Here is a 57671-nt window from a genome sequence, read left to right as displayed (position 1 = left end):
CAAGAAAGCTAATCGACCGAGACGATCTCATAGACAATCTCGAAAAACAAAACGACAACCTTTCTCAGAACGCGATTTTGGAGGCCGTCGCCAATCGGAATTCGATGGGAATGGATCAAGTCGACGGCGAGGTCATCTTAAAAAGGGACCCTCTTCGTTTCGCACTTTCCGCGATCCGGATCACTCGAAATTTGGAAAGAATGGGAGACCAGATCGTCAACTGCGCGAAGTGTTTTAGAAGAGGTCTGATTCCGAAACGTTTTTTCTGCGACGAAGAAATCTTAAACAAACTTTTGTCCAGAGTGATTACGATCGTAGGCATGGCCGTGGAATCTTTGGTCGAGGAAAAAAATCGTTTTTACGGAAGCGTTCATTCGGTCGAAGAAGAAATCAACAACCTCTGTCAATCCGCATTCTTAAAATTCGTAATGGATCCTAGATTGGATAAGAATCAATTCGCGGATGTGTATCGTCTCATACTTTGTTTGGAAAGAACGGGAGACTACGCGGTCAACATCGCGGAAGAATTGGTCCGCTTGAATACGGGAATGGACATTCGACACGTTTCGGATCCTGTTCAAGCAATCGCAAAAACAAGCTGAGATTTCATCCACAACGGATTCAATTCGTTATCTCTGGATGTATAATTCTGTTCTTTTCAGAATATAACGCGATAGGTAAATTTTTCTGCAATGAATTATACTGTGAACCCACATCATTAGAATCTAAGAATCAGGTTTTACCATGAGAAAACATTTCACTCATACTCGAAACGGACTCATAACGTTTTGGCAAATCGAAATCTCCGGTTATTCCATCATTCTCTCTTTCGGAAAAACGGGAACGCTTGGAAAAAGAAGAATTCTTAATTTTGAAAAAAGAGACGAATGCAGCAAAGAATTCGAAAGACTCATAGAAGAAAAAACAAAACAAGGATTTCAAGAATCCAATCAAATTCCTAACTACAAAATTCTTTCCGGCGACGCGAATTATCTGGAAAGTTGGAATCAAATCGTGGAAGCCTCCGATTCAAAAGAAGCGCTTCGAAATCACTTTCAATTTTTGACGGAAACGGAAGAATGTAAAATTCTTCTGGATCAAATTCTTTCCAAAATCACCGAAGTCAAAATCGAAGAAGACCAATTGATTCTTACCTTACCTTGGTCTTACGACGACAAAAGTCCCGTGCATCTCTGTTGGCAAAAACCTTTCTTGGGAAAAATTCATACTTCCGTTCCCGACTCGACGGCGAAATTCGCTTGTATCTTCAACGGAATCGAAATCAAACACGACGATGACGATGATCCGACCTTTGCGATCCGTGGAATCGAAGCGGAAGAAAATTCTCCGGATCAACCCGCCGTCGTAAAAGGCGACTTCGGTTGGGAAGAGGAAATCCTAGAAGAAGGAGAAAGTTGGTGGATCGCTCCTCTGGAAATCGTTGGGAAAGATTTTTCCGACGTACAATCCTTAGGCGCGTTCGACGGAGGCCAAAACTGGCTCGTATTTCATCCTTTTATCAAAAACAAATTCGGAGAAGCCGCGATCTCCTGCGTGGATCACGGAAGCTGCGATCTGGAACCTCCTACGGTTCGTTACGGCATGGGCGGATTTTTACTTCGGGAAATTTGCCGTTGGGTCCGAGACATCGACGTGGATTCGGAAGAGGATTTGAGTTTTGACGGAACTCCGATCGTTTCCAGAAAGTTTCAGGAGTTTATGGCGCACAGAGCGGTTCAGATTTCCGAAAACGATTCCGATATCGCAAGAAGAATCTTGGAATTCGACTGGCATTCTCTTGCGTTCAGGATCCACAGAACGATCTTAAAATGGATCGCGGGTCTCGGGAAAAACGGCGCGGTCAAAGAGAAAATTTTAGTTTTCGATTCTTATTGGGACGACGCGGGAGAAGTGGTTTTTCTCGGATTTGATTGGCACGCGGGAAAAGACTTCGAAGACGCGATTTCGGAAGGCGCCAACGTCGTTGATTATATTTTGGATTTCACCGCATTCTACCGGAGTATATTAGAAAATCATAATTCTTCCGAAATTTCAGGAGACGAGATCGTAGAAATTCTCGGAGACGATTATAATTCCGTTCGGGACATTCTTGCTTTTCTATCCGTTGAGAATTTTATTTCCGTCGCCCACGGAAACGAATTCGAAAAAGTCCCGAAAGAAGAAGGAATCTATTTCGCGTATTCGCATTATCACGACGAAGAACCGAGCGTCGCTTATCATTCTCAGAAAGGAATCGAAAAGTCTTTCTTCGACGAATATTTTCCAAAGGAGAATCGGCCTAAAAAGAGAAAGGAAATCTCGGAAGAAAAACAAGGACTTTTGGACGATATCACCGGCGACGTTATGGAAGACTACGCGGGCGTTTGGAAGAGCACGATGGAACAATCCATAGAACGTTTGGATCAGAACTTTCACGAAAATCAAGATCGATACAAAAGGGAATTCGATCGTATCTTAGAATACAAAGAAAAAGTTTCCTCAAAAGAGGAAAAAGAAAAGTTAAGCGACTTAGCAATGCAGATCAGTTCGATCGCTTTGAACCGTTTTTTAAAGGAAAACAAACCGGACGTGGCGGGCTGGGTTCTCAACTGTTATCACGAGATCTATGAGAATTTAGGAATCAACACTCAATCCATCGTGAAAGGAAACGAATCCGGGAAGATATACAACACGACCGAATACTTCGCGGGAGATATCATCGTCTTTATCGCAAAATACGGCGGGGGAAAATTTCTTTCCTTGGTGAAAAATCTTCTTCCTCCCGAAATCAAAGACAGCCGGCTCGCTTTCAATCTTGCTTGTTTGAATTCTTTGGAAAAAAACAAAGCGGATACGCTTCGTTACACTCAGATCGCCTTAGCGCTCGGAAAATCGAAAAACGATTTTAAAGATCGCGACTTCGATAATTTTCGAGAGGACCCGGAGTTTCACAGTTTGATCGCTCATTGAGCGGAGGAAATTCCGACTTTGAAAAATGCAGGATTCGGTACGAATTTTTCAATTGGTTTTTTTTGTAAGTAAGGAGATTTGTATGCGCCGATTTGGCCGATTATTTTTTCGATTGTGGGTTTGTTTCTCGGAATAAACTTACAAAAGTATTCGGGTTCGATTCTCCTTACGTTTTGTTTTTTGGAGGGATTCTGATTCAACTCTACTCAATTCTGATTCTCTTTTCTTCTCTGATTCTTTTTTTAACGGCTCTGACCTTTCCTCTTTTTCGTTCCAAGTTGCAAAAATGAGGACTTTGAAAAGTTCAAAAAATTAGAAGATTTGTCCGAAAATTCCATTCAATATTCCTTTTGATCCCTCCATTCTTCGTTTGTGAAGAACCGTTCAGAGTATGGGGACCATTTATCTTTATAAAGAGAGAAACATTCGATCGATTCTTCCTTCCAATAAGAAGGATGTGGAAACCGTCCTTTTTCCGGAACGTTTTCTGAATTCGTTATCCGATGAAAAAAGAAAAGAACTTCCGAAGCGAATTTTTCCTCTTTTGAAAAGATATCAAAAGTTCATGCTATCGAAAAGACGGATCAACAAGAAGGCGGGGAAAACTCTTTATCAGAGAGATCTCGGAAAGTTGGTTCGAGTGAATCTTAGAATTGAGTCCGAGGCTTGGATGATTCTTGGTCTTCTTTCCGCCGCGCACGGCGTGTCCCGGTGTTTTATGCTGAATTATCTTTTCTGGCTGGATTCCGCCGGGGTCGGAGATTCTATCGACGAAGTTTTGAATGTTGGATGTCCACCGTTTCACAACTCTTACAGCTATGTCTGGCACCTCGACCTGGTCGAAAAGACGATCCTTCGAAGGATCGAGTTCGATCCGGACCCGCTTTTTAGCGATTCTTAGAAAAATCTTTCTAAAAACGGGCCCTTTAAAAACTATTCTTTCGGACTCACCACAATCGGAAGATTGCTCTTATCCAAAGGAATAAAAATCATTTTAGAATTCGGATTATCAAAAGCCTTGTATTGAAGGTACCTCGTCGTCAATTTCTCGTTGATGATCGCCTGCGACTTCGCCTGACCGTCGGCCCGAATCATCTGCGCCTCGGCGTCGGCCCTCGCCCGCTTCTTCGCGATCTCGATATTTTTCTCGGCAATTTCGAGTTCGTATTTTTGCTGTTCCAGCTCCTGCTGTTTCGTCAACTTAGCTTCGATCGCGTGCAACATGTTCGGAGAATATTCTATATCGTCGAGAATCACGTCGAAAACTTCAATGTGTTTTCCCTTGGTCCTTTCGATCACGGCGGTCTTGATATCTCTGGCAAGAACCGCGCTGTTCTTAGAAATCTGAATCATCTGATGATGCGAAACGATGTTTCGAATCGAAGCGCGAAATTCCGGCTGCACAATACTTCTATAATATTCCGGACCTACTTCCACGTGAAGCTGATAAATTTCCTCCCGGATCGGGCGAAGAATAATGACCGCCTGAACGTCGATCTTTAAGTCGTCGTTTGTCAGCACGTCCACTTTCTCTTTGTGGGAATCCCATTGCATCGAATACGTATAAATATCATTCCAAGGCAACAACCAGTAGAATCCGTTTAAGACGGGATCCTTACTGAGACCGACATCGGTGACTCCGAACGGTTTCCAGAACAATCCGATCTGTCCGGGATGCACCGTTGAACCGCAATTCAGAGTCAAAACCAGGAGAACGCCGAGAAAGAATTTTTTCCTATTCATAAGTAATCTCTTATATTCCTTTTTTATATTAATTGATTCCGTCGAATTCGATCGTAAACCGTTTGATCAGTTTTGGATCTACGTATTTCGCGCTTGCGTAAAAATCCCTTTTGTGACCGGCCGGCAGACCCTGAACCGCAAACTGACAGGTTTCTAAAAGGACGTCGTCCTTATCATAAAAGTTCATCGTAAAAAACGCTTCCGCGTGATCCTTTCCGGATAGATTTTCGATCTGACCGTTGATTTCTAAAAACGTAAACTGATCCTGCAATCCTACGTTATAGTATTTGTATTTTCCATCGATCGTCAATTCTCCGTTAGGAACTTTATTACCGATCATCAGCGCGGGAAAAATAAGAAGAAAGAAAAAAAGAGGAATCAGTTTGGACCAAAGGATTCTCTGTTTTGCGGAAAGAGTTTCACCGAACGATGCGGTTTTGATTTTGTTTTCAGTCATAGAACACTCGATCTAAAAGCGTATCACTCATTTCAAAAAACGGAAATCGCTTTCTAATCGCTCTCCAATATTTTTATAATTTTTTGAATGTACGACGCCAAAAGAGAAAGATTCCGAATACAACGTCCCAAAGTTAGACCGAACGGAAGTTTTCTTTCAGCTATTTTCGGGAACTTGGTCGAGATAACTTTTCAATTCTTCCTTTAATCCGGGAGGCAACGCGAGTCCGGCGCCTTCGATTCTTTCGTTGTATTTGTTAAACGAAAAGCGATGTCTCGAAGTGCGGATATAATCCTCCAGCGCCTCGGAACCCCATTCTAAGATATCCTGTAAGAATTCTTCGTTTTCTTCCAACTTTTCGCAGTAAGGAATAAATAGAGGACGATTGACCGGACGGCCTATCGTTCTGTAAAACATAAGTCTTTTGAGGAGTTCGCTGTCCTTCAGGTTCTCCTTCTTTTCCATGGCTTTTTCAACCATTCTTAAATTGATACAATCCAAAAATTCGACTTTCAGATTTTCATCGTTCAGACGTTTTCGAAGAGAAGCCTTTATCTCTTCGGTCTCGTAAAGAAAGTTAGGACAGTATTCCGGACATTCCACCTCTTTGTGAAGATCGCAAAAATGAAGAAGAATACAGTCTATATCCGAAGCGGTTTCGACGATTCCAAAATTGATCGAACCTAGGATTTCGACTCCGGTGTGAAAACCTTTCTCCTGCAATTCCTTGAGCGCGATCCGGAAAGCCTGCATCCGTTTGAGCGCTTCTTTCGTATCGTAATTTCGATACTTATTTTTAAGAGCGATGTATTTTTCTACGAGCGTTGCTGTCATCCTGTGATGTTCCTGAGATACAGGTTCATACCCCTAAGTACGATCTCAGGAATTTCGTGTCCACCCGGAAAAGCGATCATTTCCCCTTTCCAACCGGCCCCGATCAAAAGTTGTTCCAACTTTTTCGCGGCGGGATAACCGAGAACGGGATCCATTCTTCCATGACTCTGAAAAAATTTGTAGTCCTTCTTCTTCTCCGCCAAACGTCTCCAATCGGTTTCACTGATCAGAGTTCCGGAAAGAATAAGAAGTCCTGCGGGATCAATTTCAGAATGAAGAGCGATATCGGTGGCGAGCATCGCGCCTTGGCTGAACCCGCCAAGGATCACTCTGTCCATAGAAAGTCCGAGGCTACGAATCATCTCGACCGCCTTCTCTCGAGCGCTTTCTAGTCCCGCGGGATAACGATCCGAAAAATCTCTGTAACCTCCGGTGACCATCGCCCTCTGCAGAGCTTCCATATCGATCGGAAACCAAGCCCTGCCGTTGTAACCCGGCATCACCGGAATTTCCAAGATCCCGTTCGGAAAAAGCCAATTGGTTCCTTCCGGAAGATCAAGATAGGCGCTGAGAGGAGAAAGATCGTAAGCGTTTGCTCCGTATCCGTGAAAAAGAATGATCGTGTATGCTTCCGGATTTCCGGGAAGATGCACCGCTTCGATCGGACCGATCGTTTCCAAAGGACGATTGTATGAGGATTGCATGTTTTGATTCTCCAATTTCAAAATGAAAGAATGTTCATCTAACGATGATATATTTTCGTTTTAGAAAGGCAAAGGAAATTCGGGAGAAAGTTTTTACTTGGCAATTCTATTTCTCTCACCGAAATGGAAAGCCAATCAGCATCTCGACACGAGGGAAATCATGTCTAAACAATTCGAAGGAAAAGTAGCACTCGTTACCGGAGCGGCGTCTCCTCGCGGGCTCGGAAGAGCGATCGCAAATACAATCGCCAAAGAGGGAGGGGACATAGTAGTATGCGACCTCAACAAAGAACATATCGAACAGGCGGCCGTCGACATTGCCAAAGAATTCGGCGTGAAAACTTTAGGAATTCCGTGTAACGTCACAAAGCCGGAAGACTGCGACGCCGTGATCGCGGGAATCAAAGAGAAATTCGGCAAACTGGATTTTCTCGTAAACAACGCGGGAGTTCTCAAGGACAATCTTCTGATGAGAATGAGCGAGCAGGAATTCGACTTCGTTATGGACGTAAACCTGAAGGGCGTATTTCTGATGACAAAGTCCGCTTCTAAACTTCTTCTCAAAGCGGAATCCGGAAGAATCGTAAACATTTCCTCCGTATCGGGTCTTACGGGACAACCAGGACAAGCAAACTACTCCGCTTCCAAAGCGGGCGTGATCGCTCTTACGAAAGTTTCTGCGAGAGAATTTTCAGGAAGAAACGTTCTTGTGAACGCGGTTTGCCCCGGATACGTTCAAACCGATATGACAGCTTCTCTTCCCGAGGAAGTTCAGAAGAAACTCACGGACCCGATGTTCATCCCTTTGAGAAGACCGGGAACACAACAAGAGATCGCAAACGCTGTGAAATTCTTCTTAAGCGATCAATCCAATTACATCACCGGCACTTACTTGAGAGTGGACGGAGGCGCCGCGATCGGAATGTAATTTTTCCTTTTTGAATTTTGCGGAAGTCTTTAAAAATTTCTTCCGCAGAATTCAAAATTCTGCATGTATTTTTTTATTAAAGTCTTATTTCAAAACCCGAAATGTGGGAACTCACACGTCCCTTGAACGCGTAGGACCGATTCGAAATCGTACAAAAGTCACATCGTAGAGGCGTAAAATGCGGGAACTCCACGTTCCGATTTTCGGTTTGCTCCAGCGGTTTTTTCAAGGTTTCGGGGACGATTCTAATTTGTTTGTAGGAAGAATCGAGAAGCGATCTTTCAGTGGTAAATCGGTAAAACCGCTTTTCGAGACGAGTTTTGAAAATCATAAGATCAAAATTTTACAAGACGTTCTTGGTCGTTTTTCTGCTGATCTGCGATCCTCTTTTTTCCGAAGCAGCCTGCGTCGGAACCGAATGCGCGTCTCTTCCTCCCGAAGTCGTCTTGGGAAGCAATCTGATAGATCCCGCGTTAGACGCCGTTTATACGAAGGAGTTCCTACTTTCCATGGGAGAGGCGGCGGTATTACAGAATATCAACTCTTCTATGTTAGGCGGAAAGATTCTTACTAAAAAAAGAATTGGAATCGGTTATTCCATCGCAAGAAGCAATTTGAGTCCGAGAAATTATCTATTCGAAAATTCGGAATTGCGGGAACTCCCCAAACAAGGGATCGCCGCCTCGCCTTCCGTCAACCTCGGCTTCAACTTGGGAAATCTTTTCGAAAGTCCGAGTCCGGAACTCTCAAAATGGAACGTTCACTTTCACTATTTCCCTTACGAACTTTCGGAACAAAACGTTCCCTTTTTAAAATTGAGAAAAACGGATCTTCACGGAAAAGTCGCAAACACCGGCTTGAGCGTTCGTTATTTCCCTTTTTATTCTCCTTCAAATTCTACGGAAGGAAACGGAAAAGACGGACTTTCCTTCGGGTTCGGAGTTTTTCAGTCCCTCCAAACGATCAGCCTCCATTCTTACGATCGAAGACCGACTAACGTTCGACTTTCGGGCCAAGCTCGGAAATGGATCGGAATCAACGACTTGACTTACAATTCCAATATCTATTCGACTACATTCGATTTTCGTTATGCGAAGACGATCGGACTTTTTTCCTTCTACGGCGGCCTTGGAGGAATGTTCAATCAGGGGAACGTGGAAATCCAAGTGGAAAGAAATTTCGCACTTTCGGCGTTATCCAACAAGGACGATTTTACGACCAACCCCACTCTTGTTTACTTGGATCTGAAGCGCAATCTTTTCGTGAGTCATACGAATTGGTACGGAACCGTCGGCTTGGAACTCTCTTGGAGGGACGCGAACATAATGATAGAATATTTGAAGAATAAAAATTCGGAGTCCGTGAGCTTGGGAGTTTTCATTCATTTTTGATTTTTGCGAGCAATCCACCCAAAACATTATATAAATAGAATCTATTTTAAAAATAGCGACTTATCGCTTTTCGAAAAATTCGATAAGGTTGGAACATTCGCTGAAGATCGTTTTTACCCATTGCCCGGACCCGAACCAATTTCAACCGGAAAGAACTTTACCGTCTTCCGATTTCAAAATGCGTAATCCGAACTTTGCGCTAAGATTCGAAAGAATCGAGCATTTCCTGAGACAATTTTACAAGGATAGAAAGGATCAGGATATTTTACAGAACTTCCGTCTTGTTGACGTTTCTCCGACCAACACAAGTTCCACGCGCAAGAATATCGCGCATCCTAAATGGACTGCATCTGATCCACGAATCAAAATTCGAAAGGATTGAGTCGATCGATTCTATGTCTTTCCCGTAAAGGAAATGCTCTTACGGAATCTCCTTTTTTAAAAGCAGGCTTCCGATTCTATCGTTTCCCTTTCCAAGAACGAAAGTTTCGCCTTAAAAAAGAAGTGCATTCTCCGCGGAGTTCCGAATTCTTCTCCCATAGATTCCGATCGAACATGAACACATCGATAAACAATTGTTCACAAAGTATATCTTCCTTCAGGTTTGCGGGGATCGGCGTTTTAAAAATTATCACATTCTAAAATTCTAATTTACTAAACGGAGAATCTTGTATGCGGGAAGTAGCGATCATCGGCGCTTATGAAACGGAACACGGAAACCACAAGGATCGAACCCTAAGAGATCTTGTCACCGAGGCCGGAAACGGAGCCATCTTGGATTCCGGAATCGATCGAAAGGAAATCCAGGCCGTCTTTGTCGGCAATTACGCTGGAAACGAATTCAACCGTCAAAATACGATGGGTTCTTACGCGGCCAACTTACTAGGATTAGGCGATAAACCCGCGATCCGAACTGAAGGCGCTTGTGCCTCCGGCGGCATCGCGGTCCGTCAGGGATTCTTATCCGTAGCGGCGGGAATTTACGATACGGTCTTGGTTTTGGGCGTGGAAAAAATGAACGGACTCGATCCGGAAACCACAATGGAAATCGTGGCGAGAGGACAAGACGCGGACGTGGAAGGAGGTTATTGTATCTCCGGTCCTTCCGGTTTCGCGCTCAACGCGATCCGTCACATGCACGAGTTCGGAACTACGAAGGAAATGCTCTCCAAAGTCGCCGAAAAGAATTATTTTCACGGTAGCCTCAACCCGTTCGCTCACAAACAAAAAGAGATTTCGTTTAACAATATCATGAGAGCCAGAATGGTAACCACACCCTTCGGTTTTCACGACGTTTCTTTAGTAACGGACGCGAGCGCGGCGATCGTCATCACAACCTTGGACAAAGCGAAATCCGTCCGTAAAAATCCGATCCTCATCAAAGGTTCCGGAATCGGAGGAGACTATTTCAACGTGGCTCTCAAAAAAGATTCGGTCAGTTTCCCGGCGAGCATTCAAGCCGCGGCGGAAGCGTTCAAAATGTCCGGCGTAAAAAGAGAAGACGTCGACGTTTTGGAGTGTCACGATTGTTTTACGATTACTGAAATCATCAACATAGAAGATCTTGGTTTTGTGGAGAAGGGAAAAGGCGGCCCCTTTACGATGGACGGCCATACCCGACTTGGCGGAAAACTTCCCGTAAACACCTCGGGCGGACTCAAAGCAAAGGGACATCCCGTGGGAGCCACCGGAGTCGGCCAAGTCGTAGAGATGACCTTTCAACTCAGGGATCAAGCAGATAAACGTCAGGTAACAAACGCAAGAACCGCGATGACGCACGTCCTGGGCGGTCCGGGCGCGGTAAGTTGTATTCACATTCTTCAGAGGGTTTAAAAATGTCGGAAACTATATTAGAAATTTTGAAAGGAAAGAAATGCAATTCCTGCGGTTTTCAAATGACCGAACCATCGATCGCGTGCACGAGTTGCGGAAGTTCGGACACATCCGAAATTCAATTTTCGGGAAACGGTAAGATCTATACTTACACAGTAGTTCACGTTGGCTTCGGTCATCTCTCCAAAAGGGCGCCTTATGTTTTGGCGGTCGTCGAATTGGAAGAAGGAATCAAAACGATGGGTCTTTTAGAAGGGGAAGTCGACGGAATTTCGGTCACTGAGTCCGTTCAAATCGATCTTCCCGTAAAATTCTCAAAGGAAGAATCCGGAACCGGTTTTATCTTCGTGCCGGCCTGACTTCCGATCCAATGAGGACTTGAGAAAAATCAAGTCCCATGACAATAACCTGACAAAAAAATTCTATCGTGAAATTTCATCCCAAGATATGCTGGTTGCACAAATAGAGGTGATTTTCGATGAACTCCAAGAATATGATCATTTCCATCGCGATCGCTCTTACCTCTCTGGTTCTTTTTTTGAACTGCGGAGATAAGTCCGAGAAACCGGCTGATGCGTCCGCGCCTGCCGCAACCGAAACTGCAGCTTCCACCCTCAGCCCGGAACTTCAAAAAGGACAGGAAATCTTTTTGCAAAACTGCGCTTCTTGCCATGGTGAAAAAGGCGCCGGAGACGGAGCCGCTGCTGCAAGCCTGAATCCGAAACCTCGTAACTATAAGGCTCCTGCCGGACAGTGGAAAAACGGAAACACCGAAGCCGGAGTTTTGAAAACTCTGAACAACGGGATTCCCGGTGGACCGATGGTCGCTTACAAATTCTTAGGCGATGAGAATATCAAACTACTGGCTAAATACGTAGTTCATCTTACTCAAAACTAAGATTTTCTTTTCGGGTCGGAGATTCTTATTTTCCGACCCACCTTCCGGTTTTTCGACTGGTATTTTTTACACCCCGAAAGGATCCTACTCTTGTGAACTCAAAGAACCAATTGCCGCCCTGCGGCGAAAATTGCGGAATCAGTAGAACTTCTCCGAACGCTCAAGAAAAAAAAACTTACACAAAATTAGGAATCTTTTTGATTCTTTTCGGAATTTCATCCAAGCCGAAGGAAGTAAAATTCTTCTGTAAAAAATGCGGAAAGCAATTTGATCAATTGTCGGCGATCGAACTCGGAAATTATGCGTAATTCGATTGACTTTAATAGAATTTAGCTGTTTTTAGTTGAAAGATTCCTTATGTCCGACGATTTCAAAATTTTCGTAGATCTCACCGTTTCCGTTCCCATCATTCACATCGAAGGAGAGATCACTTCCGAAGCGGACGAGGAAATCATCGGAAAATACGAATCCATCCCCGCCGATAAAAGAAGCAGAGTGATTTTGAACTTTCAAGGAACTTCGTATATCAATTCCGCGGGAATCGCGACCCTCATCAGCTTGATCACGAGAGCGTCCGAAACGAAAGGGAAAATCGAATTCGCGGGTCTCAACGAGCATTTTAGAAAAGTTATGGATATTGTCGGTTTAACCGATTTCGTCTTAATCCACAACACTCTTCAAGAAGCTCTTAAGTAATCCATTCTCTCTTTTTAAAATCCAAAATCACGATCTCCAGGTCTTCCGGCGTGTCCACGGACAATCCCGCTTCTTTTGCAAGGTAAACGCCGATTCCATAACCGGCTTCGATCGCTCTGAGTTGTTCAAGAGATTCCGATTCTTCCAGATTACTTTTAGGGAGAGAATTGTATTTTAATAAGAATTCCCGATCGTATCCGTAAATTCCCAAATGACGGAAGAGCGGAACTTTTACTTTGAACTGACTCGGTATAAGCGATCTGGAAAAGTAGATCGCCTTTCCGTTGTGATCGACAATGACTTTCACTCGGTTCGGATCCGTTCCGTGAGCCGGATCTAAAAGTGGAACAGCTGCGGTGCTCATCGTCCATTCCGGATGAGAGGCTTTCATACTCGCAACCCCATCGATGAGCTCCGGTTCGATTCCGGGTTCGTCTCCTTGAATGTTGACGATCACGGGATACTCCGAGAATTTTTCCGCGACTTCTATGATACGATCGGTTCCCGAAGGATGTTCCGGACTTGTAAGAACGCTCATCCCACCGAATCCGATTACGGTTTGGTGAATCCGTTCGTCATCAGTGGCGACCACCAACTCTGAAAGTGTGGAAGACCGGGAGGCGTTCCGATACGTCCACTCTATCATCGTTCTGTCGCCGATCTTCGCGAGCGGCTTTCCGGGAAAGCGAGAACTCGCATAACGCGCCGGTATTACGCCGAGAATTTTTCTCATCAGTTGACGATAAATTCCGTAAAGTAAACTTCCTGGATCTTTCCTTCGGTAAGAATGTGATTCACCTGGGCTTTGATCTCTTCCCGAAGATCCAACTGATCTTCGATGTTGATCAATTCGTCCTTGGATTTCCTTCCGACGATCAGGTTGATCAAATCCCGCATCTGTGCGTTTCTTTCGGCGAGTTCCGCGGACAAGGTTTGATCCTCTTTCGCGATTCCGAATGCCAACTTCATCTTCACGAAGTGGGCTTCCCCTTTGTCCGAAGTATTGATCCGAAATTCTTCCGTAAAATTATAGTTCGCTAACGGCGGAGGCGGCTTTACCAACGCCACGTTCTTCATTTGCTTGAATGTGCTGGTAGCGGTTTGTTTTGCCACGACCATTGCAATGATTGCTACGATGATAATTCCAAAAATCGCTCCGGCTACGTAAAGAAGCCATTTGATTATGGGCGATGTTCCTCCGCCGCCTTCGGCGGCGGGTAACCCGCCTTCTTCCTCGTCTATTTCCGCATCACCCATTGGTTTGCCTCCTGAATTTTAACGTTAGTCGCTCTTCCGGTTACTCGTTGCCTGGCGTGGACGACTCTGAACCGGGAATTCTAGTTTTTGGAAGTCCGAAATTGGTTTCGTACGGACTTCTCTTGGTAGACTTATCAGTCATGATTACGATATCGATTCTTCGATTGTATGCCTTCGCTTCCGGTGTTCCGGAATATTCCACTACCAACGGCCTGAACGCTCCGAAGCTCACCGCTTGAAACCAAGAAGGATCCAATTTTTCCACGTTGATGATATAGTCGGTCGCGTTGATCGCTCTCGCTCCGGCCAAATCCCAGTTGTTGATATAGGCCCTTTCTTCTTTTCCGGGCGCGACTCCGGGATTGACCGCGTCCGCATCGCAATGACCTTCTACTCGAACGAATCGATCGAGTTCCTTGATCAAGGAACTCGCTTTTTTTAATGCGATCTTGATAGAATCCGTAAGCACCGCCGACCCCGGATTGAAATAGTCCGCGCTCACCAAGGAGATGATAAGTCCTCTTTCGTCTTCCGTGATCTTTACTTTGCCGGCTTCCACTTCCGGTTTGAAAAGTTCGGTCGCGAGTTTTTTGGATTTTGAAAGAGTCTTTCCGGTCGTCTGAGACGGAAGACTCTCGATGTTCATTCCCATCTCTTCGAGTTTTCCTTTAGAGAGTGTCTGACCTCCGTCAAAAAAACCCGTAGTCGTCTTGAACGCGGAAAGAATGATCTGCATCTCGATAGCGTTCGTTTTACCGGTGGTATAGAGCATGATGAAAAAACAAAGGAGAAGAGTCACCATGTCCCCGTAAGTAAGCATATACTCGGGGATGTTCTGAATACATTCCGGACATTTTGATTTTGCCATAATAAAAGCCCGATCTTACTCGCTGTCGTCTTTGAGAACGTCTCGTTCTGAAGGAGGAAGAAACGAAGAGAGTTTATCTTTAACGATCCTCGGGTTGTCCCCGGATTGAATGGAAAGAGTTCCTTCGATCATAATCTGTTTGATCGTAAGTTCGTCCTCCGATTTACGCATGAGTTTTTTCATGACGGGAATCGCGAACATGTTCGCGCCCATGGATCCGTAGAGCGTAGTAATCAAGGCGGCCGCCATCCCCGTTCCGATCGCGGAAGGGTCGCCGGAACCGAGGTTCTTCAACATCTGAACGAGTCCGATCAGGGTCCCGATCATCCCGAAGGCGGGAGCCAAGGCTCCCCAGTTTTCCCACCAAGCCTTTCCGTTGTTGTGACGGGAAGCGATGTTTCCCATCTCGGTTTCCATGATGTTGCGGACGAGTTCGGGATCCGTTCCGTCCACGACGAGCGTAATTCCTTTTCGTAAGAATTCGTCGGGAAGCTCGTTTACGTCGTCTTCCAATGCGAGAAGGCCTTCTCTTCTCGCTTTTTCGGAAAAGGAGACTAACGTTTTGATCAATTCTATGAGGTCGTGTTTTTCGGTTCTAAATACTTTTTGTGTGACTTTTCCGACCGCGAGCGTCGATTCCCAAGGGACCGCCATGATGGTACCCGCAGTCGCTCCTCCGAAAGTAATGATGACCGATGGAATATCAAAAATGTCTAATGGGCTTAATCCCGCCGAGATGATACCGAAGATCATCAGGACTACCGCCGATCCTAAACCAACTACTGTTCCAAAATCCATAATTTTTTATTCCACCCTTTTGAACTGGTCCGGAGAAGAGCTCAGAGGAAATACAAGAATCCGTTTCTTATATTCTAAAATTTTTTCGATAACTTCGGGAATGGATTCCTTTACCACAAACTTTCTATCGTTGGAAAGGGTGATCGTAGTATCCGGATTGGCTTCAAGGCACTCGATATGAGATGCGTTGAGCACGAATTCGTCCCCTTTCAGTCTATGGAGTAGAATCAAAACAATTATCCCTTTTTCCTCGGAGTTCTCATTCTAGTCTCGACCTGCTTCTTGATTTCGATAATGAATTTTTCCTCGGTAAAGCGGCTTACATTCCTCTGAAAATCGGAGGTTTTCCAGGAAATTCGATCGGAACGTTCGATCGCCTCGTTGAGGGATTCTACGGTTTGTTCTTGGAAAAAGATTCCAGTTTTGCCTGAGATCACTGTTTCGAGGGCGCCACCTTTTCCGAAAGCGATCACCGGAGTTTGGTAGGCTTGGGCTTCGACCGGTGCAATTCCGAAATCCTCCATCCCTGGAAAGATAAAGGCTTTTGCTTTTTTGTAATATTCCAAGACTTCTTCTCTTTTGAGATGAGGAAGGACTTCGATATTCTTCGGAAGGTGTGAAGTCAGTTTTTTGAATTCCTGTCCACCTCCGATGAGGACGAGCCTCTTTCCATTCTTGCGAAACGCCTCGATCGCAAGATCGATTCTTTTGTAAGGCGCAAACGCGGAGACGATGAGATAGAAATCGTCCTTCTTTTCGGAGACAACTTTCCATTTTTCAGGAAGACAAGGTGGAAAGATCACTTCCGATTCTCGACGATAGAATTTCCGGATTCTTCTGGCTACGAACTCGGAGTTGGACCAGAAAGAATCCACCCGCGAAGAAGAAGCGGCGTCCCAGGTTCTTAGATAATTGGAGATGAGTTCGAAGGCAAAAAATTTCAACCCTTTACGAGAAGGAAAGTAATCGTAATAAAGATCCCAGACGTAACGCATCGGAGAATGGACGTAACTGAAATGAAACGAGTCCGGGTCGGTAATCACTCCCTTTGCCACGCAATGAGAAGAAGAGATCACAAGATCGTAGCCCTTTAGATCCAAGGATTCGATCGCGGTCGGAAAAAGAGGCAGGTACCAGCGATACTTGGTATCCTTAAACGGCAAATTGTTTGTGAAAGCGGTCGTGATTTTTCTTTGTTCGATCCGAGGATTTAGTTTTCCCGGCGTGTAGAATAGAGTAAAAAGATCGGCGGAAGGATAGATTTTGAGGAGAGAATCGAGGACCAATTCTCCTCCGCGCATTCCATTGAGCCAGTCGTGGATGATTGCAACTTTCATATTGGTCTCATCGGCAGATTTTGATTTCTTCGTTGAGAGAAAGTAGGAACTCCTTCGATTGAAGTTTCAGAATCGAGCCGTGGTGCTCTAAAATGTAGGAACTCCTTCGGTTGAAGTTTCAGAATCGAGCCGTGATTCTCTGAAATGTAGGAACTCCTTCGGTTGAAGTTTCAGAATCGGGCCGTGGTTCTCTGAAATGTAGGAACTAATTCTCCTCATCTGAATTTATTGAGCCATTCGTGGATTTAATGTAGTATCTTCTTGGTTTGATGTTTCATATTCGAGCCGTGATTCTCTGAAATGTAGGAACTCCTTCGGTTGAAGTTTCAGAATCGGGCCGTGGTGCTCTGAAATGTAGGAACTCCCAAATCGAACCTTTGCAAGAAGGACCAACAATTTCTCCGACAAAAATTCTTTTTCGAAAGCCCGAAAAAATTCAGAAATGAATCTTCCAAAGGAAAATCAAGATTTAGAATTTATCTGAAAAATCTTAGTAAAGAAAGAATCGGCTTCGACCGGACTCGCAAAGAAATGAATTCCTTCCACGATCTTTCCTCCCGCGAATTTCCAGAGAACACAGACAAGATGATCCAAGTTGATTCCATCTTCTCTATTTGTAAAGATGTGTTGGCTTTCGATAACGTATTCATCAGTCGCGGCGATAATCAATTTTTCGGCTCTTACGTTTGATTTACCCATGACGGAACTCATCGTATCAAAAAATTGGATGACTTCCTCAAAGCCGTTCTTCCGACCACTGAAAGGATTTTGTCCCGGAAAACTCCACTTCGCATCGGCGGAGAGGACGCTCTCTAACGTCGTACGATCTTTTTGGATATAGGCTTCGAAAAAACGATCGATAATCTCTAAATTAGGATGTTTCAATGTAGGATCTCCTATATTAAAAAAGAATCAAGAGAAGATTTTTAGAATTCAAAGTCATAATTTCTCCACCTAAGATTCTTCTTTTGTCGTTTCGACATAGAATGAAATATCGAATTTCGTTTGCTTCGGACTTTAGGTCCGTTCCATATTAAGATCGGAAAAATTCTAACCTCTTCGAAGAATGAAAAAAACCAAAAAACTTTTCCAAACAAAATCAGAGCTTGCCGAAGTAGTAGTCGTTTCCGACGCTCCCGATGAGAGTCGTCCTTCGATACAAATTGATCGTAAAGGGCGCGGGAGCGGAGCGTTCGAGTTTTCGATAGCCTTCCGAATAACGTCGAGCGTCGTTACTGAAAATTCTCGCGTCAGTAAGAAGTTCCATCACGTTGTCGTAAGTCTCCGGAGAATGAATCATCTTCGGAATGGTCCCTCGATTGGATTTGAGTTTTTCGGAAATTTCGTAGAGATTGTTAAAAGAAGCCCGAATGTCTTCGCGATTCTCGCGAATCACTCCGGTGGAAGCGGCGAAAAAATCGTCGAAATAATCCGCGGAGGGAAGAAAGTCGGGAGCCCTCTGTTCGTCTTCGAGATAAGTGGGCTGAAAGAACGTTGTATCCTCTTTCTCCGAAGAACCCGGATCGATATCGATCGTTCTTCCCGAAAGAATCGTGTTCGTCTGAAACGTAATCTTATAATTATCCCAGAGAGTGATCGGTTCCTTCAGACGAATCACAATCTCGATTGCCTTCGTCTGATCCTTGTTTAAAAATCTTTGGTCGCCCACTTCGTCGATCGGAACCACATCCAAACTTCGAACGATTCCTCTTTCCACGCCCAGGATTCTTACGGGAGCGCCCGGATGAATTCCTTCCAGGCGAGGATAATAGATCTTCATCGTATAAGGATAATCGTCTATGGTCCCCGCCTTTTCTACCACGGCCATATACATCCCGAGGGAAAATCCTAAGAAGAATATGACGCCCGTGAGGACCGTTGTGTGCTTTGAGAGATTCATAGATGAATTCGGATAATTATAAGATCGGTATTCGATTCTTCACTTTCCAAGAAGGATTTCTTTTTTTGAAAAAATAACATTCTAAGAAGAATCTAAAAAAACGAATCTTTTCCGCCAGTTCCAAATCTCCCGATTTCACTCGAAATCGCAATTTCTTTGTATTCCGAAGAAATGCGGGAACTCCCCTTTTTTCCGGACGTTTTCGAGAGAATGGCTGCTTTTCGGATCTTCGAATTCTCCCGACTTTAAGATTCTTTCCAAGTGGGAGAAGTAACAAACTTCAAAAACAAGCTGTACTCTACAAAGAAATTCCCGATAATGGAACTAAAGAAGAAATTTAGTCCAAGATCTATCTATGAGACATAATCTGATTGACTTTCTAAGAGAATTCGTGCAGAAAAGGAGAAACATTCTCCTCTTGGCTCTTCTTATCTGCATTTTGAGCATTGGGGCGATTCTCGGATTTCGTCTTCAAGGAATTCCCCGAGAACTGAATAAGTTAATCATTACGGGGCACGAAAAGCTCAAAACGGAAGAAATCGTCAGAATGCTTGAAATTCAACCCGGAACCTCCTTCGATACTCTGGACTTGGATCTTCTGGAAAAAAAACTCTCCAGGTATCCGAGAGTGAATTCTGCACGTATCACAAAAAAGTCGGAAGACCAACTCCTCATAGAACTCACCGAAAGAAAAGCCTCCTTCATCGTAAATTCCGATGGACATCTTTATGAAATCGATTCCGAACTCAGGATCCTCTCCAAAGACGACGTAAGGGAAAAAGACCTCTGTGTTCTTTCCGGAAACTTTCCGATCAAAAACGGATTCATCCAAGACGCGAGCTTTCGTGATCTTTATAATTCCGTAGAACAAGCGTTTCGAATGTACCCGGCTCTGAAGTCCAGAATCTCGGAAGTCCTCCTCCAAGAAGACGGGGAAATCTTTTTTTTCGCGGACGAGCCGATTCAATTACGAATCCAAATCGGAACCCTTCTTCATAGGGATCAAATCCGCAAACTCTACGCAATATTAGCCTATTTTGAAAAAGACAAGATTCAATCCGAGCTCGTAGACATCAGAGGAGAAGACGCAGTCTATCACTGATATGTTGGAACCAAGAGATAGAATCATCGCGGCCTTGGATCTCGGGACTTCTTTGACAAAAGTAGTCGTGGCCCGACCCATCTCCGAGTACGAGGTCGAAATCATCGGAACCGGTGCTTATCCTTCTTCGGGTGTGAAGAATGGATCCATCATCAATATTGAATCTACCACCCGTTCCATCATCGAGGCCGTAAGCGAAGCGGAGCTCATGTCCGGACAAGAGATCACTTCCGTCGCGGTCAATATCACGGGCAAAACCGTAAAAGCCGACAACTCGAAAGGAGTCGTCGCGATCACGAACCGGGATCGAACCGTCGCGGAACCCGATGTCGTCCGAGTGATCGAGGCCGCACAGGCGATTCGAGTTCCTGCGGATCAGCAGATTCTTCATGTTCTTTCCAAAGAATTTTCCGTGGACGATCAGACGAGCATTCGGGATCCGATCGGAATGACAGGAGTTCGATTGGAGGCGGAAGTTCATATCGTAACCGCGGGTATAACAGCAATTCATAATTTAGAAAAATGCATTGAATCTTCGGGTCTTCATTGCGAGGTTATGATTCTTTCCAGCCTCGCTTCTTCCGAAGCCGTTTTGACCTCCGGAGAAAAAGATCTCGGAACCGCGGTTCTTGATATCGGCGCGGGGATCTGCGATCTCATCGTCTACGTGGACGGAGGAATTTCCTATTCTTCCGTGATTCCTTTCGGCGGAATCAACGTAACGAGCGATATCTCGATCGGTCTGAAAACGACTTTAGAAACCGCTGAACTTCTTAAAAAAAGATACGGCCACACCATTCTTTCCGAAATCGATCCGACCGAAACGATTGAAATTCCTCCGATCAGCGGAAGACCTGCGAGACAGGTTCTCAGAGAAGAATTGGTGGCAATCATTGAACCGAGGATGAGAGAAATCTTCGAGATGGTGGACAAGGAACTGGTCAAGTCCGGAAAAAAAGGACTTCTCGCCGGAGGAGTGATTCTCACCGGAGGAGGAAGTCTTCTCGAAGGAATCGACACTCTCGCCGAAGACGTGTTTCGTCTAACGGCATCCAGAGCGCGGCCCGGCGGAATCAGCGGACTTGCGGAAAAAGCGTCCTCTCCCGAATTCTCCACCGTGATCGGAATGATCAAATACGCGGATAGAATGACGGACATGGACCAGAAATCCGTGGACCGTTCGGAAGGTTGGACGAAAAAAATCAAAAGATGGATCGAAGAGAATCTTTGAAAGAAATCCATTAGGAAAACAGAATATGATCCGATTTGAAGAAGAAACAAAAACAAGTCCCGCAGTCATTAAGGTATTCGGAGTCGGCGGAGGCGGAATGAACGCCGTAACGCGGATGTCCAACTCCACTCTCAAAGGAGTCGAGTTCGCGATTCTCAATACCGACGAACAGGTGTTACTCCGCTCTCCCGTGGAAAATAAAATCATCTTAGGAACCAAGATCACCCGAGGTATGGGAGCCGGAGGCGATCCGGAGCTCGGCTACAAAGCGGCCGAAGAGGATAAGGAAAGAATTCAGTCCGTAGTAAGGGGCGCCGATATGGTCTTTATCACTGCGGGAATGGGCGGCGGAACCGGAACCGGCGCCGCTCCCGTCATCGCAAAGATCGCGAAAGAAATGAAGTGCCTCGTCGTTGGAGTGGTTACTCTTCCTTTTTCTTTTGAAGGAAGAAGAAGAATGGAGCTCGCCCGCAAAGGGATCGAGCAACTTCGTTCGCACGTAGACACTCTCATTCTGATCAACAACGATTCCATTTTTCGAGTCGTGGACAAATCCACTCCGATCGATCTCGCGTTTCAGGTGATAGACGATATTCTTCTCAACGCGGTGAGAGGAATCAGCGATATCATCAACAACCCGGGCCTGATCAACGTCGACTTCGCTGACGTAAAGACGATCATGCGGGATACGGGCGACGCGGTGATGGGGGTCGGCGAAGGAAGCGGGGAAGGAAAAGTGAAGGAGGCCGTGGAATTCGCGATCAACAATTCGTTGTTAGATTCCACTTCGATCGCGGGAGCTTCGTCGCTTCTCATCAACGTTTCCGGCGGAAAAGATCTTACGATCTCAGATTGGAACGAAGTTTCGGGGATCATCACTTCCCAAGTGGATCCTAACGCGAACATCATCATAGGACTTCACGAAGACGAAAGTCTTGCAAACAAAATCCGAGTCACGGTAATCGCGACCGGCTTTAGCAAACGAAATCCTTCCGGTAAATTGATTCAAAATCAAGATCTCAATACAAGAGTTCAGGAGAATTACGGTTTTCAGAGAAAGGCTGTGGGAATGGAATCTCCGAACGATAGTAAGGAATTCCCGCAGGAAAATCAGGAAGATTCGCACAGACCTCATCCAGGTTCTCTCCGTTTTCGTTCGTCTAACGCGCCGAAATCGGAAGACTACGATATTCCCGCTTATCTTAGAAGAAACAATTCAACGAACTAAAGCGGTTTTCATGGGAGTTCCTACTTTTGTAGGATTCTTTCGATCATTCTCGTTTTAAAACTAAAAACAAAAATGGCCCGAAGAACACGGACCATTTTCTGATTCTTTTTAAGAGATTTGTTTTCCCGTATTGTAACGGAGACGGACTTCAAGTCCGTTTTCAGCTTTTTTTGAAAAGAAGGAGTTCCTACTTTTCTTCCTTGCCGAATTGTTTGCATTCTTTCAGATCCAAAAACTTTTCTTTCCCAAGTTCGCACTGAACCTGTTTCAAAGTTTTATCCGACATACAACGCAAAACGATCGCTCTGGACATATCGGGTTGAAGAATCTGTTTCAGCATCAATTGCCGCATTCCCGTGGGAATTTCCGTTTCGGAAGCCTGAGCGATCAACTTCACGTTGTGCATTTGATTTTCGACACATTCTTCTTCGGTCGGAATTTTTCTACAGGCCGATAAAAAGAGAAAACAAAACGACAGTATAGAAATAAGAAAAGCGGACTTTCGTCCGCTTTTCGTGCAATCGATCCGTTTCAAAGGGTTCGATTACTTTGCGTTGCTTTCGTCAACTGCGAAAGTAGCTTCTACTCTCTTTCTAAGTTCTCTCAGGTAGCTCTTTTTAGCTCCGTTGATCTTCATAGCTTCTTCGTAGAGTTTAATCGCTTTTTCGAAATCACCGGTAGAGAAGTAGTAAGTTCCGAGGTTTGCTTTCGCTCCCCAAGACTGACCCTTCGCTTTTTTGTCGGCTTTTTCCCAAGCCTCTTTTGCTTTTTTGAAACTTGGAGTTTCACCTTGGATTTCTTCGTAACCTTCAGTAAGAAGTTCTTTTACTTCTTCATCTTCGTCTTTTACGAAAATTTCGATTTTTTCAGTCTTAACGATCGGAGAAAGTCTGCTCTTGATATAAGCTGCAGCTTCGTCCAGACCTTGTCCGAAAGAATCCAGAATAGAAGGACATTCAAGATTTCCAACACTGTTGAAGATTTTTGCAGGGTTAGAAACAACCGCTTTTTTCACTTCTCCAGTATCAACTTTGATCAAAGTTGCATCGAGAGGAATCAACATGAAACGTACGCCTGTCGGTTTAGAAACTGGATCGTTTCCGGTGTTCACATCTCTTCCGGTAGCCATAGAAGCAGCGAAACCGGCAACTTTCATTCCTGCAGCAACTGCATCGATTTTGTTTTCGCTACCGCACTCAGTGTAAGGCTTTTGATATCCGATGTAAAGAATCGCTTCCGCACCGAGAAGATTTCCGATCTTCGCTCTGGACTTAGTGATTCCAGTAAGAGAAAGAGTCGCTTCGTTGAGAACGTCTGCACGTTTGCTGAGGTCGATCAGTTTGTAATAAGATTCTTTGTCGAATGCTTCGAAAACTTTTGCCGGCATTTGATCGATAAAGCTGGAACCTTCTCCGAAGATCGCTTCCCAAAGGCTTTTCTTTGGCGGTTCAACTGCTAATCCTACGTTACGAATGGTTCCGAGGAATTTTTGAAGGGCACGGCCTTCTTTATCTTTCGGGAATACCGGATATTCTACATCGACTGTATCTGCGCAATTTCCTAAAAACATAAGGAGAACTAACACAGAAATCAGAGAAGATAATTTTCTCATGGAAAGTAATACCAATCCTGTTTTGATTTTGGGGGTAAGGGCTTATTTAAAACTCGAAATAAATCGTGTCAATATATTTTAAAAATGCGGGTAGGCAATTTAAATCAGGCAAGATTCTGATTCTATTTTTTGATTGAAGCAAGACTTCTCTCGAGAGAAATTGAATGGGAACGGATTTTGCTGTGCACAAACGATCCATTTTTATTCTACTTTGTCTCCTTTCTTTGATCGGATGTTTTGCATCGAAGAAAGATTCCGACTCTAAAGACCAACAACTTATAAGTTGGCTCCTCGCGTCCGCATCGAATCCATCTTGCGTCGAGTATTACACTCAAGGAAACCTTTGTCTTAAAACTCCGGTTATTATCAGCGACAGATGTAAGCCCGCCGAGTTGGATCGTTTTCAAAACGGAATCCAGCCGGCTAATCTTCAAAACAGAGAAACTCTCGACGAACTCCTCCGTTGTTGGAGTAAATGTAATTCCACATTCTATCTAAACTACCTTTCCTCGAACGGATCCTGCTCCTATGAAACCGAAAAAGATTTTGAAAACGCAAAACGCTCCGGTTCCTCAAATAGCGGGAATCTTTGGAGACAATGCCAGTCTAATTGTAATACGGGGGTTGATCCCGCTTACCCGAAGTTAAAAGGAATTTCGACCACAACAACTTATTGGCCCTACTTATGAAAACCCTCGAAGAAATCACCAAAGCTCTCAAGAGCACTTACATGGATCATGAAGTGGATGAAAAACTTCCGCTGATTCAAGAGATTCAAAAATTAAAAAAAGAGAAGAATGCGGTTCTCCTCGGACACAACTACATGACCCCGGACGTTTTTCACGGGGTTTCCGATATCACCGGAGATTCTCTCTACTTAAGTAAGGTCGCAGCCGACACATCGGCGGACATCATTCTTTTTAACGGCGTCCATTTTATGGCCGAGACCGCAAAACTTATGTCCCCGCAAAAAAAGGTTCTCATAGCGGATCTGAAGGCCGGATGTTCTCTCGCGGAAAGTATTACGAGACAGGACGTAATCGATCTTAAGAAAAAATATCCCGGAGTTCCCGTCGTGACTTACGTGAACTGCACCGCGGACGTGAAAGCCGAAACGGATATCTGCTGCACTTCGGCTAACGCGCTGCAGGTGGTAGAATCTTTGGAAAGCGACACGGTCATTTTTTTACCCGACCAGTATTTGGCGGCGAACGTTCAGAATCTAACCAAGAAGAAAATCATCACACATCCCGGAAGCTGTATGGTTCACGAGATGTATTCCGCGGAAGACATCGAACTCACAAGAAGGCAGTTTCCGGGAGTTACGGTGATCTCGCATCCCGAATGTAAAACCGAAGTTGTGGATCATTCCGATTACTCCGGTTCCACGTCGCAGATGAGCGAATTCATTCGTAAATCGGGAGCGAAGGACATCTTTTTGATTACGGAATGTTCCATGGGAGACAATCTTCGCTCCGAGTTCCCGGACAGACATTTTGTTTCCACGTGTCAGGTCTGCCCTCACATGAAAAAAATCACCTTGGAAAAAATTAGAGACGCTCTTCTCTACGATCAGTTTGAAATTCATTTGGATCCCGAGGTGATTGAGAAGGGAAGAATGTCCGTTCAAAGAATGTTGGACCTTTCTTTTAAAAAGTAGGAACTCATACTTTTCTCTCAAAGAGAAAGGTCGGCGCGTGAGACTTCGAAATGTAGGAACTCATACTTTTCTCTCAAAGACAAAGGTCGGTGCGTGAGATCTTGAAAAAGTAGGAACTCATACTTTTCTCTCAAAGACAAAGGTCGGTGCGTGAGATCTTGAAAAAGTAGGAACTCACACTTTTCTAGGTCGACGGGCTTCGTCCGCCTTCGAGAAATTGATTTGTCGGAACAAATATCGAGCGTATAAAAAAGATTTGCTTTTTAAAAAACAGAAACTTCGAAAAATATAAGTTTCCGTCCCAAAACTGGGACAGAAACTTGCAGCTTGATTTTTCTGAGAAAGTAAAAGAATGTTTTAGAACACGCTGTAAATTCTTACGCCGATAGAAATATTATCATTTAGGAATATACCAATGTATCGAATCGGAAACGGAATCGATTTCCACAAACTCGAGATTAACTCGGAGCGGCCTCTAATTTTAGGAGGAATCGAATGCGAGTCGGAATTCGCGCTCGTGGGACATTCGGATGCGGACATCATTCTTCACGCGATTTCAGACGCGATCCTCGGAGCGTTGGCCCTCGGCGATATCGGGCAATACTTTCCGGACACGGATCCGAAACTAAAGAACATCGACAGCAAAATCATTCTTTCCAAATGTTTGGAACTCTTGAAAGAAAGAAACTTTCACCTCGTCAACGTGGACTGTACCGTAATCGCTGAAAGGCCGAAGATCGCTCCTCTCAAAGAAAGAATTACAAATTCCTTAAGTAGTTTATTGTCTCTTCCCCCGGAATGTGTTTCTATCAAGGCGACTACGACGGAAAAGATGGGGGCCTTGGGAAGACAGGAGGGGATCGGAACCTTCTGTACGATTCTTCTGGGAAAGAATTCCAAAGATTAGTTGAAACTTTTTTTCATAAGATTGCGCGAGAAATGAAATTCATTTCCGCGCCTTATCGCAGGAATAGAATACGTTCCAAAAGGAAGATTCTTCCATTTCGAAGTTCGTTCCAAAAGACAAAATGAAAAATGGGTTTCTTTTCAAATCGGCTTGGCTCGGAATTCCCCAACCACGGAAGTTTTATACGTCCACAGGGCCGTTTTTTTTAACAAAACTAAGACTTCTATTTTTTTAAAGAATCCTCGAACGCGATCTTGGAAATATCCACCTTCAGAACATTTCTTTTTTCTTTGATCGTTTTCGGAACGCGCATATCAATCTTATGCAGGTTCGTTTTTTGAATGGTGATCTTTTTTCCTTCCAGATTCTCCATCTGAACTTCTTTATCATCCTGTCCGATCTGTTTTCCATCGACGGTCGAGCCGTCCCTAAGAATCGCGCGGTCCGTAAAACCGCCGTTCGGATCCGGGATCACAGCTTCGACATCGACTGAACTTTCGTCAAATCCGAGAATCCGAACCTGGGAAAATGACTCGCCGGATTTTAAAAGTAAAACCACCTTTCCGGAAACGGCCATCTGATAAAGGGTTTGATCCACGGTTTGTCTTTCCGGATTCCAACTGCTTGCAAACAAACTCTCTTCGCAAAATTCGATGGTTCTGGTTCTTCTCACAAGAGTGATCGCCCAACCTCCGACTAACGTAACCGCATAGTCTTTCCAATTCGTAACTTCCGTGATTCTCAAAGTCTGACCGGAAGGAACGCTCGGTTCCGGCTTACGAAACACAGGAACCAAACCGAACAAAAAAGAATAAAGAGGTTCGACGGCGGCGACCTTACACGCTGCGTCTGCGGACGCCAAAATCGTTCGATGATTTTTATCTTCGCTCAATCTCTGATCGATCTTACAATTCGAAAGAAGAACAACCAAAAAGAATGGGAACAAAATGTAGAATTTAACTTTCATGCAATAAACAACTCCGGCAACGGCCTCTTTTTTTTGCTATCAAAACGACAGACTTGAAATATATTCTAAAATCATAATACAATTTCGGCAAGAATCGTCGACAATCTTATTCTTAAGAATTTCAATCATGAAAAAATGTTGTACATACAACGGATGGCTTTCCCTTTGCTACTTTTAGTGTGTGTCGTCGTATTGCTCGTCCCGCCGAATTGAATCACTTGCAGCGTCGCGGCCGAACACCCGCCGGGACTGAAGGTCCAATAGTATCCGTTTACCGTCTGTGGAAACAACGTCGCATTGATCGTCGACCCCGTGTTACCCGGACATTGATCTCCTGTTCCGCACATCGGCCCCTTCGAATAAGAAGGGCACGACGTCAAAAGATTCAGATCGTTAAAAGAGCCGGGCCGCATAACGTTCGAAGGAATATTCGGAGGGGATAGAGCGGTTTGCATTTCGTAACAAGCATTCTGAAATTCCGCTTTTCCGTACGGGTCGCAGGCTCCGTCGTCCGTATCGCAAAACGCGACGCCGAGATTGGCTCCGTAATTATCGCTTTCGTTTCCCTTACCCTGACAATCGTTGAACCCGGGTCTCCAGAGTTGACCGTAAGAACATTTCGTCCAAAGATACATCCCCGAAACCAAAACGGTTCCGTTGACCTGATCCCCAGATAACGCGGGTTTTACGGTCACGGAATAATTTTGTGAAACACCGTTTTCATCCGTGTATTGGTAAACGACCGGGTTCGTAAAATTCTGAGCGGTGATTCCTGAAACTTGAAGAATTCCCCCCACTTCCAGTTTCGATTTTTCAGCAATGGAAAAGGTAGCCTTAAGCGAACTTACGTCCGTTCCAAAAGGAACCGCAACGGTGACGGTCGAGTTCGGCTGCGCTTCCGTGATTCCTCCGGCGCAAATTCCGGACCCGCAATAATTTGAAAAAGAAGACGATAGATCGAACGCGAACGCTTTGATTCCGTTTGCGTTCGGCTTAATCACGGCCGCCAGCGCCGCGAATTGTTGTTCAGTGCAATTCGGGCAATTTTCTTTTGTTGGAAAAATAGATTCGGTGACGAACTGAGAAAGGGGATTTAAAAAACAGTTTGCGGATAGGCTACAAAACAAAATCAAAACGAGAGTGAAAAAGATTCTTTTCATTTTATAATTTTCCAACAATTACAGTGTAACCCAGAAATTGAATCTTGCATCTAAAATTCAAAAAGTAAGTAGGAAAGTTTACAAAAAATCGGTTTTATTCTCTTGAAACGGGTTTTGGAGGGCATTTGATTCCCCGTTACGGAAATCAGACTCACTCGTTCGAGGGGGTTCCATTTTTTATCCCTTCGATTTTGGTCGCTTAACAGAAACGTCAAACCGAAGTCATTCGTAGAGTTCGCCTAACCCGGAACGTCGAAACTGAAGTTTTCAAAATCGTCCGCGTGGACTTTTTTGAAAATGAGCGCGTCAGAGCCGTCAGTATAGTAGTGTTTTCTAATATGAATCCTCTGAAATCCGCAGGATTGATACAAACCGATCGCTGGAAGATTGTGAGAACTCACCTCTAAAAAAAAAGTTTTTTCTTTTTGAGCGTTTAGCAGGGATTCTAAAATCCATTTTGCTTTTCCACTTCTTCTCTGAGAAGGATGAACCGCGACCTTATAGATTTCGATTTCGTCTCCTACGGTTTTGTAAAGCACGTAACCCAAATCTCCGACCCCGATCCCTTCCGATTCCGTAAAATGGGAAAGTATCATCTCTTCGGTCCAGGCCTCCGCTCCGAAACAGGCGGTTTCGAGCAGGTAGATCCAGTGCACATCCGTTTTATCGAGCTTTTTTATATTCAAAAGATAGAAACCGCTTTGATTTTACGGTCAAATTCTGATTGCAGGAGTCCAATGTTCAATCAAGATTCAGCACCTATAATATTCGGGAAGATTAAATTCTTCTTGGGAATCTTAAGAATTAAGGAGTTAGTATGAAAAAAATAGGTAAAATCGTATATGCGGTTCCCTTTGCGATTTTCGGATTGTTCCACTTCCTTTCGGCTCCGGCGATGTCCGGTATGGTTCCTTCCTACATTCCCTTTCCGATTGTCTGGGTTTATCTTATCGGCTTGGCGCTGATCGCTGCGGCGGTTTCCATCATAACGGGAATCAAAACTCATCTCGCGGCAACTCTCCTCGCGGTTCTTCTCGGAATTTTTATCGTTTTGATTCATCTTCCGGGCGCCGTGGCGGGAAATCAAATGTCCACGGTTACCTTTCTCAAAGATCTTTCCTTGCTCGGCGCGGCGCTTTTGGTCGCCGGTTCCGCGAAAGACTAAACTTTTGTTTTGAAAAAAAAGCGGGGATTCCTCCGCTTTTTTATTTTTCCACCTCGAATTCCGCCTTCCTCGCTTCCATCCGAGAACCGTAACATTTAGGGAGAGGAGATTTTTTCGGTTGGCCGATAAGATACTAAGGAAGTCTCACCCGTTTCGAGGAAGTTTCATGTCATACAACATTCTACGCATTCTCGTTTTCTTTACCGTTTTCTTTTTTGTTTCCTGTGAAAGATCCAAAAACTTCGGATTTCAAAACCGAGGAGAAAGACCGCCTACCGTGGAAGATTTAGAGGCTTGGAAAGAAAGACTCGCCCTGAACGAAGCCGAAATCATAGATCTTGAAAAAAAAATCTCCGCGATGGTTCAAAAGACAAGATCCGCGGGCGCCTTGAGTTGGAAAATCGCGCAGGGTTATATGAAGATCGGCGACTACGACATGGGAGTTAAGTACTACAACCGAGCTTTGAAGGAAAACAACGAAGGAAAAAAAGTCGAAATCGTGGGGGCAGAACTCCACTTCTTCGAACCCGCGATTCCGTTTTTTGAAAAGGCCCTTCTTTTAAAACCGATCGACCAACAGCTGTTATACGAAACCGCTCTCGCTTACGCCAACGCCTCGAAAGACCGAGGTTGGGAAACCGCAAGAAGGCAGATCGCGATCGATCTTTTTACTCATCTTGCGATTCAAGATCCGAGAGATTCCAGATTTCCGTTTCAGTTGGCGCTGATCTACTTCGATTCGTCCATGCCGGATTCTTCTTGGGAAGGAGTTTCGGCGGGGTTTCACGATCAGGATAAGGCGCTGCGGATCTTGGACGATATTCTAAAAAAAGAATTTAGAAACGTCCCCGCGCGTTTTGCAAAGGCCAACTTTTTATACAGACTCGGCAAAACCGAGGATTCAAAAGAAGAATATCTTAAAATCAAAAAAACGATCGAAGAATTGAACGACGCGGGTTTGGTCCGTGAAGGTCTGGATAAAAACGATTCTTATCAGAACGTTCTTCAAAATCTAAAGAAGATTTCCGAAAACTCTCAGAAAAAAGAATGAATCCTCTAGTTCTCGCAGACCCGAAGGTTTCTCAATTCTGTATTCGGACAAGAATATTCAAAAAATGGAATTCTTGGGAAGAAGCCGGTAAGAATCTACGCTCCTCGCTTCCTGAATCGATTTTGAAAAACGCGGAATCTTCCGCGACTACGATTTCCGACGAAGTTCAGAGACTGGGCTTTTCGATCCTTTCCATCTTCGACGAGGAATATCCGCTCTTGCTGAAGGAAATCTTCGATCCTCCTTTGATTCTTTTTGCGAAAGGGAATCGGAAAATTCTTAGCGAGAATTTAGCCGCGGTCGTCGGCACAAGAGAACCGTCTCCGATCTCCTCCTTTACCGCAACTCTACTTCCTTCGTTTCTCAAGAAGCAGAATTTTTTCGGAATCGTTTCCGGTCTCGCAAAGGGAATCGACGCGGTCTCTATGAGTTCGGCATTGGAAGAAGGCTTGGCGGTCATAGGCGTTATGGGAACCGGACCTGAAACGGAATACCCGCTTGAAAATAAAAAGTTGTATCGAAGTTTGAAAGAATCGGACCGCGCTCTGATTCTTACTGAATATCCGCCGGGTCATGTCCCATTAAAATATTCTTTTCCAAAACGAAATCGAATCATCACCGGAATCTGTTCCTCCGTTTTTATTCTGGAAGCGCCCGAAAAATCAGGAGCGATTTCTTCCGCGCACAACGCGATAGAACAGAATCGTCAGATCTTTATATTTTCTCATCCGAGCCAGACTCGAAATCAAGGCGGCGAACTTTTGATTCGTGAAGGCGCGGACGTCTTGGATCTAAAAACCATCTCTTTGGGAATGGAAGAAGTGTTTCATACGAACGAGCTTTTACCCGATTCTCAATCTGCGATCCCTGGAATGCTTGCAGAACTTTCAAAGAAACGTTTTTCTGGCGAGTGGAAACATATCGGATCCGGTTATTATGCGAGAAAAACGAATTCCCAATCTCTACTCCCGGGCATTTGATCCCGTCCCCGCCTGGTCGCTCGGTTTTTATAGGATCGTATTCGGTTTTCTACTTTTTATATTAGCATTTCGTTATTTTGCTAACGGATGGATTTCGAAATACTTTTTAGACCCGGTTTTTCATTTCAAATTCTACGGACTTTCCTGGGTCGGCGTTTTGCCCGCTTGGATTTTGTATCCCCTCTTCGTTTCTCTTCTTTTTTTCGCAATTTTTATTTCCTTGGGGATCTTTTATAGAATTTCGATTCTTTGTTTTTTTATCATCTTCACCTATGTCAATCTTTTAGAAGTCGCGGTTTATCTGAACCATTACTATCTGATCTGCCTCATCCTATTCCTACTCGTCTGGATCCCCGCGGATCGGGCTTTGAACGTATTTCATATTTTTAGAATATTCAAAAACAAGACAATTCAGGAAATCGAACCGATCCCCGCCTGGAATCTTTACCTCTTGCGTTTTCAAATCGGAGCCGTTTATTTTTTCGGAGGAATCGGGAAGTTGGTCCCGGATTGGCTAGTGGACGCACAGCCGGTCCGTATCTGGCTTTTAAGAAACTCGGATATTCCCGTTTTCGGCTCGACACTTTCCATGCCGGCGACCGGTTATCTTTTCAGCTACGCCGGTTTGATTTTCGATCTCACGGTTCCATTCTTACTTTTAAACCGAAAAACGAGAGCCTTCGGATATTCATTAGTTCTAATATTCCATTTTTTGACTTGGAAATTATTTCCGATCGGAATGTTTCCGTGGGTGATGATCCTAAACGCGACCCTTTTCTTTTCGCCCACTTGGCCCGTGGATCTGTTTCGTTTCCTTAAATCCAGAAGTATGCTTCCGAATCGGGAGAATATTCTTCTTTTCTTATGGACTCGTTTTCCTATCCATTTCAGAAGATCGGTTTTTTCTTTTATAGAATCCTTCTTGGGTTTCCTCGAAAAAAAATCCCTTCAATCCGAAAGTTTTCTTTTTTCAAAGGGAAGCGGTCTTCGGAAAAAATTCGGTTTTATTTTATCAGATCGCTCCTTCCGATATTTCTGGATCTTTTACGTTCTTCTTCAGATTCTTTTGCCTCTCAGACATTTTCTTTATCCAGGTTATCATCTCTGGACCGAGCAGGGTTTCCGATTTTCCTGGCAGATCATGCTCGTTCAAAAAAACGGAATCGCTTCCTTTCGAGTGGTGAATCAGCAAACCGGCGAAACGACGGTGGTTCTTCCCGAATCCCATCTCAACGAGATTCAAAGAATTATGATGAGTTATCAACCGGATTTGATTCTTCAATTTGCGCACTGGATCGGCGAAAACGAAAAGACAAGAACCGGTCAGGACGTTTCCGTTTATGCGGACGTGATGGTTTCGCTTAACGGAAGAAAAAGTCAGGTTCTGATAGATCCGGAAAGAGACCTCATGAAAGTCACGAATTCTCTCGCTAATAAAGAGTGGGTTCTTTCCGGAGATGAAGACTAACGTTATACGCCAACGAAAGACCGCATGGAAACGGATCGATTTTGAAAACTGTGATGGATGAACTTGATCTTTTCCTCGGGCATCATCGCGCCTAAAACGTAAAAGATCGGCTCAAAGTGTTCAGTCGAAGGAGCCGCGAGCCTTGCGATATCGCCCTTCTTCTGAAACTCCAGGATCGCCTTGTCGTTTCTGGATTCCAACGCCTGTCGAACAAATTCGTCGAACTCGATCGCCCAGTCAGCCGGAGTCGCGTTCATATTGTGAAAGTCCGCCTTTCCTAGATTGTGAACGATGTTACCGCTTCCGATGATCAACGTTCCTTCCTCTCTCAGTCGTCTTAACTCCTGTCCGATTCCGTATTGTTGTTCGGGACTTAGGTTGGCGTCGATGCTCAATTGAACCACCGGAAGATTCGCCTTTTGAAATAGAAAATAGAGAACTCCCCAGCTTCCGTGATCGATTCCCCATTCCGACGTGGTCTGCACCGGCACTGTTTTCACGAGCTCTTTCACTCGATTCGCCAGGGAAGAATCCCCTTTGGGACGATACTCGATTGCATACAACGCGTCTGGAAATCCGTAGAAATCGTAAATTTGTTCGGGAGGATCCGAAATTGTCACATAAGTTCCTCTCGTCTTCCAGTGCGCCGAAACGACGAGGATATTTTTTACGCCTTCTAAGTTTGAACCGAAGGCTTCCAAGCTGCGCGAGAATTCGGACGGGATGACCAAGTTCATGGGAGACCCGTGACCTAAGAATAAAACTGGATTCATACTGTTATTTAGACACAAGCGGCCATAAAAAGAAACACAGTTTTGATCCATTTTTGAAAATTAGGCTCCTCATATATTTATTCAGAATTTTTTTTCCAAAACCCTAATGATTCTTTTTCCGATTCCGAACTTGTACCCACGACGGAGGATCGCGGATTTCAAAATATAATATTATATTTTTTTAATATTCCTTTTAACCGTTCTTCCAGGTTAAGAATTCGGATTCACTTGAGTGACATAGATCTCAATGAGATTCATAAGCGGGTCACAAGAAGTTGTTCGTCACAAGGTTATGGCAAATTAGAGTAAATTTATGTACTTTAATTTTGAAAAACAAACTCTAAGTCGTTCATAAGAATCGGATTAATCCTGAATTATTAAAAAAGTAAACAAGATGCCGGAATTCAATAGATCGAAACGTCGAAACTCATAGCAAGTCAGATTGATGTACAAAAAAGTTTTAGTTCTCGTTTCCGTGTTCTTATTTTTACAAGGTTGTATGGCTTGGCCGATGTTGACCGGCGCGGTGGGTTTAGCGGCCGGAAAAAAAAGCGGTGGTGGCGGTTTTTTCTTTCTTCCGTCGAGCGGCTCCGAATCTTCCGTTACACGTATCGAACTTACTTCTCAAAATTCTTCCATCGCAAAAGGAACAAGTTCTCAACTTCAAGTGACGGCCGTTTTCGACAACGGAACCAACCGAGACATCACGAATTCAGCTACGATTTTTTCTTCTTCCAATTCGATCGCGACGATTGAAGGTAACTCGGTGAGAGGACTTTCCGTTGGCGCGTCCACTCTGGAAGCGGACTACCAAGGTTTTACTTCCCGATTGACGATATCCGTCACTCCAGCCCTTTTGAATTCGATTCAGATAACAAGCTCGGATTCCGGCACGTTAGCCGTCGGTTCAAGTAGACAACTCTTTGCAACGGGAATTTTTTCGGACGGTTCCAATCAAGATCTGACCAACGATCCTTTGACAAACTGGTCTTCCAGCAACGACTCTTTGATTTCGATCAACCCTTCCGGTTTAGCCACGGCTCAATCTTCCGGAACGGCCAGCATTCGCGCGTCCTTCGGTTCCAAACAAGGTTCTCTGTTATTAACCGCAAACGGGGTCGCGCTTTCCTCGATCCAAGTGACTCCTTCGAATCCTAGCGTCCCCTTAGGCGCCGTTATACAATTCACCGCAACCGGTATTTATTCGGATAACTCCACTCAGGATTTGACAAACTCTGTGACCTGGACGGTCTTGGACACGGCGATCGCTTCGATTCAAAACGGCGGATTGTCGCAAACGATCGAAACGGGCTCGACTTCCGTTTTTGCGACATTGGGTTCTAAGATAGGATCTTCTACGTTAACCGTAACAGCGGCTTCTCTCGTTTCGATTACGGTTAGCCCAGTCAATTCTTCAGGCGCGAAAGGTCTTCAGACTTCTTTCACGGCGACCGGGATTCTTTCCGATAACACCAGTTTGGATATCACGGATCAGGTGACCTGGACGACGACAGACGCGAACATTCTTACGATTTCAAACGCTTCCGGCTCGCACGGTTTGGGTTCTTCTCTCGATTCCGGAACCGTCACGATCACCGCCTCCATCGGAGGTATCGAAGGTTACACCGATTTTACCGTAACCCAGGCGACGTTAGTTTCCATCGCGGTAACTCCGATCCTTTCTTCCAAGGCGAAAGGTCTCACGGAACAGTTTTTTGCAACCGGAACTTTCACGGACAATACGACTCAAGACATCACGAATTCGGTAACATGGACTTCTTCGTCTTCCATCGTCGGCGTCTCGAACGTGGTCGGCTCCTACGGTTTGGCTCAAACTTTTTCAAACGGAAGCACGATAGTGACCGCCACGTTAGGCAGCATTCACGGGAATACTTCGTTTACGGTTACTTCCGCAATTCTTACTTCCATTCAAGTGACTCCTTCCAATCCTTCTCTGCCGAAGGGTTTGACGAGAAATTTCACCGCCACCGGGATTTACTCCGATTCTTCCAATACGGACATTTCCTCTTCGGTGACTTGGTCTTCTTCCAATCCGATCGTTTCCTTGGTTTCCAACGCGAACGGTAGCGAAGGTTCCGCCTTCGGAAACGAAATCGGAACGACTTCCATCCAAGCGAGTTTGGGAACCGTCGTCAGTCCTCCGGTCACGTTATCCGTAACCGCCGCGGAACTCGTGTCCATCGGAATCACTCCTCCGTCATCGACGAAAGCCAAGGGATTGTCTCAGAATTTTACCGCAACCGGCGTTTTTACGGACAATTCCACGCAGGACATCACCGAAATAGTGACTTGGTATTCCTCCGATACCGTAATCGCGCAGATTTCGAACGTATCGGGTAACAAGGGTTATACGAATGCCCTCTTTCCGGGCTCGAGCAATATCACCGCCGCTCTCGGCTCCGTTTCCAGTCCGGCGATTTCTTTTATGGTCACGCCGGCGGAATTGGTTTCAATTTCAGTTACGCCGATGAATCCGTCCGTCGCAAAAGGGTTTTCGCAACAATTCGATGCGACCGGAACCTATACGGACAATACTACTCAAAATATTACGAATTCGGTCCTTTGGTCTTCTTCCAATTCCGCAATCGTTCAGATTAGCAATTCCTCAGGAAACAATGGTCTGGCCTCCACTTTGAACTCCGGAATCGCAACGATTACCGCAACTTCCGGTTCGATTTCCGGTTCTTCAGGTATTACCGTTTCCTCAGCGGTTTTGATCTCGATCCAAGTCACGCCGACGAATCCGTCCGTTGCAAAAGGCCTTACGAAACAATTCACTGCCACGGGTATTTATTCGGACAATTCAACTCTGGATCTAACTTCTTTGGTAACCTGGTCGTCCTCCGATTCTTCCAAGGTTTTGATCGGAAACGCTTCCGGTTCGGAAGGTCTGGCCTCGGCTATTTCATTAGGTAACTCTAATATATTTGCGGTCTATAATTCTCTTCAGAGCAATACGAGCGTTATGAGCGTGACTCCCGCGGAACTCGTTAGCGTCGTCGTGAGTCCTCCCTCCCCTTACAAGGCGAAAGGACTCACTCAACAATTTATCGCCACCGGAATTTTCACCGATAGCACGAGTCAAGATCTGACTCAGCTCGCGACTTGGTATTCTTCCGATACAAACGTGGCCCCGATCAGCAACGCTTTCGGAAGCGTCGGGCTTTCCACCGCTCTTGCCACCGGTTCTTCCGACATTTATGCCGTTTATAATTCCCTGAATAGCAATACCGTAACCTTTACGGTAAATCCGGCGGTGCTCGTTTCGATTCAGATCAGCCCCGTTCATCTGAGTCTCGCAAAAGGACTCAGCCGGCAATTTAACGCGTTAGGAATCTACTCGGATTCCTCCTCGCAGGACATTACAGCTTTCGTTTCTTGGTCCAGTTCCAATCCTTTATCGGCAAACGTCTCGAACGCAGTTGGGACGGAAGGAATGCTCAGCGCTTTGCAAGTGGGAACGAATACCATCTCCGCGTTTTCAGGTTCCATTTCGGCTAATACGGATTTAACCGTAACTCCGGCAACGTTATCCTCCATTGCAGTCTCCCCTACGAATCCGACGATCAACGCAACTTCTACAAAACAATTTACGGCCGTCGGAACGTATTCCGATTCGAGCACCGCGGATATAACCTCGTTGGCGACTTGGTCCAGCTCCAACAACTCTTTTGCGACGGTGAGTAACGCGCTCGGAACTCAAGGTCTTGCAGCCGGGATCAACGGCGGGAACTCGGTAATCACCGCCGCTTATAATTCCGTTTCCGGGAATACGATACTGACGGTTAACTCGATCGACACTACCGCCCCCACCGTCACTTCCGTCGTGTCCTTGTCTCCGACTACGATTCGGGTGATATATTCAGAAAATGTAAATAACTCCGAAGCGCTCAATCTTTCAAATTACAAAGTCGTAAACAGCGCGTCCCTCTCCGGATCCTGTTTTGATAATTCGAATTTTAGCGCGAATTCTCAAACGGGCGACTTCGCTCTGAATACGATCAGCGGAAGCGGGAACTCGTTTACGATCACTCTTTCCAGTTCTCAAATTGCCGGAAAAACGTACACTCTCGTAGTCAATAAAAACGGAATTCACGATCTTTCCTTCGCTCCGAATCTTTTGGGCTGTCCGAACAACGCGGATTTTTCCGGTCAAGAACAACTGAAGATCTCCGGCGCTGTCTGCAACACGGTTGGAAGAGTGATTCTTTCCTTTTCTAAATCGGTCTATCCCGGAACGGACATCGCAAAGTCAGCGGAATGTTCGAACTCGACTCAGTGCGCTCTGAGATATAAATTCACCGGAGTTTCCTCTTTAGGAAATATAACCGGCGCAAAAATTCTGGACGGAACCGTTTGCGGGGGAACGGCGGCCGATCCTTCCAAAGTGTGTCTAACGCACTCCCTCTCTCAGAGCGGCGGTCAGTACACTGTCATCGCCGCAAACAACTTGGATGGAGACGGCTTTGACAATTCTTCCTGGGGTGCGATTCGAAACGTTTCCGATTCTGAAAATCTTCAATCTTCTCCGAAGGACAGAACGAGTTTTATCGGATGCGGAAGTTCTCCGGTGAATTTTACGGACGGTCCGATCGCCAATAACCCGTTCGCCGACGATTCTTCCTTCGGTTATCTGACCGCTTATAACGGAAGAATTTACATCGGACCCAACACCGGCGGAAATCAAGCCGTCCGTTTTAACTACGACGGAACTCAACCCGAGTCGGTATCCTTTTCCTTTACAAAAGACACAACCTCTTCCGGAGGATCCGATATTTCGTCTAACTCAGCTTCTACGAGGGACGGCGGAATCGGAGTTCCTCCTTATGTTACCATCGGTCACACCGGATGCTCCGTGAACGAAGCAAACCAAGCGACGGGTTGCGGTCCCGATAACGAGGACGGACGCGGCGTATTTTCGGCCGGATCGTTAGGCGGAACCGAACACATTCTTATGGCGGGTTCGCGATCCTCCGAAAATTTCAACTATTTGTATTATTCTTCCGATACGGATTCCGGGCTCGATTTCAAATACATCGACATGGGTTCGATCACGGGAACCGTCACCGCAGGAACTTCTTCCATCAACGTTATGAACGACAGAATCTACGCAGGTTTTGCGAAACGAAATCAGAGCACAAACTCGCCCGACTTCGGAAAAATCACATTCAATTCTTCTGATACATCCAGATGTACAATAGGAAGTAATTGTAACGCGAACGACGGCACGAGAGGCGATCGGTTTAGAATCGATAGAATGCCTTATTTCGGCGGCGGATCCTCGGAAGGAAACAATTCGCGCATCAACTGGGCTTATTACGTCGGGATCGATTCCTTGTTCTCCTTTAACGGAAGAATTTACGCGGCAAACGGAGGCTTTCCGAATTCTTCGCATAATGGAAGTATAATACGTTCCACGAACGGGAATCCGGTTCCTTGCGACGACTTGGATAGCTGTTCCAATTGGACGGACATAGCTCCGAGAACGGATTCGAAATGGCATAACGGCTCGAACAACAATTGGTTCTCCTTGGAGCTTACCAAGTATTACGATCTGATTCCGGCCGATAAAGCCTTCTCGCAGTTTGCGGAATTTAACGGAAAACTTTATCTTACTAGAACGATATGCGTCACTTCTCAGGATAATTCCGGTTTGAGAAATTCAGTTCAAACGATTTCCGGTTGTACAAACGGAAACTATAACAACAGAAGACCGCAACTTTGGAAATGTGATCCTACTTTGACTGGAAACAATTCCAATTGCGACGCCGGAGATTGGTCTTTGGTCGGAGACGACGGCTCCGGCTTTACGAATTTCGGAAACGTTTCCAACCACAGCATCACGATGGCGGTGAGGAACGGTTCTTATCTTTATATCGGTTTTGACAACGAAAGCGGAGTTCAAATCTGGAGAACCAACGTACAAAATCCCGGATCTCCCTCTTCGAGTTGGGAACAAATCGGCGCAAACGGATTGGGCGATACGAACAACCGTCAAATTTATTCCTCCATATCAGGAACGGATGCCGGCGTAAATTACATCTACATAAGCGTGGGAAAAAACAGCCAGCCCGTGAGAGTTTACAGACAGCAGAACAATTAATATGAAAGAATATTCTAAAATTCTAATTTTATTATTAATTCTTTCTGTTTTTCAGATCTCTTATTGTAAAAGAGACAATTCTGAAAAATTATCTTTTTTAAAAAACGAGCAAAACGGAATGATCCGTTTTCAGGCATTTATTCACGGAAAAATAGAAACAAACGAAACCGAAAAATATTATAATTTCGTTCTTAAGCAGGCGGAGAACTTACAGGGGGTTTTTCAGATCGATTCCACAAATTCAGAATTGAGGATCCGTTTGATTCAGGTAGATTTTCCGTTCAACACAGAGACAGATTGTACAAATACAAATTCAGGAAATACATATTCCTGCAAAATAGAAATTAAACCTTTAGAAAAAGCCAGCTATCGACTAAGAGTTTTTCGAAATTCTAAAACCGAAGAATCAAGTTTTAATCTTTTTGCCGGAATCTTCGGGAACGGTTATGTCCATATCGAATAAAAATATTCTATTTAAGATTTTTATAATACTTTTGATATCCTTCGGATTTTCATTTTGCCAGCACGTTCGGGTTCGTTTCAATCAAGATCCTCCGAAAGAATGTCTTTCGGAAAAAGCGGATAAGAAGTGCAAACGCGCACTGGAAGAAAGGGAAAGACTCAACGCGGAACCGTCGCAGATGCACGTAATTCCTCAGGCTTACTATTACTGGGGCTTAAGTCCTAAAAATTATCCGATCGATACGACCGGATATTGTTCAAACGGAGTCAAGGAAGCGCATCAATATTCTACGTTTTTTGATTCTCTCTATGAACAATTGACGATAGGAATTTATTCCCCCAGAACTCTCGTTCTGATTTGTTACAACTGAGGATTTGAACATGAAAGTTTTCAAAAGAATTTTAATCATCCTATTCTTTCTATTCGGCCTCGGTTGTCACAATACCACTTTGCAAATTTATCCCAATCAAACTCCGATTACGAATCCGACTCAGGAAAAACCGGAAACCATTTATACTCAAGGCGGTTATCTGGTAGGAATGATCGAGAATTTCAAAGCGCCGGAAGTCGCGTGCAAAGAAGGGAAGCCCCAGATCTTTATTCAGAGAAATCTAATGGATAGTATTCTTCACTGGACGATCGGCGGAATTTATACAAGAAGGACCGTCCAAGTTTTTTGTAAGAAGTAACGATTCTTATCCGAGATCCTTCGGTCCGGGATAAAAGATAGGATTCCACGCCACTTCCCAGTAATAACCTTCCGGGTCTTCGAAATATCCGGAATATCCTCCCCAGAAAACGTCTTGAGGTCGCTTCACGATCTTTGCCCCCGCTTTCTCCGCCTTGGCGATCACCTCGTCCACTTCCTTTTTTGAAGTCCCGTTATACGCGAGCGTGAATCCTCGAAACCCGGTTCCCTTGGAAGGAATCCCTATATCCTTTGCGAGTTCCTCCCAAGGATAAAGTGCAAACCAGGTTCCATTTAACGTGAAGAAGGCGATATCGCCTTCAAATTCCATTTTTGGAAATCCCAGACCTTCCTGATAAAAGCGAAGCGCTTTTTCTAAATTCTCGACTCCGAGAGTTATGATATTGATTCTTGGCTGCATGGATTCGATTTTTCAGAATGAGAAACGATTCGAAAAGAAGAATTCGGATCGAAAATAAAGAATTTATATTCGATTCTTAAATTGGAAAATTAAAAAAGAAGAATATAGAATAGAGATATTAAAAACTTAGGAAGAATTACTTTTTAAGTCCGTATCTTGCTTTTACGACGTTGATTTTCTTTTCCATCTCCGCCCAGAGAGTCTCCTTATTCGGATGAAAGGACGCGAATACTCCCTGACGAATCAGATCGACGATCTCCTCCAGCGAGAAATCCAAAAATCTCCAGAGTTTGAAATACTCGTAAGTCAGATTGACGTTGAAAATTTCAGGATCGTCCGTGTTGACGCTGAGAGGAAGCCCCTGGTCGTAGTAATATCTTACGGGGTGATTTTGTTCTTTGCGGACGTATTTCCCGGTGAACACGTTAGACGTCACACAAATCTCGATCGGGATATGTTTTTCCCTCAGATAACGGACGAGTTCCGGATCTTGGATCGCCGAAGTTCCGTGTCCGATCCTTTCGGCTTTGAGAAGTTCCACGGCTTCCCAGATCGCCCAAGGTCCGTCGTCTTCTCCGGAGTGGGCAACGACGCGAAGTCCGGCTTCTCTCGCTTTTTGGAAAACTTCCTGATAGTCTCTCGCAGGTCCCATAAGTTCGGCGCCGCCCAATCCGATTCCGATCACTTCGGGATGTCTGAGTTTGAGAACTCGATTGAGATTGTTCATCGCGTTCTCCGGTCCGAACGATCTGGAGACGTCGACTAACAGGCGTATTGTGATTCCGTCGTTATTTTTTTCCTCTCGAATTCGATTTACGAGGTAGTCGACCATTTCGTCGAAGTCGAGTCCGTTCTGAATGAATTTGGAAGGAGCAAAAAACACTTCGGTATAAACGATATTGTTCGCCCGCATGTATTCGGCCAGACTTCCCACGAAGTAGGAAAAGTCCGCGGGTTCTTTCACGAGCGATTGAATGAAGAAGAATACCTGAATAAATCCGTTGAGATCCTTGAAGTTGAATTTCGCCTCGAACTCTTCGTCGGTTACGCTGATTCCATTCTTCGCCATGAGTTGTTTCATCGTGTCTTTGTTCACACAAGCCTCAAGGTGAAGGTGGATCTCGGTCTTTGGAAGTTCTCTGAGAAAATTGATTACGTCTTGGTCGTCCGGTTTTTCTTTTGATAGATCTCCGGACGGAAAAAGGCCCTTGATCGGCACCGGTGTTTCGTGCGGAACTCCGACTGTGGGAACTCCTAGAATCCAGGAGGGCGGATCCAAGACCTCGAGTTCCATGAGGCCGACTCTTTCGTTCAAGAGTTCGTTGATCTGTTTATCAAAAGATATCTGAAGGGAAGAAGAATAAGGACGGTCTGCGGGAAGTCTGGACTTGAGACGGCTGAGTTCGGTTACATCTCGATCGATGATCCGGATTCTTTCTAAGATCTCTCCAAATGTTAGAGCCACTAAGGCAAAATATATTTCCTACCGAAAGATTTCAATTCTGAATTGAACGCGGGAACTCCCGCGCTTTCGAGGCTCGTAGATCGTTTTCCGAGTTCCGGGACGACATTTTTTTTGAAAGAAAAGAAGGAGTTCCTACTTTTTCAGTAAGACATTCTGCTCCAGTTTGCCTATCCTCTTCGAAACCTGTGGAGTTCCCGCATTCCTTCCGTCTCCAAAGTGTCGCTTCGGTCTTTTTCCACCCGCAAGGGACATGAAGGGCTTGGTCCGTCAGGACCGAGCGGGACTCCGCGAGCCCGGAATGGCCCGGTCCTGCGGATCTAAAGTAGGAACTCCTTCTTTTCCTCTGCGGATCTTCCTCGAAGCTCCCATCACGCAGGATGCGGCCGAAAAATCTACGGGAGTTCCCGCACTTTTCCTCACTTCAAAGTAATTTCCGACTCAGGAAAAATCAAAATCTGCCGAAGTTTAAGAATGCACCGGGGGTTATGTCCGATATGATCACAGCTCGCAAAACCTTTCTTCCCTTCGCGCTTCCTTCCATCTCGGAGAGAGCGATCGAAGAAGTCTCCTCTGTCCTTCGTTCCGGTTGGATCACCTCTGGACCCAAAGTCAAAGAATTCGAAGAAGAATTTGCCCGTTACACGGGCGCCGACTACGCTCTTGCACTGAACTCTGCGACCGCCGGTCTCCACCTCGCCCTCGAAGCGATCGGTATGAGTCGAGGCGACGCCGCAATCTGTCCGGCTGTCACTTTCACCGCCACAGCGGAGGTGATCTGCTACTTCGACGCGGAGCCGATCCTCACGGACGTGGATCCGATCTTCAATCTCATGACTCCGGAAACTCTCCGTGCTACGATCGAGAGAGAATGTATTTATCAAAACGGATCCCTCCTTCATAAAAAAACGGGTAAAACCGTGAGAGCGATTCTTCCTGTCCATCTAGCAGGCGTTATCTGCGACATGGAGGGAATTTTAAAAATCGCAAAAGAATATCATCTTTATGTAATAGAAGACGCGGCCCACGCATTCCCTGCGGTTCACAAAGGAAGAAAGATCGGAACCTTCGGCGACTTCACCGTCTTCAGCTTTTACGCGACCAAAGGAATCACGACCGGAGAAGGAGGAATGGTTACCACAAATCATTCCCACTTTGCAGAAAGAATCAAACTCATGCGTCTTCACGGAATCAACCGCGAAACTTACGATCGTCCAGGCTGGTACTACGAAGTAGTTTCTCCCGGCTTCAAATACAATATGACCGACGTCGCCGCGGCTCTGGGAATCGTTCAACTCTCCGAAGCGGACGATCTCTGGAAAAGAAGAATCGAAATCGCGGAGCTCTACAAAAAAGAATTCGCGGAGCTTCCCTTTCTTCATCTTCCGCTTTCCGCTCCGGACGGGGAACATTCCTGGCATCTCTTTCGAGTGGAAGTCGATCGCGCTTCCTCCAAGATCGATAGGGATATCTTCGCTTCCGAATTAAAAAAACGGAATATAGGTTCGAGCCTTCATTTCATTCCTCTTTTCGAACATCCTTTCTACAGCGCCCGTTACGAATATAAGAAAGATCACTTTCCGAATTCGAACGCGATGTATTCCCGATCTCTTTCCCTTCCCCTTTTCCCGGGTATGAAGGAAGAAGACATTCAGGACGTTATCAAAGCGGTCAAAGAAATCTTTAATGGTATCTAATTCAGATACCGGTTGATCTCCAAAGAAAGTTCATCGGACCTCTCCATGTGAATCGCGTGTTTCGCACCCGGTATAAAAACGAGTTTGCTTTTTTTTAAGTAAAAATGCAGCTTTTTTGTCATCGACGCGTCCGTGATCGGATCTTCTTTTCCTGATACGATCAACGCCGGAATTTTGATATCGCCTAACTTTTTTCCCAAGAAGATTTCTTCTTCCCTCTCCAAAGTATTGATCGTCAAAAATTGATTTGGAAGTTCGTTCCAAGATTGAATCAAGGCCCTTCTTGCGATTCTTCCCGGCAACTCGGGAGTTTCGTAATAAAGCGCTTCGATGAGTTTCAACATGTCCTCTTCCGTCTTCGGAAACAAGAGTTCCTTCATCTCGTCTCTCTTCGGATGAGGAATCCCGCCGGGAGCGATCAAAACCAACTTGGAAATTCTTCCTTCCCGATCACCGAGTGCGATGTGCATTGCGATCAAGGCCCCCATCGAATGACCGCCTAACACGAGTTCTTCGAGATCCATCTTCCGGATCGCTTCGTAGATCAAATCCCCGAAGACGTCCACTTGATAGAGATATTTCAGATCCGGAAGTTTGCTCTTTCCAAATCCGGGAATGTCGGGGATAAGAATCCGGTAATCCTGCCGAATCTTAGGAGCAAGTCTTCTCAAACCGGTCGCGGAATCCAAGAGTCCGTGTATCAAAAGAATCGCCTTTCGTTTCTCGGGATTCTTTTCCAAAAAATAAACCGAGTTGCCGCCGATTTCCACTTCGAGTTCTCGGAATCCGAGAACCTTCTTCATGTAATTTCTTTTTTTCCAATTGTAATATGCGAGAAAGAAACTGAACAATGATTTCATAAAAGCCGATTTTTAATTTTAGAATTGTCTTTTGATTCCGTCTCGATCCGATAATTTCAATCTACCGATCGGAATGAATTTTTTGGACGACATTTAGAACAAAAATTCCATCCTCTTTCTTGTTGTAAATCCTTACGTAGCCGGGAATCTGAATTAGTTCTTGCAAAGAATCGGAATCCGCCGAAATTCAATGTAGATTCGAATACGACAAAGACGTTTGAACTTTTATCGGCCGAATCGAAGATATCCCACCGATTGAACTGGAATCAGAATGCCTGAATCTTTACTCTCAGTTCTCCATTCTTTCTTCTATCCCGTGAAAGAGGGAATCCTCGCGCTGGATACGGAAACAGAAACAATCCTCTATCTCAATCCTTCCTTAGAAAGACTCTTAAATTATTCCGTCGACGAACTCAGAGGCAAACCCTTGGATTTCATCTTGCCTAGTCCCACTCAACCTCGGGAAACACTCACGATCAAACGGAACGAACCCCTCAAAGTTTACTGGCAACTCAGAGATAAAAACGGAGAAAGAAAGTTAGTCAACTTTACGGTAAACACTTCCAATTTTCTCGGGAAGGACGTTTTCTTATTTTATTTTACGGATCGCTCCGAAATCCAACAAACCGAACTTCGTCTCTACTACATGCAAAGTGTTTTAAGAACCCTTCGGCTTCTGAGACAAAACCTGCGTTATCTGACATCTGAAAGTCTCGTCTTTCAAAAACTCTGCGATACTCTTAAGGAAAATCCGCATTACTTTTTAGTCTGGGCTTTTTTTCTTAAAGACGGAGAACTCCAAGTCCTCGGACAAAAAGATATCAACCCGGATCTAAAACAAAAGATCCATTCTTTCATCGACTCCGATTCTACTTTTCCGATGCGAAACCTCATCGATTCGAAGGAGAATTTCATCATCCACGAATTCGGAAACGGTAAGTATCAGGATTGGGAATCCATCTTTTCCGATCATAAGTTTCGAAGAAGTCTTTCCATCGGAATCAGAGACAAGGAAAAACTTTTAGGAGGAATCGAAATTCTTTCGCTCGAAGGAATGGCTTTCGACTCGGGCGAAAATTTCCTCTACGAAGAAATCATTTCCGACGTCCACACTTCTCTTCAAAACGCAAAAACGGAAAGAACCAGAATCGAAAACTCGAAAAAACTCCAGTTTCAAGGCGCTCTTCTAAACTCGATCGAGGTTCCTCTCATCTCCACGGACGACGAAGGTTTTATCACTTACGGAAACAGGAGTTTAGAGAGAATATTAGGAGTTTATAAAGAAGATTTCATCGATCTCTATATCGGGGAATTTTTGAACCTCGACCAGGAAGTCATCGATCGTTTCTCCAAAGAAGAATTCAGAACCGAGATCAAGATGAAAATTTTTCCGGACATAGAAGCTCCGATGCTTCTCGCTTCCTCCAGAATTCGGGACGAATACGGAAATTCCATCGGAACCATTCTTCTCCTTTTGGATATTTCGGAACAAAAGAAAAACGAAGAACTCATTCGTTCCTCAGAAATAAAACTTCGGAATCTTTTCTCCGCGATGAACAACGGGATCGTCATCCTTACTCCCGCTGGAATCATTTTGGAAGTGGCCCCGATTCTCAAATTTCTTCTTTTCCAAATCCTAAACGTCAATCCGGGCGAAGACTTTTTCTCTCTTTTCGTAAAAAGGGTTTCCGACGAACTCAAAAGAGGAATCGAAAATTGTCTTTCCTCCCAACGCGCGGTCTTCTTGGATCTTCCGATTCAATTTATCGAAGGAGAAGAAAACTTTTTCTCCATCAAAATTCTTCCTCTTAAAAAATACAGAGAGGACGGAGAAGCGGTGATGCTAATCTTCTCCGACGTGACTCAGACAAAACTTTTGGACAAACAACTCTACGAGACCGCACGTTTCGCTTCCATCGGAGAATTGGCGGCGGGGATCGCGCACGAAGTGAACAACCCTCTTCAGGCGAGCCTTCTCTATTTAGAAGATCTCATCGAAGCCGAAGAATCCGATCCGAACGAAAGACTCAAGATCTACAAAAGAATCGAAGCCGCGAGCATTCGAATTCGAGATCTGATCAAATCGCTTTTGGATTTGGGAAGAACCGTCGCCAGAGAAAAAGAACTGATTTCTCCTTATTATATTCTCCTGAGAGCCTGCGAGTTGATCGAAGTTTCCTGCAAGAAAAACGGAATCGAATTAAAACGGATCGCGAGCCCCGATCTTCCGAAGATTCGAGTTGCTTGGCAGGAAATCGAACAAGTCCTGATCAATTGTTTGGTAAATTCGATCAACGCTATCTCCGAGATGGAAAATAAACCGGCCAACCCGAAAATTACGATCACCGCTCGCAAAGAATTTCATCTGAACAGGGACGGAATTCTTTTTATGATTTCGGATAACGGACCCGGAATGAGTAAAGAAGTTCTTGATAAGGCGTTCCTACCTCTCTTTACTACGAGAAGAGGCAAACAAGGAACCGGTTTAGGATTAGCCATCTCCCAGAGGATTATCTCGGAACACAACGGGACCATCTCTTTGGATTCTTCTCCTGAGAACGGAACTAGGGTTTTGATTCGCCTTCCCATATAGAAAAGATTTTTTGGTAAATTAAGGATCTTCTTAGAGGTAAGAATCTAAGTCCGATGGAATCTAAGTATACATCAGTACTCGTTATAGACGACGAATCGGATATCCGAACGGTTCTTGAAAGAGTCATCTCTCGGGAAGGTTATCACGTTTTCCTCGCTAAAGACTACGACTCCGCCATCGAAATCATCCGCAACAACGAAATCGACGTCGTCATCTCCGACATCGTGATGAACGGAAAAAACGGAATCGAAGTCGCAAAAGAAATCAGAAAGATCAACGAGAATATTCCCGTCATTTTGATGACCGGGAACCCGGATCTCACAACCGCGGAAGAAGCCGTGAGAAACCGCGCTTTCGACTACATTTCAAAACCGATAAGAAGGACCAATATCCTGGAAGTTTTGGAAAAAGCCAAAATCGAAAAAGAATCAAGAGACAAACACACACAATCTCTGATTCAATCCACGACCGAAAACACAAAACTCGCACAAAGAGCGAAAGATCTTTATTTACAAAATTATAATATTCTTAACGCAACGAGCGACTGCGTGATAACCCTCGATCAGGATCTTAAATTCTCCAGTCTAAATCAAGCTGCGCTTAACGCGTTCGGCTACAAAGAAGAGGAAATAGTAGGCAAACATATAGGGCTCCTGATTCCTCCTGGAAAAGAAAATCTTTACATGGAAAAGGTCGCGCTCCTTTTAAAAAGAAAAGGAAAAAAACAGTTCGCAAGAGTCAGCCACTCGGACCTTAAAAGCAAAAGCGGCGAAGTAAGAACCTATGACATTTCCATCTGTTACTACGACGTGGAAGGTCAGACCTATTACACTGGAATCGCAAGAGATATCACGAACAAACTTTTAATTTCCGAAAAGCTCATCGACGCGGAAAGAAGAGCGTTTCTTTCGACGCTCGCTTCCAGCATAGGACATGAAATTAACAATTCTCTCACGGCGATACAAGGCCACATTGAAATCGCGAAACTTCCGGATTCTACGGACTCAATTCGACAAAAGGCGATCCAGATCACTTGGGGTCAGTTGATCAAATTAAAAACCCTGACCAACAACCTTCTTCAACTCGGAAAACCGGGAGAAAGTCTTAAAAAACATTCGGAACCGATCAATCTCAACGATTCGGTGGAAAGTGTGATCGACGTATTTCAAAAGACGTCGCGTCTGAAAAACTGCCAGATTCATTTTAGGCCCGAGCCGACTCCGGTCTTAGTGGAATCGAATCAGGATCAGCTCTCCCTTTTATTGTCGAACATCATGCTCAATTCTGCGGACGCGACGGGCAACCGAGGAAACATTACGATTTCGGTACATATTAGAAATCATCATCCGATCGTTTCGATCATAGACGATGGAATCGGAATGAACGAAGAAGTGATTCAAAAAATATATCAGCCTTACTTCACTACCAAAGGGATCGGGAAAGGAACCGGCTTAGGAATGTTCGTTGCAAAAGAAATCGCGGATCAATACGGAATCAGAATCGAAATCGAATCGGAGCCGAACTCCGGAACCGAGTTTCGTCTGGTATTTCCGGACAAGGTATAAATAGAATTATGAACGCTTCCATTTCCCTGACCGATACAGAATTAAAGTTTTTACAACTTTCCGGAAAACTCCCGGAGAAAATAACCCCCATTACTTTGGAAGCCTCGGAAAGAAAATATTTCCGAGTACAATATCCGGATCAAACTCTGATCCTTTGTAAGGACGTTCGATTTCAGCACGACTTTGTCGAGATCGCGGACTTCCTAAGCCATGAAAATTTTAAAGTGCCCGAGATAATCAAAAAGGATCTGATTCATTACCTTATTCTAATGTCCGACGGAGGAGAGAACGATCTTACTTCGGTTAAGGACGACGTGGAATACAGGGACTGGCTCGTCAAGTCCCTGGAAATTCTCGTAAGACTTCAAAAAACGGATCCGATGCCCCCGGTGAGTTCACGAGAGTTCGACGTCGAAAAATTTCACTTCGAAAGCGAATTCACATATTTTAATTTTCTAAAATTCCAGAAACAATTTCAGCTTCAGACGCAATTGAGAAGCGAAGTGAAGATCTTTATCGAAGAAGCCTCTGCGTATTTGGCGGAATATCCGGTGAAAGTTTTCTGTCACAGGGACTTTCACGGACGGAATCTTCTGATCGATTCCCAAAATGAAATTTGTATGATTGATTTTCAGGACGCGAGAATGGGAACTCCTTTTTACGATCTCGCGAGTATCCTTTACGACGCATACAGACCGATCCCGTTCGCGATGAGACAAGGGCTCTATCAACTTTTTATAAAGTTAGGCGATCAGAATTATCCCCGTTCCAAAGAATGTTATTATCTTCAGTGTCTTCAACGTTCTTACAAGGCTCTGGGTTCTTATTTTTATCTGGTTTCGGATAAAAAGATGGATAAATACAGGGAAAGCATTCTCAGTTGTCTGGATAATCTTGTTGAAATCGTTCAAGCCGGATTGTTCCCGGATCAGCTTTTTGTTTTCTTTCATCTTCTCAAAGAAGAGCTTTTGTCCAATTATTCTTTTATTAAAAACAAGTAAGCGGGAACTCCTTCTTGAAATTTTTCATACCAGCGGCCGGTTTCGGAACCAGAATGAAAGAATTGACCGAAAATCTTCCGAAGCCGTTGCTTCCGGTCGACGGGATTCCGTTGATCTACTACGCGCTTTTTCATGCTTGGATTCAAAACGCGGAAGGAGCCGTGATCAATCTTCACTACCGCGGAGAAAAGATTCGAGAAGCGTTGAAAAAATTCTCCCTTTTTCCTTTGATCTTTTCCGAGGAAAAAAAAGAAATCTTAGGAACCGCCGGCGGAATTCGAACCGGCTTGGAGAAAGCCGGATGGATGGGCGAAACGATCGGAATCATCAATCCTGATTTTCTTTATTTTCCGGACCGGAACTTTCAACTTCCAGTCGCTCTGAAAAACAAAGATTGTATTCTTTATTTGCTTCCTCGACCGGATTCCGCAAATTACACGGGACTCGATTTGGAAGACGGAAATATCCGCTTCGGCAATGGAAATTTATTTTATACGGGAATTTCGGTTCTGAATAGTTCCGTTTTGAAAAATATCGAGCCGGAAACTTTCGCTGATCTGTCCCAAATCTTTAAAGAATTGTCCGAAAAACGCAGATTAGGCGGAGAATTATTTCCGGGAGAAGCTCTCGATTTAGGAGAAAAAGAATATTACATTTCTCTAAAGGATGTTGATTTCTCAGAAAAAATGAATCCTAAGTGGAAAGAATTTTTAAAATTCTGCGATCTTTTCTGATCAAAGATAGGAAGAAAGGCACCAAGCGCAAATTCCGTTTCCGACTCGAATCGGTTCCGGAACATTTTTAAGCTGAATGTCTTTCGGAATTTCGGAGAAAAAAATCCGATCATCGACGGTTCTTCCGCAATAACTGCAATGACTCGTTTTCCAGGGTAATTCGGATTCTTCATGGACTTCCTTCGGAAACGGAAGGATGTCTTCGTCGTTCAGAATTTTTTTTCGAATACTCCGGTATTCTTCTCCAAATGGAACTTCAAGGCGGGAAGTTTGAACATCCGGTCCCGAACCGATCCTAAGGAGCTCCGGTTTCAATCCGGTTTCCCGAAGCATCAAGATCGAAAGCGCAAGTCCAATATCTCTTCCTTCGGAATCTTCCGGATAAAGATCGTAGTATTCCATCAAATTCTTAAATTCCATTGCCGCCGATAGATATCGTCTCAGACGTTCTTCTATGAAGGGGAGCATTTTAGAATTATGTAATACTTCCGCGGCCAATCCCGTGTCGTTGTGATAAATCGTAACTTTTAGAAAGAGTCCTTTTTCTTTTAAGGATTCTCGGACCGCTTTCGGATCGAACGTATTTAAGAATTTTCTGAATTCTTCCTCACCGGCTTTGTATTGACTTTCATCCGTCAGATCCAGCCCTCTTTCGGAAGCAAAGACTTCGCGAAGATTGGACATCGCGGATCGCAAGAGCATCTCCTGAATCACGGAATAGACTACCGGTGTAAGGTCGGCCTTGTTGTAATTTTCGAGACAGAGTTTTAGAAATTTTTCAAGATTCAGGCGGAAACAATCGTTGAGAATGTATCCGGTCAATTCGATTCTCTTGCCGGCCTCGATCGCTCTGAGAAGGCGGGTCCATCTTTTAAATTCTTGATCCATTTCGCTTTCGGAAAAAAATTCCCACGAAAAAGTATCCCAGTTTTTAAAGAAAGAAAACCTATTTTTAAATCAGTCAGGAAAAAGAAATCCTCGGAAGTTTATGTTTCCGTTCCGGCTCAAAAACCTCTTAGGATTTCTTTATATTCAAAAGTGATCGGTTCCTAAAAAAGAATGCCAACCCCAATCTTGGGAATGAGTAGTTTCCCAAGACCGGGATTGGCACAATTTGGAGATCCGTAAGTTGCAAACAGTAATAAGGACAAAATCGATGAAAGAAATTCCGAAGTGGGAACTCCTTTTGTGAAGAGAGGTTTGCGGGAACTCCCCACGTTTTCCTAAAAATCCTCGAAGTAGGGAAAATCGCTCGAGACCGACAGTTGAAGCAACATTTCGATCCCCTTGCCCTAAGAATTTGAAAAGAGAAGAAGATCTCTTGGTCAAAAACTCGACGAGAAAAGTAGAATCGTCAATGGAAGACACAACTCGAACTGGACTGTAGGACATATTTCCCCCTGAGAACAAAACTAGAAAAGAGACTAGTTAAGAAACGACGGGCGGAGGTAAATTCAGCAGGTTTAGAGTTTGGATGTTACAGAAGTGGAATTGGAACCTATCCTGGAGGGAAGTTATTTTGCCCTTGAATACGAATAAAATGTTTTTATGGGTAAGAGACAGAAAGCTGAAAAGGAATTCGGATTCCTCTTCTAACTGAACTTGCTCTTTGTATTCGGATTCAATCCCGTCTATTGTTTGTTTTTGGGTAGGCAACTTCCCAGGAAGATTGCTGGAAGAAGCAAAAGAAAATAATAGAAACAAAAACGCAAGCGCGCAAGCGGTTAGAGGATAACCGATTTTGTTTCTTTGCCCCTTCATAACCTCATCGCGCACTAAATTTTAAAAAGTGTCAAGCAGTAAATAAAAATTCAACGAAAAGATCTCTTTCCCTTTGAATTCGGAGAGAAAAACTAACACGATTTGATTACGGAGATTTAGTTACCGAGAATTCTTTTTCGGAGAAGTTCTCCTTCCTTTTCAAAACCCTCTTTCTGGAGGAGGGCGAACATATTCTTCTTATATGCCTCCACCCCCGGTTGGTCGAAAGGATTTACGCCCAAAGCATATCCGGAAACCGCACAAGAATATTCAAAAAAATACATAATCTCTCCCAAAGATTCGGGTGTCATATCCGGGAAAATCAGTTCCAAACAAGGAACACCGCCGTCGGCGTGCGCGAGAAGTGTTCCCAAGCGAGCCTGTTCGTTTACGTGTCCGATCGTGCTGCCCGCCAGAAAGTTCAAAGAATCCAGATTCTCCTTTGTGGAAGTAAGAGTCAGATCCGAATGGATCTCGGCGGGACTCAAAACGGTCTCAAATAGGATTCGTTTTCCCTCCTGCACATATTGACCTAAAGAATGGAGATCTGTGGTGAAGTCCATGGACGCGGGGAAAATCCCTTTGTTTTCCTTTCCTTCACTTTCTCCGAACAACTGCTTCCACCATTCCGAAAGATAACGAAGAGAAGGATTAAAATTCGCTAATACCTCCACATATCTTCCCGAGGATAAAAAATAATTTCTGAGAGCGGCGTAGTGTGTCGCCGGATTTAGGAGCGCGTCCGTTTCCGAATGTAAGCCCTCAAGAATATTCTGAAATCCTAATATAAATTTTCGAATCGGAATTCCGGCAACCGCAAGAGGAAACAATCCAACCGGAGTCAAAACGGAATATCTTCCGCCTACGGAATCCGGGATCGCAAAACTATCGAATCCTTCCGCGTCAGCAAATGTTTTCAGCGCGCCTTTTCTGGAATCCGTCGTTGCGACCACTCTCGAAGCCGCCCCATCTCCGTATTTTCTTACGAGAAGATCCCAGAAAAGTCGAAACGCAATCGCCGGTTCCGTCGTAGTTCCGGACTTGGAAATGACATTGACGGAAAAATCTCTGTCTTTGAGATAATCGAGAAGCTCGGAAAGATATCTTGATTCTAAATGATGTCCCGCAAAAATAACTTCCGGATTTCCCTTTTTTGGAGAACGGAAAAAAGGAAGGCTCGCTTCCAAGACGGCTCGGGATCCAAGATAAGATCCTCCGATTCCGATCACGACAACAACCTCCGAAGAAGAACGGATTCTCTCTGCGGTTTGTATGATTCTTTCTATTTCCGAATTTTGAATTTCGTTCGGAAGATTCAGCCAACCCAAAAACTCGCTCCCCTTTCCTTGAAAAGAATGCAACGTCTTTCTCGCGGACTCGGCCCCTTTCAAAAAGGGTTCGAATTCTTGCGAACGAATAAACGAGGAAGCGAATCTTGTTTCTAATCGGATCATAATGAATTACAAATTCTCTTTTTTCTATTACATCTCGGATTCGTTTTGTCGAATTCCAAGATTCTAAAATTTATATCGGTTCCGGTTCTAAAGCCGCGGTCTTCGATTTGAATTCTTCTTCCGAAAAAATTCTAAAAAAGGAACGCTTGAACAGTTTAGAAAAATGAAAATGCCGGGCAAGAAAAAAGCAAATCGAAAGAGAGGATAAAAATGCGGAGAAGGATTGACGTGAAAGGAACTCCGATTCAATCTTTCCGGGATTTTTAAAAGAAACAAACCGCAATGGATAAAGAAGAACTTACAAAAATTCTTAAAAAAGAATTCTCATCCTCTCCCGAAGAAGAACCGATCCGATTCTTCTCAGCTCCCGGAAGAATCAATCTCATCGGAGAACACGTCGACTACGCCGGAGGAATCGTTCTTCCCGCGGCGATCGACGTTTCCATTCGGATTGCGATTCGTAAAAACCGAGGCTCCTTTTTCAGAATTTTTTCCGCAGAATCCGGAGAAAAGATCGAGGCAAAGATCATTGCTTACAATTCGAAAAGTCCCTGGGTAAATTATGTCTTCGGAGTCATCGAAGAATTCAGAAAGCTCGGCTTCGAACCGGATCCTTTCGATTTGGTAGTCTGGGGGAACATTCCGCAGGGCGCGGGACTTTCCTCTTCTGCGGCCTTTGAAGTGGCGATCGCGTATGCGCTTTCAGAAATTCATTCTTGGAAAATCAAAAGAGAGGAGATCGCGCTCTTAGGTCAAAGGGCGGAGAATCGATTCGTCGGCGTGAATTGCGGAATCATGGATCAGTTTATCATCTCGACCGGAAAAGTGGGATTTTGTATCTCGCTCGATACAGAAACTCTGAAATACGAATACCACGAAATTCATTTGGACGACGCAGAATTCTATCTGATCGATTCCAAGGTGAAACACTCTCTGAAAGACAGCGCTTATAACGAAAGAAGAATGGAAGTTGAATCCGCATTCTCCAAGATTAAAAAAGGAAAACCTTCTCTCAAAAATCTCTATCAAGCGGAGTTGGAAGACTTGGAAAACGAATCCTTCGGCTTAAATCCGATCGAGAAAAAAAGAGCGAAACACATCGTTACCGAAAGACTAAGAACCTCAAAAGCGATCGAATACTTAAAAAACGGAAACGCCGAAATCGTGGGAGAAATTCTCTTTGAATGCCACAATTCCCTCTCTAAAGATTACGAAGTCTCGTGTGAAGAATCGGATTTTATAGTCGAACACTTAAGGAAAGAAGGAGTTCTCGGCGCGAGGATGATCGGCGGCGGTTTCGGAGGTTGCGTTTTGATACTGGACAAAAATGGTAGAAAAGATATACTGTTTGAGAAAATAAAAACGCTCTATCGGAAAGAATTCAGAAAAGAACCGCAACTTTATACTTTCCGAATTTCAGACGGCGTCAAAGAATTCTAATCAAAGAACTTCATTTGAACTAAGGGAGAAAAGAGATGGGAGCAGATGATTCTCTGGACCTCGACGGTGAGGATGTGGATTTTTCAGTCAACGAATTGAACGTAAATCTTCAGAAAGAAGATATCCCGATTGATTTTCCGAAAGACGCCGTCGCTCTGAAGATTAGCGGAGAAATCAATCTTTACTCCGCGCACGCGCTCAAGGAGAAAATTTTCGACCTCATCGACAAAGGTTTTGTTTATATTTTTGTGAACATGGAAAACATTCGTTATATCGATTCTTCCGGACTTGCGGTTTTTATGAGCACGCATGCAAAACTTGTAAAGATCGGAAAAGGCGGGATCGCCATGTTCTCCCCTTCTTCTCAAGTCAATAAGATCCTAGAATTGACCAAGTTAAAATCTCTGATCCGCGTGACGGGAACCCTCAAAGACGCGATGAACATCCTCCTCAATTGATCTCCCTTCGAGAATGAATAAAAAGAAAATAGAATATTCCAAACATCTAAACAATCTTCTGAACTGCGCAAAATGCCCCAAAATGGAAGGGAAACCGGTTCACGGCTGTGTTCCGTCTTCGAAAATCATCAGCGTCGGTCAAGCGCCGGGAATTCACGAAGAAAAATTCGGAAGACCTTTTTCTTATACGGCGGGTAAAACTCTTTTCGGTTGGTTTCAAAAAATCGGAATCGATGAGGAAGCCTTTCGGAAGAAAGTCAATATGTCTGCGGTTTGCAGATGTTTTCCGGGGAAGGCCAAAAGCGGAGATCGAAAACCGAGCCCGGAAGAAGTTCTGAATTGTTCCGAGTTTTTGGAATTCGAAGTCCGTTTTCACAAACCTCAATTGATCATTCCTATTGGGAAACTTGCCATTGATCAGCTCTTTGAGAACCGTAATTATAAGCTAGAGGATGTGATCGGAGGGAGGTTTTCGCGGGAACTCTACGGTGTCAGAGTGGATTGGGTTCCGTTGCCACATCCGTCAGGGCTGAACGTTTGGAATCATACGGAGACAGGGAAGAGATTAATTCAAAAAGCCCTCAATCTTCTGAAAAACCATCCTGTAATAAGACAGGAATTTGGTTTGTGAACAGGAATTTTGCGGGAACTCCTTGATTATTAACGAAAAGAGTCCTGAAACACAGTACACTTTCAATTTTTTAAACTTATTCTATTCAGATAAAAAAAGATTCATTGATACCGAATAAATAGATGTAAGGAATTTTCTTGATAACGTCCTAAAATTTTCGCAGATTTAAGAATGAATGAGAAGGCTCTCCTTGCCGATTGAGTTTGTAGCGATCAAATTCAAAAAAAGGAGAACCCCCCAATGAGGGCAGAAGAAGAAAAAGCGCACCTGAAAGTAATCCAGGTGGATGAGACCCAGCTCAAGAAAGACTTGAGCGAACTCGTAAGAGGCTCAGTGGAAGAAACGCTGAACGCTCTCTTAGATGAGGAAGCGGATAAACTCTGCAAAGCCTCAAGGTATGA

The 57671-nt window shown here is 44.5% G+C and carries 56 protein-coding genes and 2 pseudogenes (1 of these 58 running past the window's edge); 33 read left to right on the top strand and 25 right to left on the bottom strand.

Annotation, left to right across the window (positions count from 1 at the left end; translation table 11 throughout):
* From CH376_RS03595 to CH376_RS03580, 3 genes are all read left to right on the top strand, one after another.
* Positions 1-602, top strand: partial view of a phosphate signaling complex PhoU family protein gene (locus CH376_RS03595; protein ID WP_100784806.1) — the 3' portion only. The gene continues 112 nt to the left of window position 1, outside the view; 602 of the gene's 714 nt are visible here — the last part of the coding sequence; its start codon lies beyond the left edge, outside the window; it ends in the stop codon at positions 600-602.
* A 142-nt stretch (positions 603-744) separates the two neighbouring features.
* Positions 745-2970 carry a WGR domain-containing protein gene (locus CH376_RS03590; RefSeq protein WP_100784805.1) on the top strand — a complete coding sequence of 742 codons (2226 nt, stop codon included), beginning with the start codon at positions 745-747 and terminating at the stop codon, positions 2968-2970.
* 391 nt (positions 2971-3361) lie between these two features.
* Entirely contained in the window at positions 3362-3871 is a 510-nt protein-coding gene (locus tag CH376_RS03580; RefSeq protein ID WP_100784803.1) for a DUF1564 domain-containing protein, read from the top strand.
* Positions 3872-3903: 32 nt separating this feature from the next.
* On the opposite strand, the gene CH376_RS03575 is transcribed toward CH376_RS03580, so the two are convergent.
* From CH376_RS03575 to CH376_RS03560, 4 genes are all read right to left on the bottom strand, one after another.
* Positions 3904-4713, bottom strand: coding sequence for a prohibitin family protein (locus tag CH376_RS03575; protein ID WP_100784802.1), 810 nt, complete (start codon positions 4711-4713; stop codon positions 3904-3906).
* A 28-nt stretch (positions 4714-4741) separates the two neighbouring features.
* Positions 4742-5170, bottom strand: coding sequence for an FxLYD domain-containing protein (locus CH376_RS03570; RefSeq protein WP_100784801.1), 429 nt, complete (start codon positions 5168-5170; stop codon positions 4742-4744).
* A 156-nt stretch (positions 5171-5326) separates the two neighbouring features.
* Positions 5327-6004, bottom strand: coding sequence for a hypothetical protein (locus tag CH376_RS03565; protein WP_100784800.1), 678 nt, complete (start codon positions 6002-6004; stop codon positions 5327-5329).
* Positions 6001-6708 (bottom strand): alpha/beta hydrolase, encoded by a 708-nt coding sequence (locus tag CH376_RS03560; RefSeq protein WP_100784799.1) that lies wholly within the window; start codon positions 6706-6708, stop codon positions 6001-6003. The genes CH376_RS03565 and CH376_RS03560 overlap by 4 nt, the downstream gene beginning before the upstream one ends.
* A 160-nt stretch (positions 6709-6868) precedes the next feature.
* Here CH376_RS03560 and CH376_RS03555 point away from each other — a divergent pair, with 160 nt between their 5' ends.
* The 7 genes from CH376_RS03555 (at position 6869) to CH376_RS03515 (ending at position 12454) form a co-directional block, all read left to right on the top strand.
* Positions 6869-7636: a beta-ketoacyl-ACP reductase gene (locus CH376_RS03555; RefSeq protein ID WP_100785027.1), complete on the top strand. Its 768-nt coding sequence runs from the start codon at positions 6869-6871 to the stop codon at positions 7634-7636.
* 320 nt (positions 7637-7956) lie between these two features.
* Positions 7957-9027: an Lsa36 family surface (lipo)protein gene (locus tag CH376_RS03545; RefSeq protein ID WP_100784797.1), complete on the top strand. Its 1071-nt coding sequence runs from the start codon at positions 7957-7959 to the stop codon at positions 9025-9027.
* A 672-nt stretch (positions 9028-9699) separates the two neighbouring features.
* Positions 9700-10860: a thiolase domain-containing protein gene (locus tag CH376_RS03535; RefSeq protein ID WP_100784795.1), complete on the top strand. Its 1161-nt coding sequence runs from the start codon at positions 9700-9702 to the stop codon at positions 10858-10860.
* 2 nt (positions 10861-10862) lie between these two features.
* Entirely contained in the window at positions 10863-11219 is a 357-nt protein-coding gene (locus tag CH376_RS03530; protein WP_100784794.1) for a Zn-ribbon domain-containing OB-fold protein, read from the top strand.
* A gap of 119 nt (positions 11220-11338) precedes the next feature.
* Positions 11339-11758 carry a c-type cytochrome gene (locus tag CH376_RS03525; RefSeq protein ID WP_100784793.1) on the top strand — a complete coding sequence of 140 codons (420 nt, stop codon included), beginning with the start codon at positions 11339-11341 and terminating at the stop codon, positions 11756-11758.
* 92 nt (positions 11759-11850) lie between these two features.
* Entirely contained in the window at positions 11851-12066 is a 216-nt protein-coding gene (locus CH376_RS03520) for a hypothetical protein (protein ID WP_100784792.1), read from the top strand.
* A gap of 49 nt (positions 12067-12115) precedes the next feature.
* Positions 12116-12454 carry an STAS domain-containing protein gene (locus tag CH376_RS03515; protein WP_100784791.1) on the top strand — a complete coding sequence of 113 codons (339 nt, stop codon included), beginning with the start codon at positions 12116-12118 and terminating at the stop codon, positions 12452-12454.
* Here the strand turns inward: CH376_RS03515 and kdsB are convergent.
* From kdsB to CH376_RS03475, 8 genes are all read right to left on the bottom strand, one after another.
* Positions 12447-13187: a 3-deoxy-manno-octulosonate cytidylyltransferase gene (gene kdsB / locus CH376_RS03510; RefSeq protein ID WP_100784790.1), complete on the bottom strand. Its 741-nt coding sequence runs from the start codon at positions 13185-13187 to the stop codon at positions 12447-12449. The two genes, CH376_RS03515 and kdsB, sit on opposite strands and share 8 nt — an antisense overlap.
* Positions 13187-13711 (bottom strand): flagellar basal body-associated FliL family protein, encoded by a 525-nt coding sequence (locus tag CH376_RS03505; RefSeq protein WP_010573664.1) that lies wholly within the window; start codon positions 13709-13711, stop codon positions 13187-13189. The genes kdsB and CH376_RS03505 overlap by 1 nt, the downstream gene beginning before the upstream one ends.
* A 40-nt stretch (positions 13712-13751) precedes the next feature.
* On the bottom strand, positions 13752-14579 hold the full coding sequence (gene motB / locus CH376_RS03500; RefSeq protein WP_100784789.1) for a flagellar motor protein MotB: 828 nt from the start codon (positions 14577-14579) through the stop codon (positions 13752-13754).
* Between the two features lie 15 nt (positions 14580-14594).
* The gene (locus tag CH376_RS03495) at positions 14595-15377 is read right to left on the bottom strand and encodes a motility protein A (RefSeq protein ID WP_100784788.1); all 783 of its coding nucleotides are present in this window, start codon (positions 15375-15377) and stop codon (positions 14595-14597) included.
* Between the two features lie 6 nt (positions 15378-15383).
* Positions 15384-15608 carry a flagellar FlbD family protein gene (locus tag CH376_RS03490; RefSeq protein WP_100784787.1) on the bottom strand — a complete coding sequence of 75 codons (225 nt, stop codon included), beginning with the start codon at positions 15606-15608 and terminating at the stop codon, positions 15384-15386.
* A gap of 5 nt (positions 15609-15613) precedes the next feature.
* Positions 15614-16714, bottom strand: a complete 1101-nt coding sequence (locus CH376_RS03485; protein ID WP_100784786.1) for a glycosyltransferase — start codon at positions 16712-16714, stop codon at positions 15614-15616.
* 462 nt (positions 16715-17176) lie between these two features.
* A complete protein-coding gene (locus CH376_RS03480; RefSeq protein ID WP_165781832.1) occupies positions 17177-17599 on the bottom strand; it encodes a nuclear transport factor 2 family protein in 423 nt (140 codons plus the stop codon).
* A 214-nt stretch (positions 17600-17813) separates the two neighbouring features.
* The gene (locus CH376_RS03475) at positions 17814-18614 is read right to left on the bottom strand and encodes an MlaD family protein (RefSeq protein WP_100787608.1); all 801 of its coding nucleotides are present in this window, start codon (positions 18612-18614) and stop codon (positions 17814-17816) included.
* A 355-nt stretch (positions 18615-18969) separates the two neighbouring features.
* Here CH376_RS03475 and CH376_RS03465 point away from each other — a divergent pair, with 355 nt between their 5' ends.
* The 3 genes from CH376_RS03465 to ftsZ are packed head-to-tail and all read left to right on the top strand — an operon-like array spanning position 18970 to position 22175.
* Positions 18970-19716: a cell division protein FtsQ/DivIB gene (locus CH376_RS03465; protein WP_100787606.1), complete on the top strand. Its 747-nt coding sequence runs from the start codon at positions 18970-18972 to the stop codon at positions 19714-19716.
* A gap of 1 nt (position 19717) precedes the next feature.
* Positions 19718-20947, top strand: a complete 1230-nt coding sequence (gene ftsA / locus CH376_RS03460) for a cell division protein FtsA (protein WP_100787605.1) — start codon at positions 19718-19720, stop codon at positions 20945-20947.
* Positions 20948-20972: 25 nt separating this feature from the next.
* Positions 20973-22175: a cell division protein FtsZ gene (gene ftsZ, locus CH376_RS03455; protein ID WP_100787604.1), complete on the top strand. Its 1203-nt coding sequence runs from the start codon at positions 20973-20975 to the stop codon at positions 22173-22175.
* A gap of 187 nt (positions 22176-22362) precedes the next feature.
* On the opposite strand, the pseudogene lep reads toward ftsZ, so the two are convergent.
* Together lep and CH376_RS03440 are read right to left on the bottom strand one after the other, a co-directional pair.
* Positions 22363-22742 (bottom strand): annotated as a pseudogene (gene lep / locus CH376_RS03445) (LipL41-expression chaperone Lep).
* Positions 22720-23787: a lipoprotein LipL41 gene (locus CH376_RS03440; RefSeq protein ID WP_100787601.1), complete on the bottom strand. Its 1068-nt coding sequence runs from the start codon at positions 23785-23787 to the stop codon at positions 22720-22722. The pseudogene lep and the gene CH376_RS03440 overlap by 23 nt, the downstream one beginning before the upstream one ends.
* 164 nt (positions 23788-23951) lie before the next feature.
* On the opposite strand from CH376_RS03440, the gene CH376_RS03435 reads away from it, so the two are divergent.
* The 3 genes from CH376_RS03435 to ispF all read left to right on the top strand — a co-directional run bounded on the left by CH376_RS03435 (position 23952) and on the right by ispF (position 26354).
* Entirely contained in the window at positions 23952-24476 is a 525-nt protein-coding gene (locus tag CH376_RS03435; protein WP_100787600.1) for a hypothetical protein, read from the top strand.
* Entirely contained in the window at positions 24473-25447 is a 975-nt protein-coding gene (nadA, locus tag CH376_RS03430; RefSeq protein ID WP_100787599.1) for a quinolinate synthase NadA, read from the top strand. The genes CH376_RS03435 and nadA overlap by 4 nt, the downstream gene beginning before the upstream one ends.
* A 415-nt stretch (positions 25448-25862) precedes the next feature.
* A complete protein-coding gene (gene ispF / locus CH376_RS03425) occupies positions 25863-26354 on the top strand; it encodes a 2-C-methyl-D-erythritol 2,4-cyclodiphosphate synthase (protein WP_100787598.1) in 492 nt (163 codons plus the stop codon).
* 223 nt (positions 26355-26577) lie between these two features.
* Here ispF and CH376_RS03420 read toward each other — a convergent pair whose 3' ends face one another.
* The 3 genes from CH376_RS03420 to CH376_RS03410 all read right to left on the bottom strand — a co-directional run bounded on the left by CH376_RS03420 (position 26578) and on the right by CH376_RS03410 (position 29167).
* On the bottom strand, positions 26578-27321 hold the full coding sequence (locus CH376_RS03420) for an LIC_13076 family protein (protein WP_100787597.1): 744 nt from the start codon (positions 27319-27321) through the stop codon (positions 26578-26580).
* A gap of 125 nt (positions 27322-27446) precedes the next feature.
* Positions 27447-28481 (bottom strand): glycoside hydrolase xylanase, encoded by a 1035-nt coding sequence (locus CH376_RS03415; RefSeq protein ID WP_100787596.1) that lies wholly within the window; start codon positions 28479-28481, stop codon positions 27447-27449.
* Between the two features lie 239 nt (positions 28482-28720).
* Positions 28721-29167: a GNAT family N-acetyltransferase gene (locus tag CH376_RS03410; RefSeq protein ID WP_100787595.1), complete on the bottom strand. Its 447-nt coding sequence runs from the start codon at positions 29165-29167 to the stop codon at positions 28721-28723.
* A 131-nt stretch (positions 29168-29298) separates the two neighbouring features.
* Here CH376_RS03410 and CH376_RS03405 point away from each other — a divergent pair, with 131 nt between their 5' ends.
* The 4 genes from CH376_RS03405 to CH376_RS03390 all read left to right on the top strand — a co-directional run bounded on the left by CH376_RS03405 (position 29299) and on the right by CH376_RS03390 (position 33145).
* Positions 29299-29646 carry a DoxX family protein gene (locus CH376_RS03405; protein WP_100787594.1) on the top strand — a complete coding sequence of 116 codons (348 nt, stop codon included), beginning with the start codon at positions 29299-29301 and terminating at the stop codon, positions 29644-29646.
* A 166-nt stretch (positions 29647-29812) separates the two neighbouring features.
* On the top strand, positions 29813-30697 hold the full coding sequence (locus CH376_RS03400) for a tetratricopeptide repeat protein (protein WP_100787593.1): 885 nt from the start codon (positions 29813-29815) through the stop codon (positions 30695-30697).
* Positions 30694-31677 (top strand): DNA-processing protein DprA, encoded by a 984-nt coding sequence (locus CH376_RS03395; protein ID WP_100787592.1) that lies wholly within the window; start codon positions 30694-30696, stop codon positions 31675-31677. Before CH376_RS03400 ends, CH376_RS03395 begins: the two co-directional genes overlap by 4 nt.
* Complete coding sequence (locus tag CH376_RS03390) at positions 31634-33145, top strand: HTTM domain-containing protein (protein ID WP_100787591.1); 1512 nt, start codon at positions 31634-31636, stop codon at positions 33143-33145. The genes CH376_RS03395 and CH376_RS03390 overlap by 44 nt, the downstream gene beginning before the upstream one ends.
* 2 nt (positions 33146-33147) lie before the next feature.
* Here CH376_RS03390 and ygiD read toward each other — a convergent pair whose 3' ends face one another.
* Positions 33148-33918, bottom strand: a complete 771-nt coding sequence (gene ygiD, locus CH376_RS03385) for a 4,5-DOPA-extradiol-dioxygenase (protein WP_100787590.1) — start codon at positions 33916-33918, stop codon at positions 33148-33150.
* 445 nt (positions 33919-34363) lie between these two features.
* Here ygiD and CH376_RS03380 point away from each other — a divergent pair, with 445 nt between their 5' ends.
* The 4 genes from CH376_RS03380 (at position 34364) to CH376_RS03365 (ending at position 41194) form a co-directional block, all read left to right on the top strand.
* Complete coding sequence (locus CH376_RS03380) at positions 34364-40042, top strand: beta strand repeat-containing protein (protein WP_100787589.1); 5679 nt, start codon at positions 34364-34366, stop codon at positions 40040-40042.
* 118 nt (positions 40043-40160) lie between these two features.
* On the top strand, positions 40161-40505 hold the full coding sequence (locus CH376_RS03375; RefSeq protein WP_243394852.1) for an LIC_10463 family lipoprotein: 345 nt from the start codon (positions 40161-40163) through the stop codon (positions 40503-40505).
* Positions 40495-40875, top strand: coding sequence for a Bor/Iss family lipoprotein (locus CH376_RS24000; RefSeq protein WP_125231989.1), 381 nt, complete (start codon positions 40495-40497; stop codon positions 40873-40875). Before CH376_RS03375 ends, CH376_RS24000 begins: the two co-directional genes overlap by 11 nt.
* 10 nt (positions 40876-40885) lie before the next feature.
* Complete coding sequence (locus CH376_RS03365; RefSeq protein ID WP_100787588.1) at positions 40886-41194, top strand: LA_3781 family PerA/PerB upregulated protein; 309 nt, start codon at positions 40886-40888, stop codon at positions 41192-41194.
* A gap of 6 nt (positions 41195-41200) precedes the next feature.
* Here CH376_RS03365 and CH376_RS03360 read toward each other — a convergent pair whose 3' ends face one another.
* The 3 genes from CH376_RS03360 to CH376_RS24190 all read right to left on the bottom strand — a co-directional run bounded on the left by CH376_RS03360 (position 41201) and on the right by CH376_RS24190 (position 43499).
* Positions 41201-41614, bottom strand: a complete 414-nt coding sequence (locus CH376_RS03360) for a VOC family protein (RefSeq protein WP_100787587.1) — start codon at positions 41612-41614, stop codon at positions 41201-41203.
* 136 nt (positions 41615-41750) lie between these two features.
* Positions 41751-43079: an adenosine deaminase gene (gene add / locus CH376_RS03355; protein ID WP_100787586.1), complete on the bottom strand. Its 1329-nt coding sequence runs from the start codon at positions 43077-43079 to the stop codon at positions 41751-41753.
* 267 nt (positions 43080-43346) lie between these two features.
* Positions 43347-43499 (bottom strand): hypothetical protein, encoded by a 153-nt coding sequence (locus CH376_RS24190; RefSeq protein WP_165783619.1) that lies wholly within the window; start codon positions 43497-43499, stop codon positions 43347-43349.
* Between the two features lie 65 nt (positions 43500-43564).
* Here CH376_RS24190 and CH376_RS03345 point away from each other — a divergent pair, with 65 nt between their 5' ends.
* Positions 43565-44773: a DegT/DnrJ/EryC1/StrS family aminotransferase gene (locus tag CH376_RS03345; protein WP_207767213.1), complete on the top strand. Its 1209-nt coding sequence runs from the start codon at positions 43565-43567 to the stop codon at positions 44771-44773.
* Here CH376_RS03345 and CH376_RS03340 read toward each other — a convergent pair.
* The gene (locus tag CH376_RS03340) at positions 44770-45576 is read right to left on the bottom strand and encodes an alpha/beta fold hydrolase (RefSeq protein WP_243394850.1); all 807 of its coding nucleotides are present in this window, start codon (positions 45574-45576) and stop codon (positions 44770-44772) included. The two genes, CH376_RS03345 and CH376_RS03340, sit on opposite strands and share 4 nt — an antisense overlap.
* Positions 45577-45904: 328 nt before the next feature.
* On the opposite strand from CH376_RS03340, the gene CH376_RS03335 reads away from it, so the two are divergent.
* The 4 genes from CH376_RS03335 to CH376_RS03320 are packed head-to-tail and all read left to right on the top strand — an operon-like array spanning position 45905 to position 51526.
* Positions 45905-48226: an ATP-binding protein gene (locus tag CH376_RS03335; RefSeq protein ID WP_100787583.1), complete on the top strand. Its 2322-nt coding sequence runs from the start codon at positions 45905-45907 to the stop codon at positions 48224-48226.
* A 53-nt stretch (positions 48227-48279) separates the two neighbouring features.
* Positions 48280-49791 carry a hybrid sensor histidine kinase/response regulator gene (locus tag CH376_RS03330; protein WP_100787582.1) on the top strand — a complete coding sequence of 504 codons (1512 nt, stop codon included), beginning with the start codon at positions 48280-48282 and terminating at the stop codon, positions 49789-49791.
* 8 nt (positions 49792-49799) lie between these two features.
* Complete coding sequence (locus CH376_RS03325) at positions 49800-50792, top strand: aminoglycoside phosphotransferase family protein (protein WP_100787581.1); 993 nt, start codon at positions 49800-49802, stop codon at positions 50790-50792.
* Between the two features lie 14 nt (positions 50793-50806).
* Positions 50807-51526, top strand: coding sequence for a sugar phosphate nucleotidyltransferase (locus CH376_RS03320; RefSeq protein WP_100787580.1), 720 nt, complete (start codon positions 50807-50809; stop codon positions 51524-51526).
* Here the strand turns inward: CH376_RS03320 and CH376_RS03315 are convergent, their stop codons facing one another.
* The 3 genes from CH376_RS03315 to CH376_RS03300 form a co-directional block, all read right to left on the bottom strand.
* Positions 51527-52414 carry a hypothetical protein gene (locus CH376_RS03315; RefSeq protein ID WP_100787579.1) on the bottom strand — a complete coding sequence of 296 codons (888 nt, stop codon included), beginning with the start codon at positions 52412-52414 and terminating at the stop codon, positions 51527-51529.
* Positions 52415-52954: 540 nt separating this feature from the next.
* Positions 52955-53287 carry a hypothetical protein gene (locus CH376_RS03305; RefSeq protein ID WP_100787577.1) on the bottom strand — a complete coding sequence of 111 codons (333 nt, stop codon included), beginning with the start codon at positions 53285-53287 and terminating at the stop codon, positions 52955-52957.
* Positions 53288-53403: 116 nt separating this feature from the next.
* A complete protein-coding gene (locus CH376_RS03300; protein WP_100787576.1) occupies positions 53404-54741 on the bottom strand; it encodes a glucose-6-phosphate isomerase in 1338 nt (445 codons plus the stop codon).
* Positions 54742-55023: 282 nt separating this feature from the next.
* Between CH376_RS03300 and galK the strand changes: the two genes are divergently transcribed.
* From galK to CH376_RS24805, 4 genes and pseudogenes are all read left to right on the top strand, one after another.
* Positions 55024-56181, top strand: a complete 1158-nt coding sequence (gene galK / locus CH376_RS03290; protein ID WP_100787574.1) for a galactokinase — start codon at positions 55024-55026, stop codon at positions 56179-56181.
* Positions 56182-56216: 35 nt separating this feature from the next.
* A complete protein-coding gene (locus CH376_RS03285) occupies positions 56217-56639 on the top strand; it encodes an STAS domain-containing protein (RefSeq protein ID WP_100787573.1) in 423 nt (140 codons plus the stop codon).
* A gap of 13 nt (positions 56640-56652) precedes the next feature.
* Entirely contained in the window at positions 56653-57270 is a 618-nt protein-coding gene (locus CH376_RS03280) for a uracil-DNA glycosylase family protein (protein ID WP_100787572.1), read from the top strand.
* A gap of 240 nt (positions 57271-57510) precedes the next feature.
* Positions 57511-57671 (top strand): annotated as a pseudogene (locus tag CH376_RS24805) (IS256 family transposase); the annotation flags it as partial.

Origin of the sequence: Leptospira adleri, assembly GCF_002811985.1 — a bacterium.
Classification (GTDB): domain Bacteria; phylum Spirochaetota; class Leptospiria; order Leptospirales; family Leptospiraceae; genus Leptospira; species Leptospira adleri.
Note: the sequence above shows the minus strand (reverse complement) of the source record. Positions and strands in the feature narration are given on the sequence as shown.

Excerpts from the sequence above, each read along its gene's own strand:
- CH376_RS03590 (WP_100784805.1), top strand. The coding sequence starts at position 745 with ATGAGAAAACATTTCACTCATACTCGAAACGGACTCATAACGTTTTGG.
- CH376_RS03580 (WP_100784803.1), top strand. The coding sequence starts at position 3,362 with ATGGGGACCATTTATCTTTATAAAGAGAGAAACATTCGATCGATTCTT.
- CH376_RS03575 (WP_100784802.1), bottom strand. The coding sequence starts at position 4,713 with ATGAATAGGAAAAAATTCTTTCTCGGCGTTCTCCTGGTTTTGACTCTG.
- CH376_RS03570 (WP_100784801.1), bottom strand. The coding sequence starts at position 5,170 with ATGACTGAAAACAAAATCAAAACCGCATCGTTCGGTGAAACTCTTTCC.
- CH376_RS03565 (WP_100784800.1), bottom strand. The coding sequence starts at position 6,004 with ATGACAGCAACGCTCGTAGAAAAATACATCGCTCTTAAAAATAAGTAT.
- CH376_RS03560 (WP_100784799.1), bottom strand. The coding sequence starts at position 6,708 with ATGCAATCCTCATACAATCGTCCTTTGGAAACGATCGGTCCGATCGAA.
- CH376_RS03555 (WP_100785027.1), top strand. The coding sequence starts at position 6,869 with ATGTCTAAACAATTCGAAGGAAAAGTAGCACTCGTTACCGGAGCGGCG.
- CH376_RS03535 (WP_100784795.1), top strand. The coding sequence starts at position 9,700 with ATGCGGGAAGTAGCGATCATCGGCGCTTATGAAACGGAACACGGAAAC.
- CH376_RS03530 (WP_100784794.1), top strand. The coding sequence starts at position 10,863 with ATGTCGGAAACTATATTAGAAATTTTGAAAGGAAAGAAATGCAATTCC.
- CH376_RS03525 (WP_100784793.1), top strand. The coding sequence starts at position 11,339 with ATGAACTCCAAGAATATGATCATTTCCATCGCGATCGCTCTTACCTCT.
- CH376_RS03515 (WP_100784791.1), top strand. The coding sequence starts at position 12,116 with ATGTCCGACGATTTCAAAATTTTCGTAGATCTCACCGTTTCCGTTCCC.
- kdsB (WP_100784790.1), bottom strand. The coding sequence starts at position 13,187 with ATGAGAAAAATTCTCGGCGTAATACCGGCGCGTTATGCGAGTTCTCGC.
- CH376_RS03505 (WP_010573664.1), bottom strand. The coding sequence starts at position 13,711 with ATGGGTGATGCGGAAATAGACGAGGAAGAAGGCGGGTTACCCGCCGCC.
- motB (WP_100784789.1), bottom strand. The coding sequence starts at position 14,579 with ATGGCAAAATCAAAATGTCCGGAATGTATTCAGAACATCCCCGAGTAT.
- CH376_RS03495 (WP_100784788.1), bottom strand. The coding sequence starts at position 15,377 with ATGGATTTTGGAACAGTAGTTGGTTTAGGATCGGCGGTAGTCCTGATG.
- CH376_RS03485 (WP_100784786.1), bottom strand. The coding sequence starts at position 16,714 with ATGAAAGTTGCAATCATCCACGACTGGCTCAATGGAATGCGCGGAGGA.
- CH376_RS03475 (WP_100787608.1), bottom strand. The coding sequence starts at position 18,614 with ATGAATCTCTCAAAGCACACAACGGTCCTCACGGGCGTCATATTCTTC.
- CH376_RS03465 (WP_100787606.1), top strand. The coding sequence starts at position 18,970 with ATGAGACATAATCTGATTGACTTTCTAAGAGAATTCGTGCAGAAAAGG.
- ftsA (WP_100787605.1), top strand. The coding sequence starts at position 19,718 with ATGTTGGAACCAAGAGATAGAATCATCGCGGCCTTGGATCTCGGGACT.
- ftsZ (WP_100787604.1), top strand. The coding sequence starts at position 20,973 with ATGATCCGATTTGAAGAAGAAACAAAAACAAGTCCCGCAGTCATTAAG.
- CH376_RS03440 (WP_100787601.1), bottom strand. The coding sequence starts at position 23,787 with ATGAGAAAATTATCTTCTCTGATTTCTGTGTTAGTTCTCCTTATGTTT.
- CH376_RS03435 (WP_100787600.1), top strand. The coding sequence starts at position 23,952 with ATGGGAACGGATTTTGCTGTGCACAAACGATCCATTTTTATTCTACTT.
- nadA (WP_100787599.1), top strand. The coding sequence starts at position 24,473 with ATGAAAACCCTCGAAGAAATCACCAAAGCTCTCAAGAGCACTTACATG.
- ispF (WP_100787598.1), top strand. The coding sequence starts at position 25,863 with ATGTATCGAATCGGAAACGGAATCGATTTCCACAAACTCGAGATTAAC.
- CH376_RS03420 (WP_100787597.1), bottom strand. The coding sequence starts at position 27,321 with ATGAAAGTTAAATTCTACATTTTGTTCCCATTCTTTTTGGTTGTTCTT.
- CH376_RS03415 (WP_100787596.1), bottom strand. The coding sequence starts at position 28,481 with ATGAAAAGAATCTTTTTCACTCTCGTTTTGATTTTGTTTTGTAGCCTA.
- CH376_RS03405 (WP_100787594.1), top strand. The coding sequence starts at position 29,299 with ATGAAAAAAATAGGTAAAATCGTATATGCGGTTCCCTTTGCGATTTTC.
- CH376_RS03400 (WP_100787593.1), top strand. The coding sequence starts at position 29,813 with ATGTCATACAACATTCTACGCATTCTCGTTTTCTTTACCGTTTTCTTT.
- CH376_RS03395 (WP_100787592.1), top strand. The coding sequence starts at position 30,694 with ATGAATCCTCTAGTTCTCGCAGACCCGAAGGTTTCTCAATTCTGTATT.
- CH376_RS03390 (WP_100787591.1), top strand. The coding sequence starts at position 31,634 with ATGCGAGAAAAACGAATTCCCAATCTCTACTCCCGGGCATTTGATCCC.
- ygiD (WP_100787590.1), bottom strand. The coding sequence starts at position 33,918 with ATGAATCCAGTTTTATTCTTAGGTCACGGGTCTCCCATGAACTTGGTC.
- CH376_RS03380 (WP_100787589.1), top strand. The coding sequence starts at position 34,364 with ATGTACAAAAAAGTTTTAGTTCTCGTTTCCGTGTTCTTATTTTTACAA.
- CH376_RS03375 (WP_243394852.1), top strand. The coding sequence starts at position 40,161 with ATGATCCGTTTTCAGGCATTTATTCACGGAAAAATAGAAACAAACGAA.
- CH376_RS03365 (WP_100787588.1), top strand. The coding sequence starts at position 40,886 with ATGAAAGTTTTCAAAAGAATTTTAATCATCCTATTCTTTCTATTCGGC.
- CH376_RS03360 (WP_100787587.1), bottom strand. The coding sequence starts at position 41,614 with ATGCAGCCAAGAATCAATATCATAACTCTCGGAGTCGAGAATTTAGAA.
- CH376_RS03345 (WP_207767213.1), top strand. The coding sequence starts at position 43,565 with ATGTCCGATATGATCACAGCTCGCAAAACCTTTCTTCCCTTCGCGCTT.
- CH376_RS03340 (WP_243394850.1), bottom strand. The coding sequence starts at position 45,576 with ATGAAGAAGGTTCTCGGATTCCGAGAACTCGAAGTGGAAATCGGCGGC.
- CH376_RS03335 (WP_100787583.1), top strand. The coding sequence starts at position 45,905 with ATGCCTGAATCTTTACTCTCAGTTCTCCATTCTTTCTTCTATCCCGTG.
- CH376_RS03330 (WP_100787582.1), top strand. The coding sequence starts at position 48,280 with ATGGAATCTAAGTATACATCAGTACTCGTTATAGACGACGAATCGGAT.
- CH376_RS03325 (WP_100787581.1), top strand. The coding sequence starts at position 49,800 with ATGAACGCTTCCATTTCCCTGACCGATACAGAATTAAAGTTTTTACAA.
- CH376_RS03315 (WP_100787579.1), bottom strand. The coding sequence starts at position 52,414 with ATGGATCAAGAATTTAAAAGATGGACCCGCCTTCTCAGAGCGATCGAG.
- CH376_RS03305 (WP_100787577.1), bottom strand. The coding sequence starts at position 53,287 with ATGAAGGGGCAAAGAAACAAAATCGGTTATCCTCTAACCGCTTGCGCG.
- CH376_RS03300 (WP_100787576.1), bottom strand. The coding sequence starts at position 54,741 with ATGATCCGATTAGAAACAAGATTCGCTTCCTCGTTTATTCGTTCGCAA.
- galK (WP_100787574.1), top strand. The coding sequence starts at position 55,024 with ATGGATAAAGAAGAACTTACAAAAATTCTTAAAAAAGAATTCTCATCC.
- CH376_RS03285 (WP_100787573.1), top strand. The coding sequence starts at position 56,217 with ATGGGAGCAGATGATTCTCTGGACCTCGACGGTGAGGATGTGGATTTT.
- CH376_RS03280 (WP_100787572.1), top strand. The coding sequence starts at position 56,653 with ATGAATAAAAAGAAAATAGAATATTCCAAACATCTAAACAATCTTCTG.